General features: G+C 62.9%; 49 protein-coding genes and 1 pseudogene (1 of these 50 running past the window's edge). 27 read left to right on the forward strand and 23 right to left on the reverse strand.

The features are described 5' to 3' along the window. Positions 1-128: 128 nt before the first annotated feature. From P0D80_RS25485 to P0D80_RS25510, 6 genes are all read left to right on the forward strand, one after another. Positions 129-1,862 (forward strand): ClcB-like voltage-gated chloride channel protein, encoded by a 1,734-nt coding sequence (locus tag P0D80_RS25485; RefSeq protein WP_408176194.1) that lies wholly within the window; start codon positions 129-131, stop codon positions 1,860-1,862. Positions 1,863-2,026: 164 nt separating this feature from the next. Then, positions 2,027-3,364, forward strand: coding sequence for a C45 family autoproteolytic acyltransferase/hydrolase (locus P0D80_RS25490; RefSeq protein ID WP_408287373.1), 1,338 nt, complete (start codon positions 2,027-2,029; stop codon positions 3,362-3,364). A gap of 279 nt (positions 3,365-3,643) precedes the next feature. Further along, positions 3,644-3,898 (forward strand): hypothetical protein, encoded by a 255-nt coding sequence (locus P0D80_RS25495; protein WP_132374214.1) that lies wholly within the window; start codon positions 3,644-3,646, stop codon positions 3,896-3,898. Positions 3,899-4,094: 196 nt separating this feature from the next. Further along, on the forward strand, positions 4,095-4,325 hold the full coding sequence (locus P0D80_RS25500) for a DUF2795 domain-containing protein (protein WP_408287377.1): 231 nt from the start codon (positions 4,095-4,097) through the stop codon (positions 4,323-4,325). After that, positions 4,322-5,221, forward strand: a complete 900-nt coding sequence (locus tag P0D80_RS25505) for an AraC family transcriptional regulator (protein WP_207915626.1) — start codon at positions 4,322-4,324, stop codon at positions 5,219-5,221. The genes P0D80_RS25500 and P0D80_RS25505 overlap by 4 nt, the downstream gene beginning before the upstream one ends. 115 nt (positions 5,222-5,336) lie before the next feature. Then, positions 5,337-5,726: a cupin domain-containing protein gene (locus P0D80_RS25510; RefSeq protein ID WP_132374212.1), complete on the forward strand. Its 390-nt coding sequence runs from the start codon at positions 5,337-5,339 to the stop codon at positions 5,724-5,726. A 48-nt stretch (positions 5,727-5,774) separates the two neighbouring features. Here the strand turns inward: P0D80_RS25510 and P0D80_RS25515 are convergent, their stop codons facing one another. After that, positions 5,775-6,224 carry a GNAT family N-acetyltransferase gene (locus P0D80_RS25515; RefSeq protein WP_408287381.1) on the reverse strand — a complete coding sequence of 150 codons (450 nt, stop codon included), beginning with the start codon at positions 6,222-6,224 and terminating at the stop codon, positions 5,775-5,777. A gap of 146 nt (positions 6,225-6,370) precedes the next feature. Further along, complete coding sequence (locus tag P0D80_RS25520; protein WP_408287384.1) at positions 6,371-7,429, reverse strand: LysR family transcriptional regulator; 1,059 nt, start codon at positions 7,427-7,429, stop codon at positions 6,371-6,373. 285 nt (positions 7,430-7,714) lie between these two features. Here P0D80_RS25520 and P0D80_RS25525 point away from each other — a divergent pair, with 285 nt between their 5' ends. Beyond that, positions 7,715-7,927, forward strand: a complete 213-nt coding sequence (locus tag P0D80_RS25525; RefSeq protein ID WP_408287387.1) for a hypothetical protein — start codon at positions 7,715-7,717, stop codon at positions 7,925-7,927. A gap of 18 nt (positions 7,928-7,945) precedes the next feature. Here the strand turns inward: P0D80_RS25525 and P0D80_RS25530 are convergent, their stop codons facing one another. Further along, positions 7,946-8,563, reverse strand: a complete 618-nt coding sequence (locus P0D80_RS25530; protein ID WP_132374208.1) for a TetR/AcrR family transcriptional regulator — start codon at positions 8,561-8,563, stop codon at positions 7,946-7,948. 218 nt (positions 8,564-8,781) lie between these two features. Here P0D80_RS25530 and P0D80_RS25535 point away from each other — a divergent pair, with 218 nt between their 5' ends. Genes P0D80_RS25535 through P0D80_RS25545 form a run of 3 tightly spaced genes read left to right on the forward strand, consistent with a single transcriptional unit; the run spans position 8,782 to position 14,569 of the window. Then, entirely contained in the window at positions 8,782-9,933 is a 1,152-nt protein-coding gene (locus tag P0D80_RS25535; protein WP_408287390.1) for an efflux RND transporter periplasmic adaptor subunit, read from the forward strand. Continuing rightward, positions 9,930-13,067: an efflux RND transporter permease subunit gene (locus tag P0D80_RS25540; protein WP_408287393.1), complete on the forward strand. Its 3,138-nt coding sequence runs from the start codon at positions 9,930-9,932 to the stop codon at positions 13,065-13,067. Before P0D80_RS25535 ends, P0D80_RS25540 begins: the two co-directional genes overlap by 4 nt. A 2-nt stretch (positions 13,068-13,069) precedes the next feature. Next, entirely contained in the window at positions 13,070-14,569 is a 1,500-nt protein-coding gene (locus P0D80_RS25545; protein WP_408287396.1) for an efflux transporter outer membrane subunit, read from the forward strand. 22 nt (positions 14,570-14,591) lie between these two features. On the opposite strand, the gene P0D80_RS25550 is transcribed toward P0D80_RS25545, so the two are convergent. From P0D80_RS25550 to P0D80_RS25560, 3 genes are all read right to left on the reverse strand, one after another. Continuing rightward, a complete protein-coding gene (locus tag P0D80_RS25550) occupies positions 14,592-14,873 on the reverse strand; it encodes a hypothetical protein (protein WP_408287399.1) in 282 nt (93 codons plus the stop codon). Between the two features lie 57 nt (positions 14,874-14,930). Then, positions 14,931-15,809: a lipid A biosynthesis lauroyl acyltransferase gene (locus P0D80_RS25555; protein WP_459252072.1), complete on the reverse strand. Its 879-nt coding sequence runs from the start codon at positions 15,807-15,809 to the stop codon at positions 14,931-14,933. A 403-nt stretch (positions 15,810-16,212) separates the two neighbouring features. Beyond that, positions 16,213-18,714: a penicillin-binding protein 1A gene (locus P0D80_RS25560; RefSeq protein ID WP_408287402.1), complete on the reverse strand. Its 2,502-nt coding sequence runs from the start codon at positions 18,712-18,714 to the stop codon at positions 16,213-16,215. Between the two features lie 491 nt (positions 18,715-19,205). On the opposite strand from P0D80_RS25560, the gene P0D80_RS25565 reads away from it, so the two are divergent. The 3 genes from P0D80_RS25565 to P0D80_RS25575 all read left to right on the forward strand — a co-directional run bounded on the left by P0D80_RS25565 (position 19,206) and on the right by P0D80_RS25575 (position 22,379). Beyond that, positions 19,206-19,841, forward strand: a complete 636-nt coding sequence (locus tag P0D80_RS25565) for a hypothetical protein (RefSeq protein WP_408287405.1) — start codon at positions 19,206-19,208, stop codon at positions 19,839-19,841. Positions 19,842-20,410: 569 nt separating this feature from the next. Beyond that, a complete protein-coding gene (locus tag P0D80_RS25570) occupies positions 20,411-21,091 on the forward strand; it encodes a PspA/IM30 family protein (protein ID WP_132374200.1) in 681 nt (226 codons plus the stop codon). 88 nt (positions 21,092-21,179) lie between these two features. Continuing rightward, on the forward strand, positions 21,180-22,379 hold the full coding sequence (locus P0D80_RS25575; protein WP_132374199.1) for a tetratricopeptide repeat protein: 1,200 nt from the start codon (positions 21,180-21,182) through the stop codon (positions 22,377-22,379). Between the two features lie 102 nt (positions 22,380-22,481). Here P0D80_RS25575 and P0D80_RS25580 read toward each other — a convergent pair whose 3' ends face one another. After that, positions 22,482-23,171 carry a TetR family transcriptional regulator gene (locus P0D80_RS25580; protein WP_408287414.1) on the reverse strand — a complete coding sequence of 230 codons (690 nt, stop codon included), beginning with the start codon at positions 23,169-23,171 and terminating at the stop codon, positions 22,482-22,484. Between the two features lie 145 nt (positions 23,172-23,316). On the opposite strand from P0D80_RS25580, the gene P0D80_RS25585 reads away from it, so the two are divergent. From P0D80_RS25585 to P0D80_RS25595, 3 genes are all read left to right on the forward strand, one after another. After that, positions 23,317-24,807 carry a flavin-containing monooxygenase gene (locus P0D80_RS25585; RefSeq protein WP_408287417.1) on the forward strand — a complete coding sequence of 497 codons (1,491 nt, stop codon included), beginning with the start codon at positions 23,317-23,319 and terminating at the stop codon, positions 24,805-24,807. A 106-nt stretch (positions 24,808-24,913) separates the two neighbouring features. After that, positions 24,914-25,903, forward strand: coding sequence for an alpha/beta fold hydrolase (locus P0D80_RS25590; RefSeq protein WP_408287420.1), 990 nt, complete (start codon positions 24,914-24,916; stop codon positions 25,901-25,903). Positions 25,904-26,422: 519 nt separating this feature from the next. Next, positions 26,423-27,829, forward strand: coding sequence for a methyl-accepting chemotaxis protein (locus P0D80_RS25595; protein WP_408287423.1), 1,407 nt, complete (start codon positions 26,423-26,425; stop codon positions 27,827-27,829). A 159-nt stretch (positions 27,830-27,988) separates the two neighbouring features. Here the strand turns inward: P0D80_RS25595 and P0D80_RS25600 are convergent. The 5 genes and pseudogenes from P0D80_RS25600 to P0D80_RS25620 form a co-directional block, all read right to left on the reverse strand. After that, positions 27,989-28,324 (reverse strand): annotated as a pseudogene (locus P0D80_RS25600) (fimbrial protein); the annotation flags it as partial. A 174-nt stretch (positions 28,325-28,498) separates the two neighbouring features. Beyond that, the gene (locus tag P0D80_RS25605; RefSeq protein WP_132374193.1) at positions 28,499-29,317 is read right to left on the reverse strand and encodes an ABC transporter permease subunit; all 819 of its coding nucleotides are present in this window, start codon (positions 29,315-29,317) and stop codon (positions 28,499-28,501) included. Then, positions 29,317-30,246 (reverse strand): ABC transporter permease subunit, encoded by a 930-nt coding sequence (locus P0D80_RS25610; protein ID WP_408176150.1) that lies wholly within the window; start codon positions 30,244-30,246, stop codon positions 29,317-29,319. Before P0D80_RS25610 ends, P0D80_RS25605 begins: the two co-directional genes overlap by 1 nt. Then, positions 30,243-31,409: an ABC transporter ATP-binding protein gene (locus P0D80_RS25615; RefSeq protein ID WP_165923829.1), complete on the reverse strand. Its 1,167-nt coding sequence runs from the start codon at positions 31,407-31,409 to the stop codon at positions 30,243-30,245. The genes P0D80_RS25610 and P0D80_RS25615 overlap by 4 nt, the downstream gene beginning before the upstream one ends. Before the next feature lie 92 nt (positions 31,410-31,501). Then, entirely contained in the window at positions 31,502-32,602 is a 1,101-nt protein-coding gene (locus P0D80_RS25620) for a polyamine ABC transporter substrate-binding protein (protein ID WP_132374191.1), read from the reverse strand. Between the two features lie 521 nt (positions 32,603-33,123). Here P0D80_RS25620 and P0D80_RS25625 point away from each other — a divergent pair. The 3 genes from P0D80_RS25625 (at position 33,124) to P0D80_RS25635 (ending at position 36,397) form a co-directional block, all read left to right on the forward strand. After that, positions 33,124-34,428: an Nramp family divalent metal transporter gene (locus P0D80_RS25625; protein WP_408287428.1), complete on the forward strand. Its 1,305-nt coding sequence runs from the start codon at positions 33,124-33,126 to the stop codon at positions 34,426-34,428. A gap of 277 nt (positions 34,429-34,705) precedes the next feature. Continuing rightward, positions 34,706-36,034, forward strand: a complete 1,329-nt coding sequence (locus P0D80_RS25630) for a phospholipase A (RefSeq protein WP_408287431.1) — start codon at positions 34,706-34,708, stop codon at positions 36,032-36,034. 159 nt (positions 36,035-36,193) lie between these two features. Next, entirely contained in the window at positions 36,194-36,397 is a 204-nt protein-coding gene (locus P0D80_RS25635; RefSeq protein WP_132374188.1) for a DUF1289 domain-containing protein, read from the forward strand. 149 nt (positions 36,398-36,546) lie between these two features. On the opposite strand, the gene P0D80_RS25640 is transcribed toward P0D80_RS25635, so the two are convergent. The 3 genes from P0D80_RS25640 to P0D80_RS25650 form a co-directional block, all read right to left on the reverse strand. Next, positions 36,547-37,203: an OmpW/AlkL family protein gene (locus tag P0D80_RS25640; protein ID WP_132374187.1), complete on the reverse strand. Its 657-nt coding sequence runs from the start codon at positions 37,201-37,203 to the stop codon at positions 36,547-36,549. 71 nt (positions 37,204-37,274) lie between these two features. Then, positions 37,275-38,465, reverse strand: a complete 1,191-nt coding sequence (locus tag P0D80_RS25645; protein ID WP_408287435.1) for an NAD(P)H-dependent flavin oxidoreductase — start codon at positions 38,463-38,465, stop codon at positions 37,275-37,277. A gap of 129 nt (positions 38,466-38,594) precedes the next feature. Continuing rightward, positions 38,595-40,019, reverse strand: coding sequence for an aldehyde dehydrogenase family protein (locus tag P0D80_RS25650; protein ID WP_408287438.1), 1,425 nt, complete (start codon positions 40,017-40,019; stop codon positions 38,595-38,597). Between the two features lie 302 nt (positions 40,020-40,321). On the opposite strand from P0D80_RS25650, the gene P0D80_RS25655 reads away from it, so the two are divergent. Together P0D80_RS25655 and P0D80_RS25660 are read left to right on the forward strand one after the other, a co-directional pair. Beyond that, positions 40,322-40,813: a hypothetical protein gene (locus P0D80_RS25655; RefSeq protein WP_408287441.1), complete on the forward strand. Its 492-nt coding sequence runs from the start codon at positions 40,322-40,324 to the stop codon at positions 40,811-40,813. Positions 40,814-41,135: 322 nt separating this feature from the next. Beyond that, entirely contained in the window at positions 41,136-42,332 is a 1,197-nt protein-coding gene (locus P0D80_RS25660; protein ID WP_408287444.1) for an acyltransferase family protein, read from the forward strand. An 87-nt stretch (positions 42,333-42,419) separates the two neighbouring features. Here the strand turns inward: P0D80_RS25660 and P0D80_RS25665 are convergent, their stop codons facing one another. Beyond that, positions 42,420-44,012, reverse strand: coding sequence for an ABC-F family ATPase (locus P0D80_RS25665; protein WP_408176141.1), 1,593 nt, complete (start codon positions 44,010-44,012; stop codon positions 42,420-42,422). 83 nt (positions 44,013-44,095) lie between these two features. Further along, on the reverse strand, positions 44,096-45,037 hold the full coding sequence (locus P0D80_RS25670; protein ID WP_408287447.1) for an NAD(P)-dependent oxidoreductase: 942 nt from the start codon (positions 45,035-45,037) through the stop codon (positions 44,096-44,098). A gap of 173 nt (positions 45,038-45,210) precedes the next feature. Between P0D80_RS25670 and P0D80_RS25675 the strand changes: the two genes are divergently transcribed. Then, positions 45,211-45,417: a dodecin gene (locus tag P0D80_RS25675; RefSeq protein ID WP_091793652.1), complete on the forward strand. Its 207-nt coding sequence runs from the start codon at positions 45,211-45,213 to the stop codon at positions 45,415-45,417. Positions 45,418-45,540: 123 nt separating this feature from the next. On the opposite strand, the gene P0D80_RS25680 is transcribed toward P0D80_RS25675, so the two are convergent. From P0D80_RS25680 to P0D80_RS25695, 4 genes are all read right to left on the reverse strand, one after another. Continuing rightward, complete coding sequence (locus tag P0D80_RS25680; RefSeq protein WP_408287450.1) at positions 45,541-46,635, reverse strand: BMP family ABC transporter substrate-binding protein; 1,095 nt, start codon at positions 46,633-46,635, stop codon at positions 45,541-45,543. 53 nt (positions 46,636-46,688) lie between these two features. After that, the gene (locus P0D80_RS25685) at positions 46,689-47,618 is read right to left on the reverse strand and encodes an ABC transporter permease (RefSeq protein ID WP_012433315.1); all 930 of its coding nucleotides are present in this window, start codon (positions 47,616-47,618) and stop codon (positions 46,689-46,691) included. Positions 47,619-47,661: 43 nt separating this feature from the next. After that, positions 47,662-48,768, reverse strand: coding sequence for an ABC transporter permease (locus P0D80_RS25690; protein WP_132374181.1), 1,107 nt, complete (start codon positions 48,766-48,768; stop codon positions 47,662-47,664). 75 nt (positions 48,769-48,843) lie between these two features. Next, entirely contained in the window at positions 48,844-50,445 is a 1,602-nt protein-coding gene (locus tag P0D80_RS25695) for an ABC transporter ATP-binding protein (protein ID WP_408176137.1), read from the reverse strand. 251 nt (positions 50,446-50,696) lie between these two features. On the opposite strand from P0D80_RS25695, the gene P0D80_RS25700 reads away from it, so the two are divergent. Beyond that, positions 50,697-51,629 (forward strand): LysR substrate-binding domain-containing protein, encoded by a 933-nt coding sequence (locus P0D80_RS25700; RefSeq protein ID WP_074764203.1) that lies wholly within the window; start codon positions 50,697-50,699, stop codon positions 51,627-51,629. A gap of 63 nt (positions 51,630-51,692) precedes the next feature. Here P0D80_RS25700 and P0D80_RS25705 read toward each other — a convergent pair whose 3' ends face one another. Beyond that, positions 51,693-53,090 (reverse strand): 8-oxoguanine deaminase, encoded by a 1,398-nt coding sequence (locus P0D80_RS25705; RefSeq protein ID WP_408287453.1) that lies wholly within the window; start codon positions 53,088-53,090, stop codon positions 51,693-51,695. A gap of 537 nt (positions 53,091-53,627) precedes the next feature. Between P0D80_RS25705 and uraH the strand changes: the two genes are divergently transcribed. The 4 genes from uraH (at position 53,628) to P0D80_RS25725 (ending at position 57,402) form a co-directional block, all read left to right on the forward strand. Then, complete coding sequence (gene uraH, locus P0D80_RS25710; protein ID WP_408287456.1) at positions 53,628-53,981, forward strand: hydroxyisourate hydrolase; 354 nt, start codon at positions 53,628-53,630, stop codon at positions 53,979-53,981. A 347-nt stretch (positions 53,982-54,328) separates the two neighbouring features. Continuing rightward, entirely contained in the window at positions 54,329-55,522 is a 1,194-nt protein-coding gene (locus tag P0D80_RS25715) for a urate hydroxylase PuuD (RefSeq protein ID WP_408176135.1), read from the forward strand. Between the two features lie 267 nt (positions 55,523-55,789). Next, positions 55,790-56,056, forward strand: coding sequence for a helix-turn-helix domain-containing protein (locus tag P0D80_RS25720; RefSeq protein WP_011488637.1), 267 nt, complete (start codon positions 55,790-55,792; stop codon positions 56,054-56,056). Beyond that, positions 56,053-57,402, forward strand: coding sequence for a type II toxin-antitoxin system HipA family toxin (locus P0D80_RS25725; protein WP_408287459.1), 1,350 nt, complete (start codon positions 56,053-56,055; stop codon positions 57,400-57,402). The genes P0D80_RS25720 and P0D80_RS25725 overlap by 4 nt, the downstream gene beginning before the upstream one ends. A 128-nt stretch (positions 57,403-57,530) precedes the next feature. On the opposite strand, the gene P0D80_RS25730 is transcribed toward P0D80_RS25725, so the two are convergent. Beyond that, positions 57,531-57,671 carry the final stretch of an ureidoglycolate lyase gene (locus P0D80_RS25730; protein ID WP_408176132.1) on the reverse strand. It continues 372 nt past the right edge of the window, so only the last 141 of its 513 coding nucleotides appear in the window; the start codon falls outside the window, past its right edge — the gene reads right to left on this strand; its stop codon occupies positions 57,531-57,533.

Raw genomic sequence — 57,671 nt, forward strand, 5'->3', positions numbered from 1 at the left:
ACAAGGCGGCGACTTGAGCCACGCCTTCTTCCCTCGCTCACTCACCGTCTCGCCCCCCCCGCCAAAGCGGGCGCGATGCTGTTGCCGTGCGCGCTTATCCACCCGCTTTCACGCCCCGTACCGACGACGTGCTTTCATTCCTGCTGAAGCTGCGCACCCGCGCCCAAGATCTGTTCCGTCTGTCCGAAGCCCACACGATGCTGATCTGGTCGGTCGTGGTCGGCGTCGCGGGCGCCTTCGCGACGATCGCCTTTCGCGAGGGCATTGCGCTCTTGCAATTCGCGGTGGTCGGCAAGTCCGGCAGCTTCGTCGAAATGGCGCGCGGTTTGCCGTGGACCGTGCGGATCTGGCTGCCCGCGGCGGGCGGCCTGATCGCCGGCTTCTTTCTGCTGATCGCGCAGCGTCACGCGGACAAATGCAATCACGTCGACTACATGGAAGCGGTCGCGATTGGCGACGGCGTGGTGCCGGTGAAGCTGAGCTTGTGGCGCAGCGTGTCGTCGCTGTTCACCATCTCGAGCGGCGGGTCGATCGGCCGTGAAGGTCCGATGGTGCAACTGGCGGCGCTCGCCGCGTCGCTGATCGGACGCTGGGTGCATTTCGATCCGTCGCGGCTGCGTTTGCTGGTGGCGTGCGGCGCGGCGGCCGGGATCACTTCCGCGTACAGCGCGCCGATCGCGGGCGCGTTTTTCGTCACCGAGATCGTGCTCGGCTCGATCGCAATGGAAAGCTTCGGGCCCGTGGTGGTCTCGGCGGTGGTCGCCAACATCACGATGCGTGAATTCGCTGGCTACAAACCGCCGTACGAAATGCCGGTGTTTCCGCCGGTGGCCGGCGTCGAAGTGCTGCTGTTCGTCGCGCTCGGCGTGCTGTGCGGCGCGGCGGCTCCGCAGTTTCTGCGGCTGCTCGACGTGTCGAAGAAAAGCTTTCGCAAGCTGCCGGTGCCGCTGCCCGTGAGGCTCGCGCTCGGCGGTCTCGTGGTCGGCATTCTGTCGGTCTGGACACCCGAGGTGTGGGGCAACGGCTACAGCGTCGTCAACTCGGTTCTGCATTCGCCGTGGACGTGGACCGCGCTCGTCCTCGTGCTGGTGTTCAAGCTCGTCGCCACGGCGGCCACGGCGGGCTCCGGCGCGGTCGGCGGGGTGTTCACGCCGACGCTGTTCGTCGGCGCGGTGGTCGGCTCGCTGTTCGGCCAGGGCATGCACGCGCTGTGGCCGCACGGCACGTCGGCGCCGTTCGCCTATGCGATGGTCGGCATGGGCGCGTTTCTGGCAGGCGCCACCCAGGCGCCGCTTATGGCGATCCTGATGATCTTCGAGATGACGCTCAGCTATCAGGTCGTCCTGCCGCTGATGCTCTCCTGCGTGGTCGCCTATTTCGTCTCGCGCGCGATCGGCAAGACCTCCATGTATGAAATCACCTTGCGCCGCAATCACGAGGAACAGGAGCGCTCGCGCCTGCGCGCCACGCAGATGCGCGAGCTGATCCGTCCCGCCGAAACCGTCGTGCCGCCCAACGCGACCGTGCAGGACATGACGCGCGTGTTTCTCGAATATCCGGTGAAATATCTCTACGTGGCCAACGAGTCCGGCGCGTTTCTCGGTGTGGTCGCGCTCAAGGACATCACCTCCGATCTGCTCGACGGCAGCGACACGTCGGCGAAGACCGCGGCGGATTATCTACAGCCGCATTTCGACGTGCTCACGCCGGACATGCCGCTCGGCGTGGCGTTGCAGCACTTCCTCGCGTTTCAGGGCGAACGCCTGCCGGTGATCGAAAGCGCCGCGCATCCGACGCTCGCCGGCGTAGTCTATAAAACCTCGCTGCTCGACGCATATTTCCGCATGAATCCGACGCGTTAGGCGCCACACACAATTCGCCTTCACGCCGCGCCCGCCCCGCCTTTGGGGCGCGTGCAAAGCGCGCCAAATTTTCTACAATGGACAGACCGCTGCGGCGAACGCCGACAGCGCGCGTTACGCCAAAACGGGCGCACCGAGACGCCCGTCCTTCGATCGGAGCGAAGATGAGCGAACCGTCCCCCGATGCCGTGCGCCGTGATCAGGCGGGCTGGATTTTCCTGCACATTGAAGGCGAGCCGTACGATCGCGGCGAGCAACACGGCCAGTTGCTCGCCGGCGAAATCCGCAACGCGATCCACACCGCCCGCTATCTCGCGAAGTGGGACACCGGCGAAGACTTCGAGACCTTCGTCAACGCCGCCGTCTCCCAGTTCGCCAACAAACTCGACACCGAATTCGCCGACGAAATCCAGGGCATCGCCGACGGCGCGCAGCTGCCGTTCGCCGAAGTGCTGGCGTGGAACGGCTACATGGATCTGCTGCAAAGCTGGTGGCCGACCCACGCGTCGCAGAAGCAGCCGAACCTCGGCGTGAAGCCGTGGCGCGGACGGCGCGGGCATCATTGCAGCGCGTTCATCGCCACCGGCCGCGCGACCCGCGACGGCCGCATCGTGATGGCGCATAACTCGTGGGACCGCTACGCCGCCGGCGACGCGTTCAACGTGATCTTCGACGTCGTGCCGGACCAGGGCAATCGCATCCTCATGCAAGGCTTGCCCGGCTGCATTTCCAGCCTTACCGATTTCTGGGTCACCGCCGCCGGGCTGATGGTGACGGAAACCACCATCTCCAACTTCGTCGGCTACAACACGGCCGGCGCGCCCGAGTTCTATCGTTCGCGGCGCGCGTCGCAGTACGCGAACAGCATCGGCGAATGGTGCGAAATGTTCGCCATCGCCAACAACGGCGGCTATGCGAATAGCTGGCTGCTTGGCGACGCCAAGACCGGCGAGATCGCGCGCTATGAACTGGGCCTGCACTTCTCCGGATTCGAGAGCACCAAGGACGGTTTCTACAGCGGCTATAACACCGCGACCGACCTGAAGATCCGCAATCAGGAATGCCTCGGCGAAGGCGAGGACTATACGGACGTGCGCAAGAACGGCGCGCGGCGCCTGCGCTTCATGCAGCTCGAAGAAATGCATCACGGCAAGATCGACGTGGAACTGGCCAAGGAGATGATCGCCGATCATCACGACGTCTACCTCGACCGCAACGACAACCCCTGCTCGCGCACCATCTGCGGGCATCTGGAACTGGACGACGCGCGCTTTGGCGGCACCGATCACGGACCGTTCAATCCGTGGGGCGCCAACGACGGCAAAGTGGTCGACAGCGAAATGGCGCGCGAGATGGCGTTCAGCGCGCGCTGGGGACATCCGTGCGGGCGGCCGTTCGACGCACAGGCGTTCATGAAGCGGCATCCGCAATGGAACTGGCTGAACGGTTATATGCGCGACCGGCCGTCGTGGCCGTGGACGCGCTTCGACATACTGCGTTAGATCGGCGTCCGCCGCACTGCAACATGCCGTAGTACGACCGTTCGCGACGGCGCTGCTGCGTTGTTGCCGGCTTTCTGCCATTATCTGAAATCTACAATACCGTTTTGCCGCAAATGTGCGCGCCCTGCAGATTTTGCGCATCTAAGATGAAAGATGCGAGTTAGCCGCCGACTGCGACACGTCGGCAACACCGCGTGTAGCATGCGCCGTCCTTTCGACGCGGGGACGGCACAGCGCTTGCTCAACTGTCAGCGCCGCATGAGCTTAGGAGGTCGGGCGATGAAAACCTCGACACTGTTGACCATGGTGACGCTGTCAGCCTCGTGTTTTGCCGCGCCGGTTCACACCGCGCCGGACGGCACGAACGCCAATAGTCTTGCCGAACGCGCCAACGCAGCACCCGTCGCCCCTGCGGCGCCGGACGTCGCCGCCACGGACGATAATCGTCCGCAACAATGGCAACATATCGCGCTGCCCAAATCGCGGCATCTCGATCGAAGCTTTACCGGACAGAACGAGCATTTGCAGACCTGACGCCGGCATGTGCAGATGCACGCGCTGGTTGTATGCGTGAGACTTCGTGGTCCTGAAACGGCGACGATGGCGAGCGCGGCTGTGCACTTTCTAAAGCGATAAGTAACGGGTCGCGCAGGCTGTGGCTCCTGATTCAGCGGCAACACTCACGTCCCCAGTACCCATCACGTCCAACCGTATCAACAGGAGCGCTTGCATGACCGCATCGGCTATTCCCGGCGAATCGATTGACCTGCAGATCACCGACCTTCTGAGCGAAGTCCAGTTTCCGACCTACAAGGACGCGCTGGTCGACGCCGCGCGCGAAGCCGGCGCGAGCAACGAAGTGCTGTCGATGCTCGACGGCTTGCCGGAACAGGATTACGCCGACGTGGATTCGGTGACGCGCCTCATCAGCGGCAATTACGGTCCGGGGCTCGGTGCATGAGCGAGGAACCGGCTTCATCGCCGACTGGTTCGCGCCCGCCGTCCCTTCCGCTTTCGCTTTCGTCAGGGCAGAAGCGCGGTTCCGACTGGATTTATCGCTCGCCGCAGACTGCCGGTGTGAGCGGAATCGAACGGATCGAGGCATTCTTTCATCAGGCCGGCTACGCGATGCACCGGCACGATACCTATGCGATCGGCCGCACGCTGGCCGGGGTGCAGAGCTTTCGGTATCGCGGCAGCACCCGCAACAGCTTGCCGGGCGGCACGATGGTGCTGCATCCCGACGAACCGCACGACGGCCAGGCCGGCACCGGCGACGGTTTTCACTACCGCATGATCTATGTCGATCCGGCGCTGTTCCAGCAGGCGCTCGGCGGCAAGCCGCTGCCGTTCCTGGAAGGCGGCCTGTCGAACGATCCGCGCCTGTTCGCCGCCACCGAGAGCCTGTTGCGCGCGATGGACAGCGCCATCGACCCGCTCGAACAGGACAGCGCGCTCTACGATCTGGCCGTCGCACTCGACACCGTCGCGGGCGCGCCGGATACACCGCGTCCGGTGGATTACCGCGCGGCGACCCTGGCGCGCGACTACCTGCTTGCGTCGCTCGATCGCGCCGTCACGCTCGACGAACTCGCCGCCGCCGCGGGCCGCGACCGCTGGAGTCTGTCGCGCGATTTTCGCGCGCTGTTCGGCACCAGTCCGCATCGCTATCTGACCATGCGGCGTCTCGATCTCGTGCGGCAACTGGTGCTCAAGGGTGTGTCGCTCGCCGACGCCTCGGCGGCAAGCGGCTTTGCCGATCAGAGCCACATGACGCGGCACTTCAAGCACGCCTGGGGCGTCGCGCCGGCGCAGTGGCTGAAGATGCTCGGCTCGCCGGCGCCCGGCGCGCGCTGAGCGAAGGCGCGCCGGATCGTACCGCGCCGCACAAGCGCGCACAAACGTTCAAGACCCGGCTCCGGCTTGCGCCGTACGCTCCTGCCTGACACAACTGCTCAGGAGGAGCACTGCGATGTCCGACGCACAGATCACTCAACGGCCGTATCAGGCCATCAACTTCGCCGAAAAACTGCGGCTCTTCAACGACCAGTGGCAAGCACGCGTGGTCGCCGAAATGAACGACTATCAGTTCAAGCTGGTGCGAATCGAAGGGGATTTCATCTGGCACGAGCACGCCGATACCGATGAAACCTTCATCGTGCTCGACGGGCAATTGCGCATCGACCTGCGCGATGGTTTCGTGCTGATTTCGGCGGGAGAAATGTTCGTGGTGCCGAAGGGCACCGAGCACAAACCGTACGCCGAACGCGAGGTGAAGCTGCTACTGATCGAGCCGCGCGGTGTGAAGAATACCGGCGAGGAAGTCAGCGAACGGACGGCGGCGAACGACGTGTGGATTTAGGCAATCAATCTCGCAGTTCGCCGCGGCGTCGGCGGGCACGTGGCTCATCTACGAGATTCGTCCGCGCGGCTCGCGCACGTAATAAATGTCCCACTCGCTTTCGCCGGTTTTGACGAAGCCGTGGCGGCGATAAAAACGATTCGAGTCGCTGTCGCGCAGCGCGCCTACTTTGATCGGCAGCGATTTCGAATCCGCCTGCGCGAACAGTTCGGCTAGTACCGCTTGCCCGATTCCCCTGCCTTGCTGCGTGGGGACGATGTAGAGATGGTCCAGCACGAGGTGATCGGCCAGGGACCTGAACAGCACGAATCCGGCTTGCGCGCCGTCGATCAGAATGAACCGGCAAAACGCCGGATCGAACGATGCAACGAAGCGCTCGCGAGCGCGCACCGGATCGAAGCGGCCGACACGCTCCAGGCTTTCGCGCATCGCCGCGATGCGGATGTGCACGAGCGTGTCGATGTCGGCGAACGTCGTGTCGGCGAAACTCAGGTTCATGCGGTTCGGCTCTCTGGGTAGTCTTATCGTTATCGAACTCGTGCGGCTGCACGAGGCTCGAATCGAAGAAGATAACCCAGTCGCGCACGTCTCGGCCGAAAACCCTAACGCCGCACCTCACTCGCCAACGCCCCTCGCGCGCCAAATCAAAACGGCGACGACGCCGCGATCCGCGAGCGCGCGGACTTGTGCGAAGGACGCGCAGCGTCGGCGGCCAATTCCGGCAGCGACAAGTCGTCCATGTCCGCAACAACCTTTGCCGACTCGGTCACGGAACGCGCCGGCGCCACGGTGCGCGGATCGCGCGCCTGCCGGCCCGGCTGCTGGAAATACTCGACGAGGTGATCGATGAAAGTGCGCACCTTCGCCGGCAAATGCAGGCGGCTCGGATAGGCGATCGTGATTTCGATCTGCGGCAAACGGTAGTCGCGCAGCAGCGGCACGAGTCGCCCGGACGCCAGGTCACGGCCGATCAGATAGCTCGGCAGGATCGCCACGCCCATGCCCAGCAGCGCGAACTGCCTGAGCATCTCGGTATTGTTCGCGACGATCGCATTCGTGGGGCGCACGCGGACTTCGCCGTTCGGTCCGGTGAACACACGCTCCTCGCCGCCCTGTTCGGCCGGCCGGCTCAGGCACGGATGCGAGAGCAGATGCTCGGGCCGGGTCGGCGTGCCGTGCTGCGCCAGGTAGGCAGGCGTCGCGCAAACCGTCAAGTAACCGGTGGTCAACCGCCGTGTGACGATGCTCGCGCTGCGCATGTGCCGCGCCACCAGAATGCCGACGTCGAAGCCTTCTTCCACCAGATCGACATGGCGATCCGCGAGCGTGACATCGGGCACGACATCCGGGTAACGCGCGGCATAAGACTGCACCACGGGCGCGAGGCTGTGCAGCCCGAACACCACCGGCGCGACGATGCGCAAAGTGCCGACCGGCTCGTGATTGCGCGCCACCACCATCTGCTCCACGCCTTCGAGGTCATCGAGAATGTGGCGCACGCGCTCCAGATACGTCGTGCCGGACTCCGTCAGCGACAGGCGGCGCGTGGTGCGATTGAGCAGGCGCGTGCCGAGGCGCGCTTCCAGATCGGCGACATGGCGTGTGACGACCGCGGTGGAAAGGTCCAGCGCGCCGGCCGCGCCAACGAAACTGCCGAGGTCGGCCACTTTGACGAATACGCGCATCGACTGCAATTGGTTCATTGGACGACTCCTGCCTCGGTAAAGCCGGGCCGGCGCACCCCTCGCGCCTGTGTCGACCCGTGCGGCAAGGCGCGCGCGGGTTTGCCCAACGATCCGATTGTATCGACCCGATCATGTCCCAACCCTGACCTGAACATGACAATCCGGACAGGTTTCCGAGGCGTTCCCGTCATCTTCGCGGACTTATGGCGGGCTTTATTGCGAGCATTATTGCGAATTTTGACTAGGTATAAACCCTAGTATTCTGGTAACATAGCGCCCGAAAGTAAATCAATCGCTATCGCTATGACACACCGTTTTCAGCTTTTCGAAAAAATCGCGTTCTCGCTGGTCTGCTGGTCCGCCGCGGCCTGTTCGACCTTCATCGCTTATGAACGCTGCCCGGACATCAAGGTGGTCCTGCACGTGGGCAAAGAAGTGCTGCGCTACAGCGGTCAGTATTCGTACGTGTGCGCGACGCCGGTTGCCGACGCCTGCACCCAGTTGCCGACCAACTGATCGCGCGTTTCAACGCGCTTACGCGTCGCGCCCGAACACCACGCGCGCGAAAAATCCCGCCAGCACCGTTTCAGCCATCTCCGCCGGCACGTTCTGCGGGTCGACCGTGTAGAAAAACTGCACGCCGTCGCACAACCCCATCAAGCCGATCGCCAGCGTCTCCGGCGGCATCAGCATCGGCGTGCCGACTCGCGCCGAAAACTCGCGAATATACGCGCTCATTTGCTCGAGCTTCTCGTGCACGAATGCGTTAAAGCGGATCCGGAAGCGGCCGTCGCGCACCGCGAGCAGCTTCGCCTCCACCCACAGCAGGAAACACTTGTTCTCGCGATGCAGGTTGCTGTAGTAGCGCAGCACGCGCTCCTCCGCTTCCTCACGCGATGCCGCGCTCGCGAAAATGGCCTGCAGCCCCGCCTGCATGATCTCGTGGTCGCGCCGCAGTAGTTCGAGAAACAACTCGCTCTTGCTGCGGAAGTTCGAATAGAACGCGCCACGCGTATAGCCCGCCGCCCCGGCGATGTCCTCGACACTCGCCGCGACAAAGCCTTTCTTCATAAAAATCGCTTGCGCAGCGTCGAGCAGACGCTCGCGCGTCTGGTCCTTGCTCTGCTCGCGTGTCAGTCGTTGCCGTTTCATGGGCGCAAGTCTAGCACTGAAAAGAATTCCAATTCACTCTAACATTCAAATACAGGTGTGTATTAGAATGCACATCGTCATTCTGAATCAGTCGCGTATGCCAATTGCATGAACGGCCAGCGCGTCTTCGCTGGCGGGCCGCTGCGGCTTGCCCTGTTCGTTCGCTGTCTCGAGTTGGGGTAATTGTGAAGCGTCCCGGTCTTCCCGCATCGTTCGCGATGCGTCCGCAGTCCCATCGGTATCGTCATCGCGCGCGCCTGCGCCGCGCCGCATTCGTGCTGGTTCTGGCCGGCGTCGTCACGCTGGCCGCGTGTTCGAAGAAAGAAGCCGCGGCGCCCGAGCCGCGTCCGGTGGTGGCCGTCGCCGTGCATGCGGACGGCAGCGCCACGCAGGCGGCGTCCTTGCCCGGCGAGGTGCAGGCGCGCTATTCGACGCCGCTGTCGTTTCGCGTCGGCGGCAAGATCGTCGAGCGTCGCGTGCGTCTCGGCGATGTCGTGAAGAACGGACAGATCGTCGCCCGGCTCGATCCGGCGGACGCGCAGAAGAATGCCGCGAGCGCGCAGGCGCAGCTCGCCGCCGCGCAACATGCTCTCGTGTATGCGAAGCAGCAACTCGATCGCGATCAGGCACAGGCCAAAGAAAACCTGATCGCGCCCGCGCAACTCGAGCAGACCACCAATGCGTACGCATCCGCCGTCGCGCAGCGCGATCAGGCCGCGCAGCAGGCGGCGTTGTCGAAAGACCAGTTGCAATACACCACGCTCGCCGCCGATCACGCCGGCGTGATTACCGCCGAACAGGCCGACACCGGACAGAACGTCTCCGCGGGCCAGGCCGTCTACAACCTCGCGTGGAGCGGCGACATCGACGTGGTGTGCGACGTGCCGGAAAGCGCGCTCGCCGCGCTCTCGGTCGGGCAAACCGCCAACGTCACGCTCGCTGCGCTGCCGGGACGCAAGTTCAGCGCGCGCGTGCGCGAACTGTCGCCCGCCGCCGACCCGCAAAGCCGCACCTATCGCGCCAAACTCACGCTCGAGAATCCCGGCCCGGACGTGCGCCTCGGCATGACCGCGGATATCGAACTCGCCGCGCAAGCTAATGCCTCGGCTAATCAGCACGGCTCGTTCACCGTGCCCGCCACCGCGCTGTTCCACGACGGCACGCAACCCGCCGTGTGGATCGTGCGCGCCGCGGATAACGCGCTGGAACTGCGCCGCGTGACCGTGACGCGTTACAACGAACGCACCATCGTGATCGGCCAAGGCCTCAAGGACGGCGAACGCGTCGTGCTGCAAGGCGTGCATACGGTGACCGCCGGCGAAAAAGTCCGCGCGATCGCACCGCTGCATCCCGAGGACTTCGCTTCATGAGCACCACGCATGAAGAAGGACGCTTCAACCTGTCCGCATGGGCGCTGCGCCACCAGGCGCTGGTCGTTTTCCTGATCGCGCTCGCGACCGCCTTCGGCATCCTCGCCTATACGCGGCTCGCGCAATCCGAAGACCCGCCCTTCACGTTCCGCGTGATGGTGATCCGCACCTTCTGGCCGGGCGCCACCGCGCGCCAGATGCAGGAACAGGTCACGGACCGCATCGGCCGCAAATTGCAGGAGACGCCCGCCATCGATTTCGTGCGCAGCTACTCGCGCCCCGGCGAATCGCTGATGTTCTTCTCCATGAAGGACTCGGCGGCGGTCAAGGACGTGCCCGAGACCTGGTATCAGGTGCGCAAGAAAGTCGGCGATATTGCGGCGACGCTGCCGCAAGGTATTCAAGGCCCGTTCTTCAACGACGAATTCGGCGACGTCTACACCAACATCTACACGCTCGAAGGCGACGGCTTTTCTCCCGCGCAACTGCACGACTACGCGGACCAGTTGCGCACGGTGCTGCTGCGCGTGCCGGGCGTCGGCAAGGTCGATTATTTCGGCGACCCGGATCAGCACATCTACATCGAGATCGCCAACACGCAACTCACGCGCCTCGGGATCTCGCCGCAGCAGCTCGGCCAGGCCATCAATTCGCAGAACAGCGTGTCGCAGGCCGGCACGCTGACCACCACGGACGACCGCGTGTTCGTGCGCCCCACCGGCCAGTTCAAGGACGTCAACGCGCTCGCCGACACGCTGATCCGCATCAACAACCGCTCGTTCCGTCTCGGCGACATCGCCACGATCAAACGCGGCTACGACGACCCCGTCGCCACGCAAATGCGCGCCGGCGGCAAGGCCGTGCTCGGCATTGGCGTGACGATGCAGCCGGGCGGCGACGTGATCCGCCTCGGCAAGGCGCTCGATCTGCAGATGGTGCAATTGCGCCGTGCGCTGCCCGCCGGCTTGCAACTGGTCGAAGTGTCGAGCATGCCGGACGCGGTCGCGCATTCGGTCGACGACTTTCTCGAAGCCGTCGCCGAAGCGGTCGCGATCGTACTGGTGGTGAGCCTGGTTTCGCTCGGCGTGCGCACCGGCATGGTGGTCGTGATCTCGATCCCGGTGGTGCTCGCCGTCACCGCGCTATGCATGTATCTGTTCGATATCGGCCTGCACAAGGTGTCGCTCGGCACGCTGGTGCTCGCCTTGGGACTGCTCGTCGACGACGCGATCATCGCGGTCGAGATGATGTCGGTGAAGCTGGAGCAAGGCTGGAACCGCACGCGCGCGGCGGCCTATGCGTACACCAGCACCGCGTTTCCGATGCTGACCGGCACGCTCGTCACCGTCTCCGGCTTTCTGCCGATCGCGTTGGCCAAGTCGAGCACCGGCGAATACACGCGCTCGATTTTCGAAGTGTCGGCGATCGCGCTGATCGCCTCGTGGCTCGCCGCGGTGGTGCTGATTCCGCTGCTCGGCTATCACCTGCTGCCCGAGCGCAAACGCGAGGCGCACGAAGCGCATCTGCCCGACGATCACGAGCACGACATTTACGACACGCGTTTTTACCGGCGCCTGCGCGGCTGGGTCGGCTGGTGCATCGAGCGGCGCTTCGTCGTGCTGGCGATCACCGTCGTGCTGTTCGTGCTGGCCATGGCGGGTTTCACGCTGGTGCCGCAGCAGTTCTTCCCGAGTTCGGACCGTCCCGAGTTGCTGGTGGATGTGCGGCTGCCCGAAGGCGCGTCGTTCGAAGCTACCTTGCGTGAGGCCGAGCGGCTCGAAAAAGCACTGGTGGGCCGTCCGGAAATCGATCATACGGTCGACTTCGTGGGCACCGGCGCACCGCGTTTCTATCTGCCGCTCGATCAACAATTGCCGCAGCCGAATTTCGCGCAGTTCGTGATCACGGCGAAGTCGGTGAAGGATCGCGAAAAACTCGCGCAATGGCTCGGACCGGAATTGCGCAACCACTTCCCGGCGATTCGCACGCGTCTGTCGCGCCTCGAGAACGGGCCGCCGGTTGGCTATCCGGTGCAGTTCCGCGTGAGCGGCGACGATATCGCGACCGTGCGGTCGATCGCCGATCGCGTAGCCGCGACCATGCGTGCGGACCGCGGCACCAGCAACGTCCAGTTCGATTGGGACGAACCCGCCGAGCGCTCGGTGCGTTTCGAAGTCGATCAGAAAAAAGCGCGCGAACTCGGCGTGAGCTCCGACGACATTTCGAGCTTCCTTGCGATGACGCTCTCCGGCTACACGGTCACGCAGTACCGCGAACGCGACAAACTGATCAGCGTCGATCTGCGCGCGCCGAAGGCCGAACGCGTCGACCCCGCGCAGTTCGTCACGCTGGCCATGCCCACGCCGAACGGTCCCGTGCCGCTCGGTACGCTCGGCCATTTGCGCAACGACCTCGAATACGGCGTGATCTGGGAACGCGACCGTCAGCCGACCATCACCGTGCAGTCCGACGTCGCGCCCGGCGCGCAAGGCATCGACGTCACGCATGCGGTGGACAAAGCGCTGAGCCAGATTCGCGCTACTCTGCCGGTCGGCTACCGGATCGAAATCGGCGGCTCGGTCGAGGAAAGCGGCAAAGGCCAGACGTCGATCAATGCGCAGATGCCGATCATGATCATCGCCGTGCTCACGCTGTTGATGGTCCAGTTACAAAGCTTCGCGCGCGTGCTGATGGTCGTGCTGACCGCGCCGCTCGGGCTGATCGGCGTGGTGCTCACGCTGCTGCTGTTCGGCCAGCCGTTCGGCTTTGTCGCGATGCTCGGCGTGATCGCGATGTTCGGCATCATCATGCGCAACTCGGTGATTCTGGTCGATCAGATCGAGCAGGACATTGCCGCGGGGCATAAGCGCTTCGATGCGATCGTCGGCGCGACCGTGCGGCGGTTCCGGCCCATCACGCTGACCGCGGCGGCCGCCGTGCTCGCGCTGATTCCGCTGTTGCGCTCGAACTTTTTCGGGCCGATGGCCACCGCGCTGATGGGCGGCATTACGAGCGCCACGATCCTCACACTGTTCTATCTGCCCGCACTGTACGCCGCGTCGTTCCGCGTGCGTGTCGATGAACGCGAGCCGCAGACACCGTCCGCGTCCGGCGCGACGCATACGGGGAATTGAGCATGGCCACCTTCGCACTCTCCCGATACCCGCGCATCGCCGCGCTCACCGGCATGGCATGCGCGCTTGCCGCTTGTTCGTTCGGACCGAGCGGCGAGCCGCCCGCGATGCCGCAACCCGCGCACTATGGCGCTCAGGATCAACCGACGCAAACCGTGCCCGCACAAGGCATCACGCAACAGTTCGTGCTCGGCGCGAAGCCGGTGCCCGAATGGTGGAAGCTGTATCGATCGGACGCGCTGAACGCGCTCGTCGATGAAGGCTTGCGCAATAGTCCGACGCTCGCGGCGACGGACAAGAGCCTCGCCGCCGCGCGTGAGCAGTTGCGCGCGCAGATCGGCAGCTCGATGTTGCCGACCATCGACGCCGGCGGCCAGGTGACGCGCAATCGCGCGCTGGCGATCCCCGAGATCGGGCCGAACACGTTTCTGTACAACGTCTTCGTCGGTCAATTGCAGGCGCACTATACGTTCGACCTGTTCGGCGCGGCGCGGCTGGCCGACGCGGCGCTCGCCGCGCGCGTCAACGTTCAGGCGTATCAATTCGACGCCGCGCGTCGCGCGCTGGCCGCCAATATCGTGACTGCGGCGATCACTAGTGCCGCGCTGCATGCGCAGATCGAGACGACCGAACGGCTCGTGATGATCGCCAACGATCAGGCGCGCGACACGCAGCGGCGCTATGCGCTAGGCGCGGTCTCGCATGCCGATCAGTTGAACGCGCAACAAAGCGCGGCCAGTCTGTCCGCGAGCTTGCCGGGCCTGAAGCAGCAATGGCTGACTACGCGCCACGCGTTGGCGGTGCTGCTCGGCCGGACACCGGACGCGGCGCCGGACGATCTCGAACTCGCGCAACTGCATGTGCCTGAGCAGGTGCCCGTCGTGGTGCCGTCGGAACTGCTGCGCGCGCGTCCCGACATTCAGGCCGCCGATGCCGCCTTGAAAGCCGCGGCTGCCGACGTCGGTGTCGCCACCGCGCAGATGTTCCCGAGCCTGTCGCTGAGTGCGTCGATGGGCCAGGGTGGCTTTAGCTGGCCGGTGGCGCTCTCGGGCGCGGGCGCCATCTGGAGTATCGGTGCGTCGCTGTCGCAGCCGCTGTTTCATGGCGGCGCCCTGTTCGCGCAACGGCGCGCGGCGATCGACACGTATGACGCCACGGTCTCGCAGTACAAGCAGACGGTGCTGACCGCGTTCCAGAACGTCGCCGACACGCTCGCCGCGCTCGAACACGACTCGCAGGCGCTGGACGCCGCGAATATTGCTGCGCGCTCGGCGCAAGGCATCTTCGACGAAACCTCGGGGCGTTATCGGTTGGGTGCGTTGCCGGTCGCGTCGGCGCGTTCGAGCGAGCAGCAGTTGCGCAACGCGCAGCTCGATGAGATCCGCTATACGAGCGCGCGTCTGACGGATACGGCGGCGTTGTTTCAGGCGATGGGGAATCCGCCGGTTGAGTCGGCGACGGCTTCGGCGGTTCCAGCGGCGAAGGCGAGCGTTGCCGAATAGTCAACCTGGATTCCTGCGCAGTTCACTGCGGACTTATCCCCACTTTTTGTTGATGAGCCTGTTGAAAACTATCTGACAAGCTGACTAACACCTTGAACTCACGGGGAATTGTGCTGACGGTACGGAATGAACCAGCGGGCGCTGCAGGGCGGTTTTTCTCGGGATAAAGCCACTGAGATGCTTCAACGTTATTCCCGTACCGGTTAATTCCTCCTGCCTCGCACATATCAGCCCCGCAAGAAGAAGTCGTGGACCGGTCAAGGGTGCGGGCCGTTAAGCTGACGATCGCATGGAAAGCTTTCAAGCCGGCTCCATGGGGGGCGCCGCGCCGGCTTCAACCATGCGCCCGCGCCGCCCCGCATCAATAAACACTCGCCTCACCCGCCGGCCGATTCTTGAACCGCTTGTGCACCCAATAATATTGATCAGGAATCCGTCGCACCTGCGTCTCGAGAAATTCGGTGATGCGCCGCGCGTCGACGGCCACGTCGTCGGACGGGAAATCGCTTAGCGCTTCGAAGATGCTCAGCTTGTACCCGCGATAGTCCGGCAGCACTTCTGTCACGAACGGCACTACCCGCGCATTCGCCGCGCGCGCCATCCGCGAGACGGAGGTCAGCGTGCAGGCCGGCACGCCGAAGAACGGCACGAACACCGAATCCCGCAAGCCGAAATCCATGTCCGCGGCCAGCATCACCGGCTTGCCGTCGCGCAGCACGCGCAACGCTCGCCGCACGCTATCGCTGCGCGGAATCATCTCCGTGCCGAAACGGCCGCGCTGCCGCTTGGCCATCGCGTCGAGCAGGAGATTCGACATCGGCGTATAGAGCGAAGCGACCGGATGCCGCGTCGAGTACATCATGCAGCCCGCCTCGATACCGACGAAATGGAAGCCGACGAAAATTGTCGGCTGACCCGCCATGTCGGACAGATCGATCGCGCTCTCCACTTCGACGAGGCGTGCCAGCGCCTGCGCATTGCCGAACCATTGCGGCCCGCGCTCGACATAACTGCGGATCACGTGACAAAAGTGCGCGCGCGCCAGACGTTCGCGCGCCTCGTCGCTCATGTCCGGGAAACACAGCTTCAGATTGGTATGCACGACACGCCGGCGCGTGCTGGGAATGCGGTACAGCAACGCGCCGATACCGCTGCCGATTCGCGCGACAACGCTATACGGCAGAAAGGCAAATGCGCGCAGCAGACCTGTCATCAGACAGATCAGGATTCGACTTTTCACAAGGCGGGACCCGGTGGATGCTGGATGGCAAACACGTCGGCCGCGGCAACCTCAACATTGCCAGCGGACGAAGTGACGTGCGCGCGCGTCATACCGGGTCTCGCGCGGCGCGGGGGTTCGAGAATGGACGTCTCGCTCGAGGCGAGATGCAGTGGTGCTGGAGACCGAAACCGGTTAGGGATCAGGCGTCCTTCAGGACCCTTGATAAAAGCACCGCCAGTGTGATTAGAACACACCGCGCATGCCGGGCACACAATCTGCTGGGCGGCCGACCCGAGAAGCGGCGCGAAAACCGCACCGGGCGGCGCTTTCCTGCTCTTTCAAAACCTTGCGTGGGCAGGGCCGCAAGACTCACACGGCCCGCAAATCTCCGTTGCTTTCCAAGGGTATCCCCTGGAGAACATCACGGCTTGTTCGATTCGAACAGATCCATGATCTGCTTCTTCTCGTTCGACGAGACACTCGGCGGCGGCACCGCCGGCGGCGTCATGCCCGCCGGGCCCACGCCGCCGACCGCATCGCTCACGCCAGCGGTCGGATTCGCGGAATCCAGACCGATGCTGGCCACGAAACCATTGCCCGGCGTCATGTCGGTATAAAACAGCTCGCCGTCGACCGAGGTCACGCCGTCCGGCTGCGCCGGTTCGCCTTGCGGCACTCCGCGCAACGCGCGCTGCATGTATTCCACCCAGATCGGCAACGCCAGCTGCGCGCCGAATTCGCGGCTGCCGAGGCTCTTCGGCTGGTCATAACCCATCCAGGCCACTGCCACGAGCGACTGCTGATAGCCAGCGAACCAGCCGTCCTTCGCGTCGTTGGTCGTACCCGTCTTGCCCTGCAAGTCCGAACGATGCAGCGCGTTGGTGCCCGCGCCCGTGCCGGCCGTCGCCACCGAATGCAGCAGGCTGTTCATGATGTACGCGTTACGCGGTTCGAGTGTACGCGGCGCATCGCGTCCAGCGGTCAGCGGCTGCGCTTTGGAGAGCGGTTCTCCGCGCGCGTCGGTCACCTCGTTGATCAGATACGGATTGATCCGGAAGCCGCCGTTTGCGAACACCGAATACGCACCCGCCGACTGCAACGGCGTGACGAGGCCCGCACCGAGCGCCATCGGCAGATACGGCGGAGTCTTGTCGGCATCGAAACCGAAACGCTGCGTGACGAAGTCTTGCGCGTACTTGGTGCCGATGAACGACAGAATGCGGATCGACACGAGGTTCTTCGACTTCTGCAACGCGAGACGCAGCGGCATCGGACCGTCCGGCTGGTCGTCGTCCTTCGGCTCCCACGCGTCGCCGCCCGGCGTGCTCGACGGGAAATACAGCGGCGCGTCGTTGATGATCGTGGCCGGTCCGAGACCCTTGTCGAGCGCGGCCGAATAGATGAACGGCTTGAAACTGGAACCCGGCTGACGCCACGCCTGCGTGACGTGGTTGAACTTGTTCTTGTTGAAGTCGAAGCCGCCCACCAGCGCGCGAATCGCGCCGTCCTGCGGCGTGAGCGACACCAGCGCGCCTTCCACCTGCGGCAATTGCGTGATCTGCCAGTTGCCCTTGTCGTCGGCAACCAGACGCACGATCGAGCCTGGCTTGATCTTCGTGGCCGCCGTGGCGCGCGCGCTCAACCCGCCCGCCACGAAGCGCAGACCGTCGCCGCTGATCGTCACCTGCGTGCCGTCCACCAGTTGCGCCCTGACCTGCTTCGGACTCGCGTCCGTCACCACGGCGGCGATGATCTCGCCGTTGTCGGGGTGATCGGTGAGCGCGTCGTCGATGGTCTGATCGCGGTCGTCGCCCGGCGCGGGCAGTTGCACGAAACCTTCCGGCCCGCGATAGCCGTGGCGCCGCTCGTAATCCATCACGCCCTTGCGCACCGCGCGATAGGCGGCGTCCTGATCGGCGGAGTCGATCGTGGTGGTGACGTTCAGGCCGCGCGTATAGGTTTCGTCCTTGTACTGCGCGTACATCATCTGCCGGACCATTTCGGCGATGTACTCGGCATGCACGCTATATTCGTTGCCCGGATTCTTGGTGTGAATCTCTTCCTTCACGGCCTGATCGTACTGATCCTGGCTGATGTATCTCAGCTCGAGCATGCGCCGCAGAATGTACTCCTGACGGATCTTCGCGCGCTTCGGATTGACCACCGGGTTATACGCGGACGGCGCCTTCGGCAAGCCGGCCAGCATCGCCGATTCCGCCAGCGTGATGTCTTTCAGATCCTTGCCGAAATACACGCGCGCGGCCGCCGCGAAACCGTAGGCGCGTTCGCCCAGATAAATCTGGTTCATGTACAGCTCGAGAATCTGATCCTTGGTCAGCGCGCGTTCGATCTTGTACGCGAGCAGCATTTCGTAGATCTTGCGCGTGTAGGTCTTCTCGCTCGAAAGGAAGAAGTTGCGCGCCACCTGCATGGTGATCGTGCTCGCGCCCTGCGACGCGCCGCCGTGCGCGAGGTCGGCAAAACCGGCGCGCAAAATGCCCAGGAAGTCGACGCCGCCGTGCTCGTAGAAGCGATAGTCTTCGATCGCGAGCACCGCTTTTTTCATCTGATCGGGGATGTCCTGGAAGCGCACGAGACTGCGCCGCTCCTCGCCGAATTCGCCGATCAGCACATGGTCGGCGGTATAGACCCGCAGCGGCACCTTCGGACGATAGTCGGTCAGCGCGTCGAGCGACGGCAGTTGCGGCCCCATCACCACCAGCGCATAGCCGACGATCAGCGCGCCCACCACCGCGATGGTCGCAAGCAGGCTCGCGAACCAGATGGCAATGGTCGCGCCGATGGAACGGCGGCCGGCCTCGGCGTCGCGCGAAGCTGCATTGCGTCCTGGAGTGCGTTGGTAGGAATCCCGGTCTTCACCAGACGGAGAATTGGATGAATGCGGTCGTTTGATGATTGGCATGACTGGAATAGTGGGCGCATGACTGAACGCCTTTCTGCACGCGCTCCTGGCGCACACGTGGATCGTGATCGAGCATCGTAGCCTGAGGCGCAAACCACCGCACGGCCCTTTGCCCCCGGCCGGCCGCACGGCGCGCCTGGACCGGGCCCGGCGCAACGTAACAGCGCATTTTAAAAGAAATCACGCGCGGTCCAAGTTAGTTTTTTTGTAAGAATTCCCTTCGCGCGAAAGGAGTCTGTAGTTCCAGGCCGTCTTACGAGCGTTTTCCCGCGTGGCCGGAGTTATACACAGAAAATGTTGAAAGGCCTGTGGACAAGCCGCCCGCAAACGCTACAACTCATTGATGTCACGGGATTTTCATGTCGCGCCCGTTCCGCATCGGGGCAACTCGTCATATGATGGACTCGGCGCGTGCCAACACCCGCTCGCGCCACGGCGTCCGCCAAATGCACGCTTTGAACCGCCCATGCCAACAAGTATGCGAGCCGACTATGAACAAGCCCAGCGAACGCATCGTCGTATTCGTCACAACCGCGCAGAAACGCGCGATCACTTCCACCGCCGAGAATCTGGGGATTAGCGTCAGCGAGCTGATGCGCCGCGCGGTGTTGAGCTTCGGCGCAACCAGCGAGCAGGTGAAAGCGGCGAGCATCGTCGACCGGTTGCGCGCGCCGCGCGCGCCGGACGCGCTCGACGCCGCGCTGCAACGGGTCGCGCGCGGCACGCGGCATGCGCGCGCCGCATTGCCGCCGGCTTTGCAAACGCGCGGTGACAGCGCGACAGGGGCGTCCACGGATAACGCGGCGGGTTCCAATGCGCCGGCGCCGGCTGCGAACGTGTTGCCGGGTGCGCCAGCACGGCAAGCAGAGGCTGAACCCGCGCCGTTGTTGCCGGCAGGTCTGGCCGCCGCCCTCGCCGCTGGCATCGACGAGGAAGCCGCGGCAACCGCCGAAGCCGTCGCGCGCATGGCAGCGGCCGAAGCAGCTTCGGCGGAAGGATCCACGCCCCAGCAAACCGATCCGGAAGCGCAATTGCGCGGCGTGCTCAAACGCCCGCGCCTCGACACCCCACGCGACGACGACGATCCGCTCGGCGATCCCAGTACAAAAGGCGGCCGTTTCGCGTAGTGGGCACGTGCGCCGCATATCGCACGACGTGTGGCGACGCGTTGCATATCGTTACATCGGCGTCATTCAAAATGCGCGAGCTTTCGACATTGCAAGCTTGGCATTCACTGAGCGATTGGCAGCGGCTGTTGCGCATTGAAAATACCGTCGGCATAGGCGTCTTTAGTGTCGTTGAATGCATGGCTGCTGGACGTATTCAGCCCGACTCGCTTGCGGCGACAACGGACGCAAACACGGCGCACACGCACCGCGTCCATTCACGCCAGCGACACTTGCCGCGCGCAAAGTTGGCCAATTTGTCATCGCGCCCTTTAAGTCGGTTTTAAGAGAGCGCGTGGTGTAATATCCGCGAGCGACTGAATGACGCGCCGCGCGATTTAACCTTTGAGCTGTTTGTCACTCGATATTCGAATCGAACAATTTACGTCGCCGCTATTGCAATCGGCGCGCACGCCCCGAACTCCGGTCCGAACGTTGCGCAGCTTCGCGCGCAGCGGCGTAAAGTAGCAGTTGAATGCAGTTAAGCGCGCGGGATTATTCAGCGCCGTTTACATTCTTTGGAGGTTTTCATGTCGCTTTTTGACAGCATTTCGCGCACGCTTAAAGGTCTCCTGAACGACGCAGCCGATTCCGTGCAGGATCCGTCGCGCGACTCGCGCCAGATCGTGCGCGAACTCGACGAGAGCATCGCCAAAGCCGAGAACTCGCTGATCGAGATCCAGGCGCAAGTGGCCACGCAGCAAAGCAAGCGCGATGTTGCCGCGGACAAGGCGAAGAAATACGAAGACGGCGCGAAACGCGCGCTGCAATCCGGCGACGAAGCGCTCGCCCGCGAAGCCCTCGGCGCGCAAGCCACGGCCGAAGCCGAACGCGATGCGCTCGCGAAGGAACTGACAACGCTGGAGCCGTCGGTGGCGCAGCTCAAGAGTCAGATCGAAGACATGCGCACGCGTCGCAACGACCTGAACGCACGCTCGAACATTCTGCAAGCCAAGCAGCAGATCGCGCAGGCGAAAGACGTGGCAGCCACGGCATTGGGCGGCATCGGCGGCAAGAATCTGTCCGAAGATTTCCAGAAGCTCGAAGACAAGGTCGCGTTGTCGAATGCCCGTTCGGACGCACGCCTGAATTCGGCTGACGTGAAGAGCGGCAAGGCGCTCGAGGACAAGCTCGCGGATCTGAACCGCGGTCCGTCCGTCGAAGATCGTCTCGAAGCATTGAAGAAGCAGATCAATACGCCGGCCCAGTAATTGCGTCGGCAGCAGTACATACCGGCGGCCTTCGTGTGAGCCGCCGGAATCGACTGAAGGAGACGGGCGCAATGCGCCCGGTCCGTAAATGAAAAAATTTCTCGCAACCGCGTTTGCCTCACTGCTGTTCGTGTCGGCCGCGGCGTTCGCTGTGCCCACCGTTCAGCAGATCGAATCGGCCATGTCGCAAGGCAACTGGCAACAGGCCGACGCCGGTCTGAGCGAAGTGCTGCAGGCGCATCCGAACAATGCGCGCGCCCACTATCTGTACGCCCAGGTGCTCGATCGCGAAGGCCGTTCCGCCGACGCGCTCGCCCAGGTCCAGCAGGCCAAGACACTCGACCCGCAAATCCGCTTCACGGACCCGACCCGCTTCGCGCAAACCGAAGCGCGTATTCGCAAGGACGCGGAACGCGCAGGCGCCGCGGGTGGCAACACGACCAGCCGCGCGCCCAACCCGTTCGCGCAGCAGCAGACGGCGCCGTCTGTGCAGCAACAGTCGGCGATGGTCCCGCAAGCGCCGCAACGGCATGGTCCGGGCATGGGTATGTGGATCGGCATTCTCGTCCTCGTCGGCGTGATCGCTCTGGTGCTGCGCTGGACCTTGCGCCGCGCCCGCACGCAAGGCGATACGCGCGCCGACGACGAGCGTCGCGTGCAACTCAAGCGCGCCACGGAGATGCTCAATACCGTCCGTTCGCTGAAGCTCGATGTGAAGCTCTCCACCGTGCAAGGTCATGAGGCGCTGGAGAAGGAAGTCGAAGCGACTGAAGACCAGTTGCGCGGCCTCGTCGAAACACTGTCGGGCAGCAAGAATCCGCTGCCGCCGTATCAGCTCGACGAACTCGAGCAACGCCTCGGCAGCATGCGCGCGCGCCTCGAAGGCCGGCCCGATCCGTATGCCGCGCCGGCCGCCAGCTCGCAGCAGCAGTCGCCGTATGCGCAGGAAGCCGAACGTTTCGGCAATCCGCCGCAAGCGCCCTATCCGCAGCAAGGACCGTATCAGCAACAGCCGCCGGTTATCGTGCAGCAAGGCGGCGGTGGTTTCGGCGGCGGCATGGGTGGTCTGCTGACCGGTGTGCTGCTCGGCGAAGCGCTGAACTCCGGGCGTGAGCGCGTGGTGGAGCGCGACGTGGTCGTCGACGACGAAGCGCGCCGCCGTGGCAACGATGGCGGCAATGGCGGCGGCCTCGACTTCGGCCAGGGTTCGAACGACTGGAACGACAACGGCGGCGGTGTCGACCTGGGCAGCAGCGACGACTCCGGCAGTTGGAACGACAACACCTGAGCTTCGCTGCGCGGCTGAAATTGAATCAGCCGGACAAGCATGCGTCACGAAAACAGGCTCCATTACCGAGCCTGTTTCGTTATGGCGATTCGTTTTATGGCTTCACGCCTGTATCGGCGCCAACGCCCTTTCCGGCTCATGCTGCGCCATCAACACCGCCCCCGCGAACAGCCTGACGATGAAGCGCTCCGCATACGCGATCAGCGCATCGCGGCGCGCGTCGTCCGCGTCGATATAGTCAGCCGACAAATGAAAGAGTTGCAGCACGATCTGCGTGCAGACTTCGTCGACGGTTTCACGCGTAAGCGTCGGCATCAACTCCAGTTGCACCACGTCGTCGGCCATTTCCGCTGACACCTCGTGCAGGTTCGCGCGCACCGCCTCGCGCAATGCCCGCGATGTACCATGATATTCGGCCAGCGCGCTCAGAAACGCCTCGCGGTTTTCCAGCGCGAACGCAAAGAACGCGACGCAGGCGCGACGCGGCACGCTATGCGGTTCGTCGTGCGCGGCGAGCCAGCGCTCACGCCGCAGCATCGGCCGCAAACGGCGGCTCACGGATTCGACGGCTTCGCGCGCCAGATCGTCGAGCGTGTCGAAATGACGATAGAACGTATTGGGATTGAGCCCGGCCTCGCGCGCCAGTTCGCGCAAACCCAGGCTCGTGAAACTGCGGCCGCCCGCGGTCAGACGCAACGCGGCTTCGATCAGTTTGCGCTTGCCGGCCGGCAATTCCTGGCCCGCGGCAGCGCCGTGCTCCGCGGCGGCTGCCGCTTCCGGTACGGATGTCATGTGTTTTCAATCGATGCGCGCCTGGCGCGCTTAATAGCAGTACTCTAAACGATCTTGACGTCAGGTGCACAGTTGTCTACCCTGCGCGTTATGCTGCAGTAGACACATGTAGACGCCTGAAACTCGCCCCCTGCCGGAGACCGCCGTGACGCCTGCCTCATCCGCCCCACCTGCCGCGCCACGCATCGCGATTATCGGCAGCGGCTTTGCCGGCATCGGCATGGCGATTCGTCTGCTGCGAATGGGCATCACGTCGTTCACGATTTACGAGGCGGCTGGCGATATCGGCGGCACCTGGCGCGACAACACCTATCCCGGCGCGACCTGCGACGTGCCCTCGCATCTCTATTCGTTTTCGTTCGAGCCGAATCCCGCGTGGTCGCGCGCGTTCGGCGGCCAGGCGGAAATCTTCGCCTATCTGAAGCACTGCGTCCGCAAATATGGCGTGGAGCGTTACGTGCGCTGCAACGCGCGCGTGGCTGCGGCGCGTTTCGACGAAGCGCGCCAGGTTTGGCACGTCGAGATCGACGTGAACGGCGTGCACGAAACCATCGAGGCCGATGTGGTGATCGCCGCAAGCGGTCCGCTGTCCCGTCCGGCGATGCCGCGGATTGCCGGGCTCGAACGCTTCGAAGGCAAGCTGTTTCATTCGGCGCGCTGGGACCATGCGTATGCGCTCGAAGGCAAACGCGTCGCGGTGATCGGCACCGGCGCGAGCGCGGTCCAGTTCGTGCCGCAAATCCAGCCGCGCGTCGCGCAACTCGATCTGTTCCAGCGCACCGCGCCTTGGGTCATGCCCAAGCCCGACAAGCCGATCGACGCGCGTGCCCGCTGGCTGTTCCACCATCTGCCGTTCACGCAGCGCTTCGTGCGCAGCGCGATCTACTGGCAGCTCGAATCGCGCGCCATCGCGTTCGTGGTCAATCCGAAACTGATGAAGGTGCCGATGAAGTTCGGCCTGAGTTATCTCGAACGACGCGTCAAGGACCCTGCCCTGCGCGCCAAGCTCACGCCGAACTATAGGTTCGGCTGCAAGCGCGTGCTGCTCTCGAGCGACTACTATCCCGCGCTTAGCCAGCCGAACGTCGACGTGGTGACGAGCGGCATCCGCGAGATCGTCGCCGACGGCATCGTGACCGAAGACGGCGTGCATCACCCCGCCGACGCGATCATTTGCGGCACGGGCTTTCAGGTCAACGACGTCGGCGCGCCGTTCGACGTGACCGGCGTCGACGGCGCGGATCTCAGCGCCCTGTGGCTGCGCGACGGGCCGGAAGCCTACCTCGGCGTCAGCGTGGCGAACTTCCCGAACTTCTTCATGCTCGTCGGCCCGAATACCGGGCTCGGCCACAACTCGCTGCTCTACATGATCGAGTCGCAGGTGCAGTACATCGCCGATTGCCTGCGCGTACTGCGTCGCCGCAACGCACGCACGATGAATCTGCGGCCCGACGTGCAACGCGAATTCAACGCGCGTTTGCAGAAGGATATGCAGCACTCCGTGTGGGCGAGCGGATGTCGTAGCTGGTATCAGACCCGCAGCGGCAAGGTCACCGCCTTGTGGCCCGGCTTCACCTTCAGCTTTCGCAAACGGACGCGGCGTGTGCGTCCGCACGACTATCGCTTCGCGCCTTGAGGCCATGCGCTGCGGCTGATGGACTGAGAGAGCGAGACGCCGCCAATGCAATCCGATTCGCGGCCAGGCGAACCACAAAATCGAACTGCACGGGAGACAACAAAACATGGCAAGTATCGACTCCGGCACGCCCGCCTCGACATCCCCGCTGCCGCCGCGCTCGCTCACCGCGCGCCTCGGCATCACCAGCGTGCCGCGCGACGAATTGCGCCGGCGCTACACGCAAAGCGGCTCCAGATTCGTGAAGATCATGGGCGCCGACGTGCATTACGTCGACGAAGGCAGCGGCGAACTCATCGTGATGATTCACGGCTTCGCGTCTTCGTTGCACACGTGGAATCGCGTCGCCGATGAACTCAGGCGCGAGTATCGCGTGATCCGCCTCGACCTGCCGCCGTTCGGCGTGACAGGACCGCTGCGCTCCGGCAGCGGTGAAATCGAAACGATGAATCTGCCCACCTATCGGCGTTTCATCGACACGTTCCTGCAGGCACTCGGCATCTCGCGCGCGACCTTCATCGGCAATTCGCTCGGCGGGCTGATTGCATGGGACTATGCGGTGCGTCATCGCGAAGCCGTTGAACGGCTCGTGCTGATCGACTCGGCCGGCTTTCCGATGAAACTGCCGATTTACATCGCCCTGTTCAACAGCGCGCTGGTGCGGGTCAGTTCGCCGTGGTTGCTGCCTGAAGTCATCGTCAAGAGCGCGGTGCGCAACGTCTATGGCGATCCGCGCAAGATCGACGCGGTGACGCTGCGGCGTTACGTCGAGTTCTTCCACGGTGAAGACACGCGCACCGCGATCGGCAAGATGGTGCCCACGCTCGACTTCAAGGACGTCGACACCGACGTGCTGAAGACACTCGATGTGCCGACGCTAGTGCTGTGGGGTGCGAAGGATCGCTGGATTCCGACTGCGCACGCAGCCGAATTTGCAAGGCGCATTCCGGGTGCGAAGTCGGTCATGTATCCGGGGCTCGGCCATATTCCGATGGAAGAAGCGCCCGAGCGCGTGATGGCCGATCTGCGCGCGTTTCTCGGCACGCGCGGCGCGGGTGTTTCAGTTGACGAAGGCACCCGTCGCGCGCCGGCCTGACCTGGCTGCTTTCTTCCTGTTGTTCCAATCATTCGATCGATGCTTCGCGCGTGCACGTCGCGCGCGGATCTCGCACGCCCTTCCCTCGCGCCGCGTCGACGCGCTCAGCCGCCGCCCAGCAAACGCAACAGTCCCCAGAGAAATTTGCAGAGCATGACGATCAGCTGCCACAGGTGATAGAGCTGTTGCCAGCCCGAAACGCGCGCGAAGGAGTCGATCATCGGTTGCCGGTAAGAAACGGAAAGGTCTGCGGGTAAGGCTGTGGATCACAGTTTGACCGCACATCATAACGACTGCGGGATACCCCGTATCAAGTCGCTTGAAAGTCCGCCGTAAACGCATCGAGAAGACGCAGCATCCGTTCAGGGTGGTTGCGCCAACTGAATGCGCCGAGCGCACTATCAGCAAACTGTTGCATGGGACCAGAGTAAGTGCTTTGCATGGGACCGGAGTAACGCGCAAAGCGCGAACTCCGGCCGACAGCTAAAGCGCCAACTCTGGTCGACAATGGAGACCACCATGACGCGTTTCAGCTTTCGCCGGGCGGCCCGTTCGCACACGGTCGTCGGCGATATTGCCGCGCAAGCCGGCAAACTGGGTATCGAGATCTGCGACGTATCGGGACACGTCGAGGAAGTGGCCGCGCGCGTGCAACGTCAGGCGCAAGTATGCCGCGCGCTGCGCGAATCGGCTGCGCAGACGCTCGCCGGCAATCATCGCATTGCCGCTGCCGCGCGGAAAATGAGCCACGTATCCACTGAAGCCGCGACCGGCGTGCAGGAATCGCAGCAGACGCTCGAAGCGTCGCTGGCCGACATCCACGGACTCGTGGAAGGCGTGACGGTCATCGAAAGCCAGATCGGCGCACTGCGCAGCGCGTTGGCGCACGTAAGCCGCGTCTCCGAGGAGATTTCGCTGATCGCGCGTCAGACTCATCTGCTGGCGCTGAATGCCGCGATCGAAGCCGCGCGCGCCGGCGACTCCGGCAAGAGTTTCGCGGTGGTCGCGGCCGAGGTGAAGAACCTCTCCGCGAAAACCGCGCAAGCCACCGGGCAGATCGAGACGACGCTGGCGCAGCTCACGCAACAGACCGAGCAGTTGATCAGCGAAGGTTCCGTGAACACCGCGCGGGCCCACCGGGTGCGCGAAGGCACGCGCAAGATCGGCGACGTCGTGCATGCAACTGGCGATGCGATCGCGCATCTGAACGACGAGGCGGGACAGATCGCCGTGCTGACCGGCGAGATCGAATCGCAGTGCGGCGGACTCGAGGCGCAGGTGCTGGAAATGGCGAGCGGCGTCGAGGATTCGAGCGAAAACTTCGTGCAGGCGAAAGACCGTTTGGGGAATCTGCTCGGTGTGTCCGAAACCCTGATCGAGCTGACCGCCGCGACCGGTGTGGAAACGGCGGATACGCGTTTCATCGAGGCCGTGCAGCAGGCGGCAGCCGCCGTGAGCAAGGCATTCGAAACGGCCGTGGCGCGTGGTGAAGTGTCGCTTGAGGATCTGTTCGATCAGCACTATGTGCCGGTGGCTGGAAGTAACCCCCCGCAGTTTTTGACGCGGTTTACTGCGTTGACCGACCGAGTGTTGCCGGCTATTCAGGAGCCTTTGCTTGATCTCGATCCGCGAGTAGCGTTTTGTGCGGCTGTCGATTTGCGGGGTTATTTGCCGACGCATAATCTGAAGTTCTCTTTGCCGCAGCGTGATGATGATGTGGTCTGGAATACGGCGAATTGCCGGAACCGGCGGATGTTCGATGACCGGACCGGGATTGCTGCGGCTTCACATACCAAGCGGTTTTTGCTGCAGACGTATCGGCGGGATATGGGGGGTGGAGAGTTTGTGTTGATGAAGGATGCGTCGGCGCCTGTTTTTGTTAACGGGCGGCATTGGGGTGGGGTTCGGGTTGGGTATAAGGTTTAAGTTTTTTTGGTTTTGTTCCGGTTTGTTTCTTATTGTGTTGGCCTTCGGACAAAGTTGCACTGTTCGCATTCCGCATCAAACAACGCGATCTGCAACTGACCTCACACGTATCGGAGAGTGACATCGAGCGGAAGGTCTGCTTGATGATGCCTGGTGATCCTACTCGTACGCCATCGTGAAAGTCGCCAGACCTCGCACCGTGCCGGGGGTCAGCGCGTCGTCCGTACGGACGTACTGAACGGTCAGCGGAATCGTCATCGAACTGCCTGACGCAGTGCCGGCAAACCATTGATTCTGATTGCCCGCCGATGCGGAGTCTGGGCCATAGGCGATAGTCGTTGATCCATTCAGCAGCTGCAGGCCGACGCCCGCCGCGGTAGAGTCTGGCGCAAGGCTCAGCGTGGTGAAACGATTTGAGATATTGGACGCATCGGTGAGCGTTACGCTGACGGCGGTGCCTTGGTCGCAATTGTTTAGTGCGATATTGAATGGCGTGGCTGTTTTCTGACCAGATGCTTTGCACGAGGTTGTCGAATCGCGCGCATCGCAGGTTAGAAAAAAGGAGGGTTTCCCCCAACGTTGCCCCCGTGCGGGGCAACGCTAATAGACCGACATGAATTGAAGGAAGGCCAACACCACAAGACCAACCCCAATAACAAGCCAAAAAATTCAAACCGCCATCACCGCCCGCTTCCTCTCCGCCCGCTGCATAAAATAATTAGCGACCACAACCCCAACCGTGACCACCGCAATAAACAAAGTAGCCAAAGCATTCATCTCCGGATTCAACCCCAACCGCACGCGGGAAAAAACCACCAGCGGCAAAGTAGTCGACCCAGGCCCCGACAAAAACGCCGACAACACCAGATCATCAATCGACAGAGTAAACGACAGCAACCACCCGGAAACGAGCGCTTGAGAAATCAACGGCAACGTAATAAAGAAAAACACCCGCAACGGCGTAGCCCCAAGATCCAGCGCCGCCTCTTCAAGCGAAGGATGCAACTCCTTCACCCGCGACTGCACGATGATCGCCACATAAGAAATACACAGCATCACATGCCCGATCCAGATCGTGAAAATGCCACGCCCGGCGGGCCACCCCAACCACTTGGCCATTTCGATGAACAGCAGCAGCAGCGAAATCCCCTGAATCACCTCGGGAATCACCAACGGCGCATTGATCATCCCCGTATACAACGTGAAGCCGCGAAACCGCCCCATCCGCGCGAGCACGAAGCCGGCCCACGTGCCGATGATCACCGACGCAAACGCCGTCAACAACGCCACCCGCAACGACAACCACGCCGCCGCGATCAGCTCGTCATCCTGCAACAACGCCGCATACCAGCGCGTAGAAAACCGCGTCCACACCGTGACCAGTTGCGATTCGTTGAACGAATACACAATCAGACTGACGATCGGTATATAAAGAAACAGAAACCCGATCCCCAGGGCAATCAACTGCAAAATCCGGTTCGGCTTCATCAGCGCCTTTCCTCCATCGCCTTCGCCTGCGCGTACTGGAAAAACGCCATCGGCACCAATAACAACAGCACCATTGCACACGTCACAGCAGACGCCATCGGCCAATCGGCATTGTCGAAGAACTCATTCCACATTACGCGGCCAATCATCAACGTGTTCGCGCCACCGAGCAATTCGGGAATCACGTACTCGCCCACCGCCGGAATGAACACCAGCAGACAACCGGCGATAATGCCGTTCTTCGAGAGCGGCAAGGTGATCTGCCAGAACGCCTTCCACGGTTTCGCGCCAAGATCGTAGGCGGCTTCCAGCAGCGTCATGTCCATCTTCACCAGATGCGCGTACAACGGCATGACGAGGAACGGCAAATACGAATAGACCATACCGATATAGACGGCGGTATTCGTGTGATACAGCTCGATCGGCGTGTGAATCAGCCCGATCGACATCAGGAAGTTATTCAGCAAGCCGTTGTTCTTCAGAATCCCGATCCACGCATACACGCGAATCAGAAACGACGTCCAGAACGGCAGCATCACGGCCATCATCAGCAGATTGCGGCTGGCCGGATTCGATCGCGCGATGTAATACGCCATCGGATAGCCGATCAGCAAACAAAACAGCGTCGAGATCGCGGCGACCACCACGGAATTCACGTAGGTCGCGAAATAGAGGCTGTCGGTCAGCAGAAACGCGTAATGTGACAGGTCGAGCGTGATGTGAATCGCGCCGTCCGCGAATTTGGTCAACTCCGTGTAGGGCGGAATGCCGAGCTGCAAATCGGCAAAGCTGATCTTGACGACCAGCAGGAACGGCACGAGGAAGAACAGCAGCAGCCAGATGAACGGACCGGCCACCACCGCGGTGCGGCCGGTCAGATTGAAACGCCGCACCGGCCACGTGGCGAAAGAATTGAACGAGCGCTTCATGACGTCAGCACCACGCCGGCCGATGCGCTCCAGCGCACGTACACTTCATCGCCCCACGTAGGCGGATCGATCTCGGTCAGCGCGAGGCTCGTGACGTTGGCGATCACGGTTTTGCCGGCGTCGAGTTTCACGTGATAGAGCGAATAGCCACCCATGTACGCGATATTCGTGACAACGCCCTTGCCCCAGTTGTACGCGCCCTCAGGCGGTTTGCGCGTGAGCGCGATACGCTCGGGGCGCACCGAAATCGTCACCGGCATGCCGAGCGGACCGGTGATGCCGTGGCTCACATACAAACGGCACGGCAGGTCGGGCGTTTCGATGAACACATGATCGGGCTCGTCTTCGACGGTATGCCCTTCGAACAGATTCGTCGAGCCGATGAACTCGGCCGAGAAACGGCTATTCGGATACTCGTACACTTCGTGCGGCGTGCCGAGTTGAACGATCTCGCCTTCGCTCATCACGGCAAGGCGGTTCGCCATGGTCATCGCCTCTTCCTGATCGTGCGTCACCATCATGCAGGTCACGCCGACCTTGTCGAGAATGTTGACCAGTTCGATCTGGGTGCGCTGACGAATCTGCTTGTCGAGCGCGGACATCGGCTCGTCGAGCAGCAGCAGCTTGGGCCGCTTGACCAGCGAACGCGCGAGCGCCACGCGCTGCTGCTGGCCGCCCGAGAGCTGATTCGGCTTACGCTTCGCGAAGCGGCCCATCTGCACGAGTTCGAGCACGGTCTGCACGCGATCCTTCAGTTCGGCCTTCGGCACACCTTCCTGCTTCAGACCAAAGGCGACATTTCCCTCCACCGTCATGTGCGGAAACAGCGCGTACGACTGGAACATCATGTTGACCGGCCGGCGGTACGGCGGCAATTGCGCGAGGTCTTCACCGTCGATCAGGATCTTGCCCGAGGTCACGCTTTCGAGTCCGGCCATCATGCGCAACAAAGTGGACTTACCGCAGCCGGAACTGCCGAGCAGCGCGAACAACTCGCCCTTCTTTACCGACAGGTTGACCCCTTTGACCGCCACGGTCTCGCCGAACTTCTTCACGACATCGACGACCTGGACGAAGTTCTCCGTGGCGTCGTCTGTAACGGCGTTCAGGCTCGGGGACGGCGCGACGGCCCCTGCCAGCGCGCCCGACTGGTCACTACTCATCACAATGCTTTACTCCGGCGTTTGACGAACAAAGCCCCCGGTGAACACCGAGGGCTTCATGATGATGCTTACCCGTTCACTCTGGCCGCGGGTCAGCGGCCGGACTTGAATTCAGTCCACAGCCGCGTTTGCAGCCGCTGGATTTCCGGCGGCAACGGCTTCAGCAGGAACAGGGTCTTGATGACGTCAGGCGGCGGATACACGGCCGGATCGTTCGCCACGTCCTTGTCCACGTACTTGCGCGCTTCGAGGTTGGCGCTCGGGTAGTAGACGGCGTTGGTGATCGCGGCGTGAACCTGCGGCGTTTCGATGTAGTTGATCCACTCGAGCGCGGCTTCCTTGTTCTTCGCGTCCTTCGGAATCGCCATCACGTCGAACCACACCGGCGCGCCGCCCTTCGGAATGTAATACTCGACCTTGTAAGACTTCTTCGCTTCGACCGCGCGATGCTTGGCAATCACGACGTCGCCCGACCAGCCGTACGCGAAACACACGTCGCCGCCGACCAGGTCGTTGATATAGCCCGACGAGTTGAACTGCGTGATGTACGGGCGGATCTTCTTCATCATCTCGAGCGCGGCGCGGTAGTCGGCCGGGTTCGTGCTCATCGGATCCTTGCCGATGTAGTGCAGCGCGGCGGCGAACATCTGGTCCGGCGCGTCGAGCACGGAGACGCCGCAAGCCTTCAGCTTCGAAATGTTTTCCGGCTTGAAGAGGACGTCCCAGCTATCGAGCGGCACGTTCTTACCGAGAATCTGCTGCGCCTTGGTGACGTTGTAGCCAAGGCCGGTGGTGCCGTATGCCCAGGGCACCGTGAACTTGTTGCCCGGATCGGCCCCGGCGACGAGCGCCATCAGCGAAGGATCAAGGTACTTCAGATTCGGCAGCTTGGATTTGTCGAGCGGCGCGAAGATACCGGCGGCGATCTGCTTGCCGGCGTAGTTGCTGGTCGGCACGACGATGTCGTAGCCGGAATTGCCGGTGAGGAGCTTGGCTTGCAGCGTGTCGTCGCTGTCGTAGTTGTCGTATTTGACCTGGACGCCGGTCTGCCTGGTGAAGTTCGGGATGGTGTCCTTGGCGATGTAATCGGACCAGTTATACACGTTGAGCTGCGTGTCTTTCGCAGCAGCCGTCAACCACGGCGTCGCGCACAAGACCAGCGCCGCCACCTGCCCCACTACCCGTCTTTTCATTCCGTTCTCCAATCCTGACCGGCCCGTTGCCGACCGTCCCCACCTACGCCGCGGCACTGCGCCCGCGGCTCCCCTGAAAAACCCGAAAAGTACCATCAATTATTGCGCGCTCCAAAAAAATTGCCAGGCTGTCGCGCAAACGGTACAGCGCAAGCCGCACCGCTGGAAAATTGGCCGCAATTTTAGCGGGTTATGCGCGCGTGTCTACCCGAAAAAAACACCCTTAACGGCCGCGCCGTTATCTTGTTGTCAAGTTGACGCCGTGTAGGGCGCGCCTCGCTCGCGCAAACGGTGGTGACCGATGGCCGCATGGCGTGACTTTTATGCCGGACGGCTAAGGTCGAAGCGCACTCAAGCCGCGAAGCGTTCGACAGTGCACAATAGCTCTCGAAGGCTCTCGAAGGCCGAACGACAGCGCGCCGCAAATCGCGTTATCGCTTCCTGGCCTCGACGCGCCGCCCGCCGCACACGCAGCGGGCACGTGGCTTGCAAGAGGATGCAGTCTTGAACCTCAGGCATCGATGAACACGAATCCGTTCGCATTGCGTCCCAACCGCCGCCGGCGTCTGCCGGGCGATGGGCCGGCACGTCCGCCGCACTGGTTCTCGTTCGTCGGCGCGGGCGCGTTGATCGCGGTCGGCTATATCGATCCGGGCAACTGGGCGACCGCGCTCGGCGCCGGCGCCGGCTACGGCTATCGCCTCCTCGGAATGGTGCTGCTGTCGAGCCTGATGGCAATGCTGCTGCAATGGCTGTCGTCGCGCCTGGGCGTCGTGACCGGGCGCGATCTCGCGCAGGTCTGCCGCGAACGCACGGGCCGCCGCGGCACCCTCTTCCTGTGGCTGACCAGCGAGGTTGCGATCATCGCGTGCGATGTCGCCGAGGTGGTCGGCAGCGCCGTCGCATTGCAAATGCTACTTGGCGTGTCGCTCACGGTCGGGGTGCTGATGTCGGCGGTCTGCACCTTCGCGCTGCTCGCGCTCCAGCAGAAAGGCGGCCGCAAACTGGAAGCGGTGATCGCGGCGCTGATCGGCTTCGTCGGCCTGTGCTTCGTGGTCCAGCTTGCACTGGCGCGCCCGGACTGGCACGCGGCGCTCGCCGGCAGCGTGCCGAGCGTCGAGTTGCTGCGCAATGCGGGCATGGTGTGGCTCGCGGCGGGCATCGTCGGCGCGACGGTGATGCCGCACAACCTCTATCTGCACTCGGCGCTCGTCAAGCATCACGCGCCGGACGGCAGCGACGCGCAGATCAAGGTCGCGCTGCACGTCGTCAATCTGGATACCTTTGGCTCGCTTTCGTTTGCTTTCGTGATCAATGCGGCGCTGCTGATCGTGGCCGCCGCCGTGTTCTATGTGAGCAGCCATCGAGACGTGACCGATCTCGCGGATGCCCACCGCCTGATCGCGCCGCTCGTCGGCACGCATTGGGCCGGCATCCTGTTCGCGGCGGCGCTGCTCGCCTGCGGACTGAGCGCGACCGTCACCGGCACGCTGGCCGGCCAGGCGGTCATGGAAGGCTTTCTGCGCATCCGGCTGCCGCGCTGGAAGCGCGCCCTGCTGACCCGCGGGCTGGCGATCGGACCGGCGCTCTTCGCGGTCGCGCTATTCGGCCAGCACGGTTCCAATCAGTTGCTGGTGGCAAGCCAGGTGGTGCTGAGCCTGCAATTGCCGCTCGCGGTCGTGCCGTTGATCCGCTTCACGTCGGACGCGGCGCTAATGCGCGGCTGGCGCGTGCGCGGCGCGCCGCTCGTGCTCGCGTGGCTGTCCGCCGCGTTCATCATCATGCTCAACGGCGCATTGTTGTGGCAACTGACGTTCGGCAGCTGAAAGACCGTTTCTCGACCAGGCTGTCAATGAAGTGACTTTGTAAGTATTCTCTGAGTATCTCGCCATGACCGGCGACGCTGCCCGCTGCTGCGGCGCGCCGGCCGTGCGGCCTGTTTCCATCTCGGCTGCCGGGTTTCTTGCGGCAGCCGTTTTTGTGCCCATTTTTTGCGCCCTTCAGCGCTTCCGCGCGATCGGTCCGGTGTGCCTTGCACGTGTCGTCTTTCGATGGCTGCCGCGTCCGTTTCGCTCGCTGCCCTTGCTCCAGGACGACAGCCCCATGCGCTTTGACGCCTCGATCGACCGCCTTGCCCGCAACGCCTTCCCTCAGTTTCGTCAACTCATGGCGCGCTTCTCCCGCGTCACGCTGCTCGCCACGCTCGTCGTCTGCGCTGTGCTGTCCGGCGAGGCGCGCGCAACGGTCGCGATGCTGCAACCCGCTCGCGTGGCCGCGGCCAACGAGCCGTTGCAGATCACGCTGCTCTACTCCGCCGACGACGCCAAGCCCCTGACCATCACCGTCCCGCCGACCATTCACGTGACGCTGAGCGCCGGCGAAGTGTCACCACAGCCGCTCGATTTGCAGCGCGAAGCGGGCGTGCCGGACACGTTGCATCTGCGCTCGGGACAATTCCGCAAAGTGCGTTTCTCGGCGCCCTGGCCGCAGTCGGCGCGTGGCGAGGTGCGCATCGACCCGGTGGGTTTCGATGCGTCGCCGGCGCTCGTCGCGATCAATCGCGGACCGCAGCAGGACGCGATTGCCGAGGCGGAACGCGCGGAAACCCAGGCGACCACACCCGCTGAAGCCGCGGCGACGGCAGCCGTGGTAGGCGGCCCGACCGGCGACGCGATCTCGCCGCCCGGCGACTCGCTCGCGACCACGGGACGCGGTGTGCTCTCGCACCTCTCCTATTACGATCCGATGTACATCGCCTTCGGTCACAACGGCGACACGAACGCGCGGCTGCAGTTGAGCTTCAAATACCGCATCCTGATACCGGACGATTTGCGCTCCAAGGCCTTCCTCGACAACCTGTACTTCGCGTACACGCAAACTTCGATCTGGGATCTGTCCGCCGATTCGCGCCCGTTCCGCGACACGACCTACTCGCCGCAATTGTTCTACTACGTGCCGGATACCGGCTGGCAGAGCCCGTTCTTCACTCGCATGGGTTTTGCGGCGGGCGTCGCGCACGAATCGAATGGCAAGGCCGGAGCGGACTCGCGCAGCATCAACATGCCATTCATCCGGCCGACCTGGGAATTCGGCGATCTGACGGCCAACCACCTGAGCGTGTCGCCGAAGATCTATTACTACCTCGGCACGAGCAGCAACCCCGATATCGCCGACTATCGCGGCTACGTCGACTTGTTGGTCAAATACGGCAGTCCGGACGGCTGGCAACTGGCGACCACGCTGCGCAAAGGCACCAAGCACTGGTACGGCAGCGTGGATACGCAATTCACCTATCCGCTCGCCAAACTGCTGGGCAGCGCGTGGGGCGGCTATCTCTGGGTGGGCTATTTCAACGGCTACGGCGAGGACCTGCTCGACTACAACAACCGTCAGCACTGGATGGCGCGGATCGGCTACAGCATCGCGCGCTGACACGAGCGGGCGCTACCGTGTGTCGAAGCATGCGGCAAAACGTGCGGCGGATGCTGCCAACCGTGCGCGAACCGCGGCCATGCCGGTCGCGTATGGCGAGGCGCATCGCGCGCATCGGTTAACATAGCGGAACTTCGCTTCTCCGCCCCAAGGTTTCCGATGGCCTCGAATCTCCACGATCTTCCCGACAGCCCGTGCATCGGCGTCTGTTCCACGCTGTTCGACGACGTCTGCAAAGGCTGCGGCCGCACTGCCACCGAAGTGTCCAACTGGGTTTTCCTGAGCGACGAGGAAAAGCGCGCCGTGTGGGTTCGCATCGAGCAGGAAGGCTCGGCGATGCGCTTTGCGAACGACAAGCTGTAGGATTGCATTCCCACCGTCCCTGGTCGCATGGTTGCGCTCGGGTCGCGCTCAAACTTGAAACCTGAAAGAAAACGCCGAGGCGCGAACCGCGCCGCGGCGTTCCTGCATGGCGACTACGGCTGATCAAGCGCGCAAGCAACGTGTGACGATCAGAACCGCATCCCGACACCCAACCCAACCACCACCGGATCGATGCTCAAGCGGCCGAGCGCCTGACCGCCGAGCGAAGCATCCGTGTGCATCCAGATCTTCTTGATATCCGCGTTGACGAACAACGACTTGGTGACTTGCACGTCGACGCCCGCCTGCAACGCCGGCCCCCAACTGTGATTGGTGATCGAGATCGGCTGGCCGCCCGCGTTCAGGCCGTTGTTATAGAACAGCGTGTAGTTGAGACCCGCGCCGACATACGGACGAATCCGCCCCGCGTGGTTGAAGTGATATTGCAGCAGCAGCGTGGGCGGCAACACATTCACGCCGCCAAGACCGCCGAGGCTCGAAGTCACTTGATGCCGCGACGTGCCGAGAATCAGCTCGACGCCGAGGTAGTCACGGATCATGTACGTCAGATCCAGCTCCGGCACGATCGCGTTGTTCACACCCACGTTGAGCGTGGTCAGCGATCCGGTCGTGCTCACGTTCGGCATGATGCTGATCGCGCGCAGACGCACCAGCACGTCGCCGGCGTGAATGCCGCTCATCGTGTCGTCGCCGGCGGCATGCGCTTGCGGCGCGAGCGCGCCCGCGAACAGCAAGCTCGAAGCGATGACGGCTGTTCTGATTCTGTTTCTGGATGAGTACTTCATGTGCTTCCCCGCTTTGTTTGTTTGCGTGCGGGGATTGTCGAAGTTCTCGTCGCGCGGCGGGTTGACGCGTATCAACCCAGCGAGAATGCCCTGCGCCCTGCGACAGCCGGTCGCGTCGCGCCTGTGAGCAGCAGTTCGAGCAGGTCGTGCACGCTGCGAATCGCCGTGCCGAACGGCAACGCTTCACGGCCGCGGAAGAACAGACCATTTGCCACATCGCCGCGCAATGCCGCCGCGAGCCGTGTGTCGATGCAGAAGTGGCCGAACCTCTCGATACCGTCGCGCCAGCCGCACGCGCTGAGGCATTCGAGCGCGGTCGGACAGACGTGTTTGAGCGCGCCGACTTTTTCACGGATCTTCGTTTCGTGGCGCAAATAGCGCATCAGCCATGGCGTTTTCACGGCGCGCGCGGGCAGTCCCGTCACGCTGACGAATTCGACGATGTCCTCCGGCGTGGCTTCGGCCAGCACGCGCTTGAAGTTCGGATGCGCGTCGCCTTCCTCGGTGACGGCGAACGGCGTGCCCAGCTGCACGCCGCTAGCGCCCGCGCTCAGCAACTTACTGACGGCTTCGTGACTATTGATGCCGCCCGCAACGATCAAGGGCACGTCCTGACGGTTCAGGCCGAGCGAGGTGAAGACCGTGTCGAGTTCTTCGAGGATGCGGAAGAAATCGAAGCGTCGATCGTGTTGATCGGCCAGGTTGTTGACGCCGAGATGGCCGCCCGCATGCGCCGGATGCTCGAGCACCACCGCGTCGGGCAAACGGCCTTTTTTCATCCACTTCTTCAGCACCAGCGCAACGCCACGGCTGTCCGACAGAATCGGAATCAGCGCGATGTCATGGCCTTGGGTCATGTCCGGCAGATCGAGCGGCAGGCCCGCGCCCATGACGATCGCGTCGGCGCCGCTCTCGCACGCGACGCGCACGTAGTCGGCTTGCGCGCTGAGCGCTTTCATCACGTTGACGGCGATCATGCCGCGGCCTTCGCTCAGTGCTTTGGCGGCGTGGATTTCGCGGGCCAGCGCGGTGAGATTGGCTTCTTCCAGCGTGGCCCGATCGGGCGACTCGCGGCAACGTTCGATCAGATCGCGATGATGATGCCGCAAGTCGATACTGGCGATGGTGCCCAGCGCGCCTTCACGGGCGACACTGCCGGCCAGGCGGTGCGCCGAGATGCCGACGCCCATGCCGCCTTGCACGATCGGAAGTAGTGAACGGCCGCGAATGACGAGCGGTGGGAAGGAATGAGAAGTGAGCATGACTGGCCCGATGGCGGATTATCGAAACGCTGATAATCGTCGGTCGGGCGCTGTCTGCGTTGCTTCAGGTCAATGAGCCGGCGAATGTCCAGGTCATGTGTGGTCTTCGGTTGACGTCGGTCAACCGAATCACGCCTTGAACTGCATGGACTTGAGTTCGAGATACTCTTCGAGTCCGTAGACCCCGTTTTCGCGGCCGAAACCCGACTGCTTGAAACCGCCGAAAGGCGCGGCCATGTTCCACGTGCCGCCGTTGATATCGACCTGGCCGGTTCGAATCCGCCGAGCGACGCCGGCGGCACGCTCGTCGCTGCCGGCCCATACGGCGCCGCCGAGACCATACGGCGAATCGTTGGCGATCCGAACGGCTTCCTCTTCGTCCTTATAGGTCAGAATCGACAGCACCGGGCCGAAGATTTCTTCTTGCGCGATCGTCGCCTTGGGGTGCACGCGGCCGAACACGGTCGGCTTGACGAAGAAGCCTTTCGATAGTCCATCAGGCAAGCCCGCGCCGCCCGTCACCAGGTCGGCGCCCTCCTCGATCCCCTTCGCGATGTACTGCTGCACGCGCGCCTGTTGCGCCGCCGACGCCAACGGGCCGAGACGTGTCGTTTCATTGCGCGGATCGCCGGCGACATAGGCCTCGGCGGCCTGCTTCGCCAGCGCGCGTGCTTCGTCGTAGCGCGATTCGGGCACCAGCATGCGCGTATGCGCCGAACAGGTTTGCCCGGAGTTCAGGAAGCACGCGCTGACCGTGCCTTTCACCGCCGCGGCAAAATCGGCATCGTCGAGAATCACCGACGCCGACTTGCCGCCGAGTTCGAGCGCCACGCGCTTGACCGTCGCCGAAGCCAGTTCGGACACACGTTTGCCGGCGCGAGTCGAGCCGGTGAACGAGACCATATCGACCGACGGATGGCTCGCCAGCACCTCGCCCACCACCGGTCCATAACCGCTCACGAGATTGAACACGCCGGCCGGCAGCCCGGCTTCGTGGATCGCCTCGGCCAGCACGAACGCATTCAGCGGCGCAATCTCCGACGGCTTGAGCACCACCGTGCAACCTGCGGCGAGCGCCGCCGCTACCTTTAGCGTGACCTGGTTGAGCGGATAGTTCCACGGCGTGATCGCCGCCACCACGCCGACCGGTTCGCGCACCACCAGCGAATTGCCGACGCGTTCCTCATACTGGAATTCGCTCGCGAGCTTCGCGTACGCGCCCCAGTTGTAGACGGGGCCGCCCACCTGAATGGCGCGCGCGAGATTCAGCGGCATGCCGACTTCGCCCGCGATCAAGCTGGCCAGTTCGTCGGTGCGCGCTTTCAGGTTCGCGGCGATCTTGCGCAGATATTCGCCGCGCTCGGCGGCGGGCGTCGCGGCCCAGCCGTCGAACGCCACGCGTGCCGCGGCGATCGCGCTTTCGGCATCGGCCTCGACGCCTTCAGGGATGCGGCCCATGATCTCTTCCGTGCCCGAGTCGATCACGTCGATCGTGCCGGTGCCGCACGGTGCGATCCACTTGCCGTCGATATAGAGTTGCTCGTAGGTCTTCATGATGGTCGGTCCCTGTCTGTGTCTCCGGAATGGTCTTCTATTCTAACCAGCGCTGTGGGGAAGGCCGATGCGCGAGGCGCGTGCCATGAAAAAAGCCCGCTTCGAAGAAGCGGGCTTTGCGGTGCAACGTGATGCGGCGAACAGTGGCTCCTCGGGCCGTGGCAGTCTCAGAAGCCCAGCGTACGTGCAGACGCGGCGACGAATAAACCACGCAATCGGGTAGCCAGCAGCGCTTCGCTCGCTTACTATCCGACTTCATAAGAAAGTGCCGCCCTCCGGCGCGCGCATCGTTGAGACCAACCATGAACCCCACACGACACTCCGAACTTCGGCTGATTGCCGCATTGCTTGCTATCGGCATCACGGCAAGTCCCACGCATGCGGCTGAGTCTTCGGCGGAAGCCACATCTGAGACCGAACTAAACACCACGGCAGCGCCACACTCGGCGGTTAATCTCCCAGGCGGTCTCGGTGACTTCTGCTTCTTCGCACATCTCCCGCCCGCGAGCCAGAAATACAGGATCATCAAAGATCTGAAGATCGGCAAGGGCACCTACGGCAGCGTCGAGGACATCCTGCCCAAGATGGCTGAGTACGCCCAGGTGCGCGGAGCGGACGCGATCGTCGAGTACACCGGATCGCAGCGTTTCGGCTTCTGGCCGTGGCGCATGGTCCGCCCGGTAGTGCGCGGCGTTGCCGTGCAGTGGACGGAGCCTAAGCCACCGGGTTGCAAGTCCATCGGCGGCACGAAGTTGAGCACAATCCTGTCGTCGGGTCAGCCGCCCGCGCAGTAGTGCGGCGGGTAGCGGCCCCGCGATGCGTCAGTCTTGCTGCAGACCCTGATTCAACAGGAAGTCTTCTTGGTTGGCGCCGAAGTCGCTGCGCCATCGGTCATCATTTCGATGGTGCGATCAGCGAGACCGCTCACGAACTCACGGTCGTGCGACATGGCGCCAATGCATCTTCGAAATCAATCACCCAGAATATGCACGGACTCCATCAACGTGCGTGGGACAAAAAAACCGTCGGGAAATCGTTGGTACTGGATGTAGTACTATCCGGCATCGACAAATGCTCGGTTCCCGCTCGGAAAGCCCCGTCCAGGGGAAAACTTTTATGAATATGCTTTCAATATGGCCTACCCTGGTCATTCTCGGTCTCACGATCCTCATTCTGTCGCCGAAGCGTGCTTTTTCGTTTCTCGATACCGCCCCTGTTGCGCATCAACATCGACTGGATTCGATTGACGGATTGCGTGGGATCCTCGCTTCGGCGGTTGTATTTCATCACTTTGTGATGACCGCATACAACATGAAGCAAGGAACATCCGGGTTGCCGCCATCGCCTTTCTATGCGTTCATTGGGCCAGGTGCAGTGTCGATTTTCTTCATGATTACCGGGTATTTGTTTTGGGGACGCCTGCTTGATCGCCAGGGAAACATTAAATGGCTTGAGCTGTATATCAATCGCGCATTCCGGATTTACCCTCTCTACCTGCTGCTGATTGTCGCGTATTTTATATTTGTCATTCGTCATGTGGGCATCGCTACCGCTCAGACGCATGGTGAAACGGTTGCACAACTCTCGCAATGGCTTTTTTTCGGCCTCGTCAATCAACCTATCCCATTCCTCAATCATCCTGAGTATCTGGGGGTAGTCGGACAAACGTGGAGCCTTCATTACGAATGGCTCTTCTATATGTCACTTCCGCTGCTCGCAATTGTCGCCCGCGAAAAGGCTACGGTTGCAATCACCGCTTCAACCTTGATCGTTTTGCTGTTTGGCAGTGGTGTGGTCGACGATCTGAACGTCGTCTTCATCGAGCACTTTGTAATCGGAATGCTCACGGCGAGCCTGCTTCGCTCATACCCCAAACTTAGGGGACATGGTGTTATTCGCTCAGTTTTCGCGATTGTCGCCGTTGCCTCGGCAATCTTCCTTTCCGGTAGCCCTTATTCGAAGCTCGGAACCGTTCTTCTTGGCATATCTTTCTTTCTCGTGGCTTCAGGTGCTTCAGTATTTGGAATATTGACCGCCTCGGGCACGAAGCGGCTTGGCAATGTGAGTTACAGCATTTACCTGTTGCATGGGCTGGTTATCAATATCCTGATGCAATTCCCCCGTTACAACGCGAACCTTGTATTCACCGTTCAAAGATTCTGGCTCGTTACGTTTCTGACCTATGGTTTTATCATCGCTATCTCGATTGCTACCTATTACGTCATAGAGCGAGGCGGCATTCGCCTGGGGCGCCGGGTCATTCAACATCTTCCGACCAGCGCCACAAGATCGAGCAGCGTGCTGGCCGAATAGCATCGGGCCCGATGGGCCGCCAGCGATACAAAAAAGGCGTGCAACCGTTTCGAGTTGCACGCCTCTGATAGTCAGAAAACCGACGATTTACTGCACACCCTGGCTCAGCAAAAAGTCTTCGTAATTGCCACCAAAGTCGTTCAACGTGCCATTGGTCTTCACTTCGATGACGCGATTCGCCAGACCGCTCACGAACTCACGGTCGTGCGACACGAAAATCAGCGTGCCTTCGAACTTGTCGAGCGCGATCTGCAGCGACTCGATCGATTCCATGTCCATGTGGTTGGTCGGCTCGTCCATCAGCAGCACGTTGTGGCGGCCCAGCATCAGCTTGCCCCAGATCATGCGGCCCTTCTCGCCGCCGGAGAGCACCTTGACCGACTTGCGGATGTCGTCGGCATTGAACAGCAGCCGGCCGAGCGTGCCGCGCACCATCTGCTCGTCGTCGCCTTCCTTGCGATAGCCGTCGATCCAGTCCATCAGCGTGACGTCGTCCGGAAACTCTTCGTACGTGTCCTGCGGCATGTAGCCGACGTTCGCGTTCTCGGCCCACTTCACCGTGCCGTGATCGAGCTCCAGCCTGCCCAGCAGCGAACGCAGCAGCGTGGTCTTGCCCGCACCGTTCTCGCCGATGATCGCGATACGCTCGCCCGGCTGCACGCTGATGCTGAAGTCGTTGAAAATGCTGCGCTCATACTTCTTCGAGATCCTGTCGGCCACCACCGCGATGTTGTGCAGCTTCTTCTCGTACTCGAAGCGAATAAACGGGTTCTGCCGCGACGACGGCTTGAATTCCTCGATCTTGATCTTGTCGATCATCTTCAGCCGGCTGGTGGCCTGACGCGCCTTCGACTTGTTCGCCGAGAAGCGGCGCACGAAGTCCTGCAGGTCGGCCACACGTTCCTTCGCCTTCGCGTTGGCGTTCTGCTGACGCTCGCGCGCCTGCGTGCTCGCCAGCATGTAGTCGTCGTAGTTGCCCGGATAGACCTTCAGCGTGCCGAAGTCCATGTCGGCCATGTGCGTGCAGACCTGGTTCAGGAAGTGTCGATCGTGCGAGATGATGATCATCGTCGAGTTGTACTGGTTGAGCACGTCTTCCAGCCAACGGATCGAGTTGATGTCCAGGTTGTTGGTCGGCTCGTCCAGCAGCAGCACGTCCGGCTTCGAGAACAGCGCCTGCGCGAGCAGCACGCGCAGTTTCCAGCCGGGCGCCACGTTGCTCATCGGGCCATTGTGGTCCTCGATCGCAATGCCGATGCCGAGCAGCAGTTCGCCCGCGCGCGCTTCGGCGGTGTAGCCGTCGTACTCGGCGAACTTCGCTTCGAGTTCGGCGGCGTGCATGTAGTCGTCGTCCGTCGCGTCGGGGTTCGCGTAGATCGCGTCGCGCTCGGTCATGGCGGCCCACATTTCCGTGTGGCCCATCATCACGACGTCGAGCACGCGCACGTCTTCGTAAGCGAACTGATCCTGGCGCAGCTTACCGAGGCGCACGTTCGGCTCGAGCATGACGCTGCCCGAACTCGGCTCCAGGTCGCTGCCCAGAATCTTCATGAAGGTGGATTTGCCGCAGCCGTTCGCACCGATCAGGCCATAGCGGTTCCCTTCCCCGAATTTGACCGAGATGTTCTCGAAGAGGGGCTTTGGCCCGAATTGCATGGTGATATTGGCGGTAGACAGCACGGCGCGTCCCTTTGAATGTGATATCGGCGAAAAACCCAATATTTTAGCAGGTTATCGCGAATTCAACCCGCACGCGCGTCGCGCTACCAGGTTTGGGCGCCGCGCGGCGTCTGCAAAACGTCGATGAAGGCCGACAGGTCGGCCTCGCCGAGCCCCATCGCCGCGCCGAGCCGCAGCAATTGCTGGACCGTCGACGACACCGGCATCGGCGTGCCCGTCTCGTACGCGGTGGCCGCCACCGTGTCGATGTCTTTCTGAAAGGTCCGAAACGCGCCGATCGGCGCGAGGCCGCTTTGCGTCATGCGCGGCACGAACGTCTGCAGCAGCACCGAATCGGCCCAGCCGCCGGCGAGACCCTCGGTCAGCCGGGAGGCGTCGAGGCCGCTGCGCTGCGCGAGGCTCACCGCCTCGGCAATCGCCGCCAGCGTCGCGGTGACGATGGCCTGGTTGCACAGCTTGGCGGTCTGGCCCGCGCCGACCTCGCCCATGTGCGTGACACGCGCCGCGTAGGCGCTGAGCAGCGGTCTGACGGCCTCGACGTCCGCGGCGGCGCCGCCCGCCATGACCGCCAGCGTGCCGGCCGTCGCGCCGGCCACGCCGCCGGACACCGGCGCGTCGATCCAGCCGACGCTGCCGACCGCCTCGCGCTCACCCTCGCCTGCGTCCGCGCGAACCGCCGTTAGCGCCGCCGCGCGCTGCGCGAAGGCGCGCGTCGCGGCCGGCGGAATGCTGGAGTGATCGACGATCCAGCGCAACCGGCCCGGTACGGGCGCATCGGCGCTCAGCAGGCCCGCTGCGCCGAACACGGTTTGCTCCACTGCCGCCGCGTCCGCCACGCACAGCAGCACGGCCTCACACCGTGCGGCGAGTTCGCGCGGCGTCTCGGCCACTTGAGCGCCGTCCGCCAGCAGCACTTCCGCCTTGGCCCGCGTGCGATTCCAGACATGCACTGTATGCCCGGCGCGCAGCAGATGCCGGATCATCGGCGCGCCCATCAAACCAGGACCGCAAAAACCAATTTCCACTTTGGAACCTCGTCGCATGTCAGATTGAGTTGCGCGGACATGATAACGGCGGCGTCCCGCCACCGCATACCGGGCACGGCATGTGCGGCATGACTTGCTCACGCGGGGGCCGTTCGCGGCGCTTCCGTTGCCTATACTTTTTGAACACCAACGAAGATCAAAGGAGGAAGTCCATGTCCGAACACGTCTATAAACAGATCGAACTGACCGGCTCGTCGACCAAATCGATCGACGACGCCATCAGCACGGCAATCGCGAAAGCGTCGAAGACGCTGCGCAATCTGCACTGGTTCGAAGTGACGGAAACACGGGGCCAGATCGAAAACGACAAGGTGGCGTACTGGCAGGTGACCATCAAGGTTGGTTTGCGCATCGACTGATGTGCCGGCCGCCTGGCCATCGGCGCGTTAAAAACCCAAGGCAAAAAAAGCTGCGTCCGTACAGGACGCAGCTCCTCAAAGCAGCGGTTGCTGAGACCGCCGCCTGGTCGACCTTTGGCGGCGTTACTTCGGCAGAGTGCCGTCCACGCCTTCCACATACCAGTTCAGGCGTTGCAGTTCCGGATCGGTCAGCGTCTTGCCGGCCGGCACCTTCACCGCGCCGGATTGATCCTTGAGCGGACCCGTGAACACGTCCCACTTGCCGCCCGCCAGTTCGTCGCGCTTGGCCGCGACCTGCTTCTGCGCGTCAGCCGGAATCGCGGACGTGTTCAGATCTTCCAGGTTGACGGCTTTCTGCGGAATGCCCCACCACACCGGATCGTTCTTCCACTTGCCATCCAGCACCTGCTGGATCGCCGCGTTGTAATAGACACCCCAGTGCGCGACCACCGAACCGAGGTGCGCGTCAGGACCGAACTTCTTCATATCCGAATCCCAGCCGAACGCGTGCACGTGCTTGGCCGACGCCGTGGCGAGCGTGGCGCTCGAATCGGTGTTTTGCAGCAGCACGTCGGCGCCCTGGCCGATCAGCGTTTCAGCCGCCTGCTTTTCCTTGCCCGGATCGAACCAGCTATTGATCCAGATGACCTTGGTGTGCACCTTCGGATTCACCGAGCGCGCGCCGAGCGTGTACGCGTTGATGTTGCGGATCACTTCGGGAATCGGCACCGACGCCACGAAGCCGAGCGTGTTGGTCTTCGTCACGTAGCCCGCGGCGACGCCGGCCAGGTACGCGCCCTGGTACATGCGCACGTCATAGGTGCCGAAGTTCGGCGCTTTCTTGTAGCCGGTTGCGTGCAGGAAAACGGTATCCGGGAAATCCTTCGCGACCTTCAGTTCGAAGTCCTGATAGCCGAAGCTCGAACCGATGATGATCTTGTTGCCCTTGTTCGCCAGATCGCGGAACACGCGCTCGGAGTCGGCCGATTCCGGCACGTTTTCGATGCGCGTGATCTTGATCTTGTTGCCGAACTTCGCTTCTGCTTCCTTCGAGCCCTGATCGTGCGCGAAGGTCCAGCCCGCATCGCCCGGATTGCCCAGGTAGACGAACGCGACGCCCGGCGCATCGGCGGCCTGCGCGCTTTGCGCGAGCGGCGCGGCGAGCGCCAGCGAGGCCGCGCCCCAAGCGAAAGCGGTCAGCAGATTTCTTCTCTTCATGTTTTCTCCTGTCGTGTTTATCGAATGATGTGAAAAGCGGAGTCGATGGTCGGTCAGCCCGCCGAGAAAAACGGTTTGCCCAGCGAGGCCGGCGCATTCAGACGGATCGTGTTCGGATTGCGCGAAATCAGCACCAGCACGACGACCGTCGCGACGTACGGCAGCATCGCGAGAAATTGCGTCGGCACCGGCACGCCGATCGCCTGGGCGTAAAACTGCAGGCCCGTCACGGCGCCGAACAGCAGCGCGCCGATCAGCAGGCGCCCCGGGCGCCACGTCGCGAACACGACCAGCGCGAGCGCGATCCAGCCGCGGCCCGAGGTGAGCTGTTCCTGCCACAGGTGCAGATTGACGATCGAGTAGTACCCGCCCGCGAGTCCGGCCATGCCGCCGCCGAACGCCACCGCGCCGTAACGCACACCGATCACCGGAAAGCCGACCGAGTGCGCGACCTGCGGCGATTCGCCGACCGAGCGCAGCACGAGGCCCGCGCGCGTGCGGTACAGGAACCAGCCGATTACCGCGAACATCAGGAACGCGAGGTAATCGAGCGGCGTGAGGCTGAAGAACGCTGGACCGAGCACCGGGATCTTCGAGAGGCCGGGAATCGTCCACGTGTCGATGGTCGCGCGCACCGCAGCCGACGTGTACGGCTTGCCGACGTACGCCGAGAGGCCGATGCCGAAGATCGTCAGCGAGAGACCCGTGGCGACCTGATTGGCGAGCATGGTGAGCGTGAGAAACGCAAACAGCAGCGACATCGCGAGACCGGCGCCGATCGCGGCAAGCACGCCGAGCCACGGGCTGCCGGTGATCGCGGTGACCGCGTAGCCGGTCACAGCGCCCATCAGCATCATGCCTTCGACGCCGAGGTTGAGGACGCCCGATTTTTCGGTGACGAGTTCGCCCGCGCCCGCGAACATCAGCGGAATCGCGGCGGTGACGGCGCTCGACGTGAGCGAGCTGGCTTGTTGAATGTCCATGTGGATCCGGCGATAAATCAGTGAGCGAATGTCGGAGAGCTGGTCAGTGAACCTGGGCGGCCAGCGTTCGGCGGCGCACGCGGTAGTTCACGAACAGGTCGGCACCCAGCAGGCAGAACAGCAACAGCCCCTGGAACACGCCGGAAAGCGCTTGCGGCAGTTGCATCGAGGTTTGCACGGCTTCGCCGCCGAGGTACAGCAACGCCATCAGCAGGCTCGCGAGCACGATGCCGAGCGGATGCAGCCGCCCCACGAACACGACGATGATCGCGGTGAAGCCGTAACCCGGCGACCACGTGGCCTGCAACTGCCCGATCGGACCGGAGATCTCGCCCATGCCGGCGAGGCCGGCGAGGCCGCCGCTGATCAGCAGCGACGTCCAGATGGTCTTCTTGTCGGAGAAGCCGGCGTAGCGCGCGGCGAGTGGCGCGAGACCGCCGACGTTCATGCGGTAGCCCGCGAAGCTCTTGCGCATGAAAACCCACACGAGCGGAATCGCGATCAGCGTGACGAACACCGATGCGTTCAGACGCGTGCCGCGCAGCCATTTCCAGTGCCAGTCGCCGGAGAAGGTCGGATAGAGCGCGTCGCCGCTGAACATCTCCGAAAGCGGGAAGTTCATGCCCTGCGGATCGCGCCACGGGCCGCTCACCAGGTAGATCAGCAGTTGCGTGGCCACATACGTGAGCATCAGGCTGACGAGAATCTCGTTGGTGTTGAAGCGGCTTTTGAGCAGCGCCGGAATCGCCGCCCACGCCATGCCGCCGAGCACGCCGGCAATCATCATGGTCGGCAAAATCCACCAGCCGGTGGCCTGATCGAAATAGATCGCGACGCCGCTCGCGGCGATGCCGCCGAGCAGCATTTGCCCTTCGGCGCCGATGTTCCAGACGTTGGCGCGATAGCCGATGGCGAGACCCAAGCCGATCAGGCACAACGGCGATGCCTTCAGCAGCAGCTCGGACCAGCCGTTCACGCTGGACAGCGGCTCGATGAAAAACGCGTGCATGGCCTGCAGCGGATCGCGGCCGACGAGGCTGAAGATCAGAAAGCCGATCGCGAGCGTGAGCAACGCGGCGATCAGCGGCACGGCGAGCTGCATGGTGCGCGAGGGCGTCGTGCGTGCTTCGAGTCGATACGGAAGAATCATGGGTAGCGTGTGATTGATATGGTTCTCGTACTGATGCCGGGCGACGTCACGCGTATTCGCGCGACAGACGCCCGCTCAGGCATGCGCCGGTTGTTCCGCCGAAGGCGCTGCGCCCTCGCGATCGCCGAACAGGCCCGCCATCCAGCGGCCGATTTCCTCGGCGTTGGTCGCTCCCGTGGCGCGCACCGGCGAGAGTCTGCCGCCTGCGAGCACCGCGATGCGATCGCAGATGTCGAACAACTCTTCTAACTCCTCCGAGATCACCAGAATCGCCACACCGCGCGCCGACAGATCGAGCAACTGCTGGCGAATGAACGCCGCCGCGCCGACGTCGACGCCCCACGTGGGCTGCGCGACCACCAGCACCTTGGGCGCCTGCAGAATCTCGCGGCCCATGATGTATTTCTGCAGATTGCCGCCCGACAGACTTTGCGCGAGCGCTTCCGAGCCGCCGCAGCGCACGTCGAAAGCGTCGATGCAGCGCTTCGCAAACGCGCGCATCGCGCCGGCCTTGATCCAGCCCGAACTCACCATCTGCTGACGATGCGCGGTGAGCAGCGCGTTTTCCGACAGCGTCATGGCCGGCACCGCGCCGCGGCCAAGACGCTCTTCCGGCACGAAGCCGAAGCCGAGCGCACGTCGGCCGCCTGCGCCGAGGCGTCCCGCCGCCTTGCCGCAAATCGTGACCGCGTCGGCGCGTACGCCGCGCTTTTCGCCCGACAGCGCCGACAGCAGTTCCGCCTGTCCATTGCCCGAGACGCCCGCGATGCCGAAGATCTCGCCCGCATGCACGCCGAACGACACGTCACGCAGCGAGGTGCCGAACGGATCGTCGCTTTCCACCGAGAGTTGCTTCACGTCGAGCAGCACCGCGCCCGGGTTGTGTTCGCGCCGCGTGTAATCCGGCAGCGAATGGCCGACCATCAATTGAGCGAGCGACGCGTGGGTTTCGCCCTTCGGCTTCACGTGACCGGTCACGCGGCCGCCGCGCATCACCGTTGCGGTGTCGCACAGTTCCTGGATTTCGTCGAGCTTGTGGCTGATGTAGAGAATGCTGCAGCCTTCGGCGGCGAGCCGCCGCAGCGTCTCGAACAGTTTGCGGACCGCTTGCGGCGTCAGCACCGAAGTCGGCTCGTCCATGATCAGCAGACGCGGGTTCTGCAGCAGACAGCGCACGATCTCGACGCGTTGCCGCTCGCCCACTGTCAGACTATGCACGTGACGCTGCGGGTCGATGTCGAGCCCGTAGTCGGCCGAGACTTCGCGGATGCGCTTGGACAGCGTCTTCAGATCGAACGGTTCGTCGAGTGCGAGCGCGATGTTTTCGCCGACCGTGAGCGTCTCGAACAGCGAAAAATGCTGGAACACCATGCCGATGCCGAGCTTGCGCGCCGCCGCCGGATTGGCGATCTCGACCGTCTGGCCTCCCCAGCGAATCTCGCCGGCGTCGGGCCGCACCGCGCCGTAGATGATTTTCATCAGCGTGCTTTTGCCGGCGCCATTTTCGCCGAGCACGGCATGGATCTCGCCCGGCGCGACGATCAACGTGACGTCGTCGTTGGCTCGCACGGCCGGGTATTGTTTGGTGATGCCTTGAAGCACCAACCGGGGCGCCGCCTGTTCCGGCCTGTCTGCCGGCTGCGCGGCGGCGCCGTCGCTATAAGAAGAGTCGCTCATGTGATTCCGTAGTACGTCAGTGACTGCCGGTTACAGCGCGTCCGTCCACCTTGCCGGCGGCCGATCCGTCACCACAACCGGATGACAATACCTAATTCGACCCAGTCAGTCGAGCCGCCAAAATTCCCCGCAAACCCGCGCCGCAGCGCGCTCTGCGGGTATCCCACTCTTGACGCGGCGTCTCGTTCATATTAAAAGTCATATACCCCCACGCCCGTTCGATCAGCCAGCACATATATTTCGGAGAAGTCATGAGTCAGCAACGCGAGGCGATCGATACGTATCTATTACGCGTCTTGCACACCCTCTTGATGGAACGCAGCGTCACGCGCGCGGCCGTCAAACTGAATCAATCGCAACCCGCCATCAGCGCGGCGCTGCGCCGTTTGCGCGACATCACCGGCGACCCGCTGCTGGTGCGCGGCAAATCCGGCATGGTGCCGACGGAATACGGCCTGCGCCTGCTCGAACCGGTGCAGAACGCGCTGCGCGAGATCGAACGCATCAAGTTTCAGCAGCACAACTTCGATCCGGCCACGTCCATCCGTTGCTACCGGATCGGCTGCCCGGACTACCTGAACGTGCTGTTCGTGCCGACGGTGGTCGAACGCTTTCGCCAGGCCGCGCCGAACGCGACGCTCGAGTTTCACTCGCTGGGACCGGCCTTCGACTACGAACTCGCGCTCGAGGACGGCAAGCTCGACATCGTGGTCGGCAACTGGCCAGAGCCGCCGGAGCAGTTGCACCTGTCGAACCTGTTCGTCGATCAGATCGTCTGCCTGATGAGCAACACGCATCCGTTCGCCAAACGCGGCGGCCTCACGCTCGACCAGTACCTGAATGCGCCGCATCTCGCGCCTACTCCTTATTCGGTGGGCCAGCGCGGCGCGATCGACGTGCACCTCGCGCGCGAGCGCTTAAAGCGTCATGTGGTCGTGACCTTGCCGTACTTCAATCTGGCGCCGTACGTACTGATCAAGTCCGATCTGATCTTCACGACGACGCGTCTCTTTGCCGATTACTACGCCAAGTTCCTGCCGCTCACGGTCGTGCCCGCACCGCTCGATTTTCCGCCGATGCAGTACTACCAGTTGTGGCACGAGCGCGTGCATTACTCCGATGAAGTGCGCTGGTTACGCAGCCTGGTTGCTGAAGCGACCAAGACGTTGATCGACAAGCCTTGAGTCTTTGCGTTTGTGGGTTATCGGCGGTTACGTGTCTCGTCGCCGATAACCTCACCCTCCCCGTTACGCCGCCGCTTCGTAAAGCGTCTTCGCCAACCGGTTGTGCTGCTCGATGACCGGTCCGAGTTCCAGCGTCGTCAACTGCCCTTCCTTCACGACCACCTTGCCGCCGATCACGCTGTAGCTCACTTGTGACGGCGCGCAGAACACGAGCGCCGCGACCGGGTCATGCAACGCGCCCGCGAAGAGCGGCTGACGCAAATCGAACGACACGAAATCCGCCGCCATGCCGGGTGCCAATGCGCCGATGTCGTCGCGATTGAGCACTTTCGCGCCACCGAGCGTCGCGATTTCCAATGCCTCGCGCGCGGTCATCGCATCCGGCCCGAAGCCGACTCGCTGCAACAGCAACGCCTGACGCACTTCGGCGATCATCTGCGCGCCGTCGTTCGACGCCGATCCGTCGACGCCCAAACCCACCGGCACGCCCGCCAGACGCATGCGCTTGACCGGCGCGATGCCCGACGCGAGCCGCATGTTCGAACACGGACAATGCGCAACACCGGTGCCGGTGCGCGCGAACAGCTCGATGCCCGCGTCGTCGAGTTGCACACAGTGCGCATGCCACACGTCATGACCGACCCAGCCGAGGTCTTCCGCATACTCCGCCGGCGTCATGCCGAACTTCTCCCGGCTATACGCGATGTCGTTGACGTTCTCCGCGAGGTGCGTATGCATCGACACGCCATACCGCCGCGCCATGACCGCCGATTCACGCATCAGATCGCGGCTCACCGAGAATGGCGAGCATGGCGCGACCACCACGCGCAGCATCGCGTAACGGCCTTCGTCGTGGTATGTCTCGATCAGGCGCTGCGTGTCCTTCAGAATGTCCGTTTCACGTTCGACCACCGAATCCGGCGGCAGGCCGCCGTCTTTCTGCCCCACGCTCATGCTGCCGCGCGCCGCGTGAAAACGCATGCCGATCCGGCGCGCCGCCGCAATGCTGTCGTCGAGCCGGCTGCCGTTCGGATAGATATACAAGTGATCGCTCGAAGTCGTGCAACCGGACAGCAACAGCTCGGCCATTGCTGTCAGCGTCGAGACTTCGATCATCTCCGGTGTGAGGTTCGCCCACACCTTGTAGAGGTTGGTCAGCCAGCCGAACAATTCGGCGTTCTGCGCGGCGGGAATCGCGCGCGTCAGGCTCTGATACATGTGGTGGTGCGTGTTCACGAGACCCGGAATCACCAGATGTCCACGCATGTCCAGCACTTCGTCGGCGGTTTGCGGCAGTTCCGCCGTCGGTCCGACCGCGACGATGCGGTTGTCCTCGATATACAGGCCGCCGTCGCGCAGTTCGCGCCGGGCGCCGTCCATCGTAACCAGCACGTCCGCGTGCTTCACCAGCATCGTTTTTTTGGGCTTATTCGTTTGACTAGCCGCTTGTTCCATCGTCATTCGTTTCTCCGCTTCATTGCTTCCGTGCAAAGCCGTTCGAACGCGATGTGACGGCACGCCACCGTGCCGCCGCGTCCCGTCGAACGCCGTTGGCCCGGTTACCCAGCGTGTTTCCGCCGTCTTCGGGGTGCGTCGCGGCTGAATCGTCGTCGATTCGCGTTTGCTGCAACGCACAGACGTAACCTTCGACGGCCAAAATAATGCTGACAACTCACGCCAATGCGATACCCAACTTCACGCCGTCGATATAGTGGGCCTTTTTTGGCGCCGGTACGATCCGCCGGTAGGGCAAATGCGCTGTAATAGTTGAAGGAATCGAGTCGTTGCGGCTTTCAGCAGGCTGTCCGTCATGCGCCAGCTATTATCTTTCCTATCTCGCGCGCGCTGGACGGAACAACCTTTTTACAATGGCTGTCACGGCGCTCGCTTCAATTCGCCGACGGGTATGTAGCCACTGACGTGGAGCCTCGATCCGCCGCAAACGTGTCTGGATCGGGCTGCCGCCGAAACCTCGCATTCACATAAGGAAAATTGCGAATGGGAAAGCTCACTACCCATGTGCTCGACACCGCGAACGGCCGTCCCGGCGCGGGCATCAAGGTCGAACTCTTCGCGCTCTCAGGCGATACGCGCCGCGCGCTCAAAACCACTACCACCAATGACGACGGTCGTTGCGACCAGCCGCTGCTCGAAGGCGCGGCGCTAGTTGCGGGCGAATACGAACTCGTGTTCGGCGCCGGCGACTACTTCGCGTCGATCGGCACGAAGGTGCCGGAGCCGCGTTTCGTCGACCGCGTCGTGTTGCGCTTCGGCGTGGCCGATGCCAGCGCGCACTATCACGTGCCGCTGCTCGTGTCACCGTGGTCGTACAGCACGTATCGCGGCAGCTAGGAGACATCTGCCACGAGATGCGGGAAAGGTGTTGGACAAAGCGAGGTCGAGTTCGCGCAGCATACCGGTCGCGCTCGATTGCATTGCGCAGATGCTCATGGAGACACATGCGAGCACCCGCGAAACGCAATCGAACGCATGCGGCTCGACCCGCTTCGCCCCATACGCGACCCAAGCGACGAGCCAATAAAAAAACGGCGCTGTGCGAACTGAGCGCATCGCGTCTTCACCCCGCAGTCTGCGCAGTGACGTGCTGCTCGTGCTGCCCTGCCAGCGACCCGTCAGCCGGGTTTTAGAAGGCACACGACGTCATTGCGTGTACAACGAATCAGAAGTGGAGGAGTTTCATGGAAGGCTTTATCACAGACTGGTTGAATCTGGCGATTCGCTGGTTCCACGTCATCGCCGCGATTGCATGGATCGGCGAATCGTTTTATTTCGTCGCGCTCGACAACAGCCTGAAACCGCCGATCGACCCGAACCAGCGCAAGCGCGGCGTGTTCGGCGAACTGTGGCACGTGCACGGCGGCGGCTTCTACAACATGCAGAAGTACACCGTCGCGCCGCCGGAAATGCCGGACGATCTGCACTGGTCGAAGTGGCCGTCGTACACCACGTGGCTGTCGGGCTTCGGTCTCTTCACCGTGCTGTATCTGTTCTCGCCGAGCACTTACCTGATCGACAAGAACGTGCTGGATATGGGCCCGGTGGTCGCGGTCGCGTCGGCGCTCGGCTTCCTCGCCGCCGGCTGGATCGTGTACGACTCGCTGTGCCGCATTCTCGGCAACAAGGACAAGGTGCTCGGTATCTGCGTCGGCGTGTACGTACTGATCGCGGCGTGGCTCGCGTGCCATATCTTCGCGGGCCGCGCGGCCTACCTGATCATGGGCGCGATGCTGGCGACGATCATGTCGGCCAACGTGTTCTTCGTGATCATTCCGGGCCAGCGCAAGATGGTCGACGCGATGCTCAAGGGTGAAACGCCGAACCCGATCTACGGCAAGCGCGGCAAGCAACGCTCGGTGCACAACACGTATTTCACGCTGCCGGTGGTGTTCGCGATGCTGTCGAACCACTACGCGATGACCTACACGCATCCGTACAACTGGGCCGTGCTGCTGGTCATCATGCTGGCCGGCGCGCTGATCCGTCAGTTCTTCGTGATGCGTCACCGTGGCCAGGTGCTGTGGTATCTGCCGCTGGTTGGCATCGCGCTGATGTTCGTCGCCCTCTTCTGGACCATGCCGAAGCCGATCGTGCCGCAAGCGCAAGCGGCGAATGCGCCGACGGTCAAGGTAGCCGACATCGCACCGGTGCTGCAGCAGCGCTGCGTGGCTTGCCACTCCGCGCATCCGACGATGATGGGCAGCGCCCCGGCCGGCGTGCTGCTGGATACGCCGGATGAAATCTCGCAGAACGCGCAGCGGATCTATCAGCAAGCGGTGACGCTGAAGGCCATGCCGCTCGGCAACGTGACGCACATGACCGACGAGGAGCGGATGAAGATCGCCGCGTGGTTCGAAGGTGGAGCGGTGAAGTAGTGACCGGGCCGGGCGCGTTGCCCGGCGTGGCGATGGATGAAGCTACAAACGGCGGGCTTTTCGCGCGAGCGGGAAGCCCGCTTTTCTTTGGCCGCGTCGGTGTCGGCTCCTCAAAGGCGCGTTTTGGTATTTTGTAGCCTGCGGGCTACAGGATACCAAAAACTGGTCAGAATGTAGCCCTTGAGACACAAATCTTATCGGCTGTTTTGTACCTCATGGGCTACAATAACGAACTAATTAGTCAAAATTGCTGCCGTGGGACTACAAATGACCAATCTCGCCGATGTATCGGACATGCTGAAGGCCGTGCGCCGCGAAAGCAATCTGTCGCAAGAGGAACTGGCGCACCGGGCGGGCGTCGCGCGCACCACCGTCGCGCGTATGGAAACGCTCGCCAAAAACGACATGAGCGTGTCCGTGCTCGTGCGCCTGCTCGAAGCGGCAGGTTACGACCTCAAGTTCGTCGCGCATGGACACGGGCGCACGCTCGAAGACATCCTCGCTGAACAACGCAATCCGGACGCGAACTCATGAGGCTCGACGTTCAGGTACTGGGCAAGAACGTCGCCACGCTATTTCGCGAGCGCGACGACTACGTCCTCAAATACAACCGCGACGCGAGCGCGGCGGACTTCGTCAGTCTGGCCATGCCGGTGCGTGAAGAGGCCTGGCGCTGGCCGCGCGACCTGCATCCGTTTTTCCGGCAAAACCTGCCGGAGGGTTATCTGCTGAATCTGATCCGCGAGCAATTCGGGCCGTTGCTCGACGGCACCGACCTGTCGCTGCTCGCCGTAGTCGGCGCCATGGGGATCGGCCGCGTCACCGTGACACCCGAAGGCGTCGCGCCGGGCACGGAACTGCAAGCGCTCGACGTGCAGGACATTCTGCACGGCGACAACACGGCCGAACATTTCGCGCAACTCGTGCGCGAATATGCGCGCGCGGCCATCTCGGGCGCCGTGCCGAAGTTCATCGCGCCTCAAGACGCGACGTCCAGCACGTCTACGCCGATGCCGCTCGGCAAACCGACCATCCGGACGAGCCGCCACATCGTCAAAGGCTCGGACGACAACACGCCGTTTCTCGGCTTCAACGAGTTCTATTCCATGCGCGTGCTGGAACGGCTCGGCGTCGCGCCGGTGGCGCGCACGCAGATGTCGGATGATGGCCGGGCGCTGATCGTCGAGCGCTTCGACGTCGACGCACAAGGATTGCCGGCCTACGGCATCGAAGACATGTGCGGTCTATTGGGTTTGCCGCCACATGAAAAATACAACTCGACCAGCGAGAAAATGCTCAATGCCGCGCGAGCGTATCTGCTCGATCGCAACACCATGCGACAGCAACTGGAATATCTCGGCTGGCATTTGCTGACGAACTACGTCGTACGCAACGCGGACTGCCATACGAAGAATGTGGCGTTGTTCTATACGTCGGTCGACGATGTCGCGTTCACGCCCGTCTACGACATCGTCACGACGCAGGCGTACCCACGCTACGCGGCTAATCCGCCAGGCTTGCCGATCGACGGTCGCAAAACCTGGGCGGCCGGCAAAACGCTGGAGCGGTTTTTCAACACGCGCATGGGCATCGCGCCACGGCAATACGCGCAGATGGTCGAGGCGCTGTGCGATTCGGCCGTCGCCGTCGGCCATGAGTTGATCGAAGCGGCGCGCAACGAGACGCAATGGCACACCGTCGCGAAGCACATGCTTCACGCGTGGGACGACGGCATGGCGTCCTTGCGTTCGCCGAAGAAGAGCCTGCAATTCAAAGGGCTCAAACCGGCTATCGAAGCCGCGGGTTTTTCCGCGCCTGAACCAGCGGAACGCGCGCGCGAGGTGATCGGGCATTCGCCACTTCTTGCCAAACGCAGCTAAACGCAGCTAAACGCGGAACGACGGCGTCGCGCTAACTTCGCGGTTCGCCGCTAAAACAAAAAACCCACAGCACTGATGCTGTGGGTTCTTTTTAAGTCAACCGGCTCGCTACGTCAAAGCGATAAAACTCAAACAGCCACCGCGCTCAACGCATCTTCCGTGAGCCACAACGACTCCGCGAGATCCTGCTCATTGAGGTTGAGGCCATCTCCGCCACGATCGACGACGATAAAGTCGCTCACGTCGCCCAACGCGATCAGCGGATGGTG

Origin of the sequence: Paraburkholderia sp. RL17-373-BIF-A (assembly GCF_046030175.1) — a bacterium.
Classification (GTDB): Bacteria; Pseudomonadota; Gammaproteobacteria; order Burkholderiales; family Burkholderiaceae; genus Paraburkholderia.

Coding starts and splice junctions, on each gene's coding strand:
- P0D80_RS25560 (WP_408287402.1), bottom strand. CDS start 18,714: ATGCCAATCATCAAACGACCGCATTCATCCAATTCTCCGTCTGGTGAA.
- P0D80_RS25530 (WP_132374208.1), bottom strand. CDS start 8,563: ATGAAACGGCAACGACTGACACGCGAGCAGAGCAAGGACCAGACGCGC.
- P0D80_RS25565 (WP_408287405.1), top strand. CDS start 19,206: ATGAACAAGCCCAGCGAACGCATCGTCGTATTCGTCACAACCGCGCAG.
- P0D80_RS25705 (WP_408287453.1), bottom strand. CDS start 53,090: ATGACGATGGAACAAGCGGCTAGTCAAACGAATAAGCCCAAAAAAACG.
- P0D80_RS25640 (WP_132374187.1), bottom strand. CDS start 37,203: ATGAAGTACTCATCCAGAAACAGAATCAGAACAGCCGTCATCGCTTCG.
- P0D80_RS25490 (WP_408287373.1), top strand. CDS start 2,027: ATGAGCGAACCGTCCCCCGATGCCGTGCGCCGTGATCAGGCGGGCTGG.
- P0D80_RS25660 (WP_408287444.1), top strand. CDS start 41,136: ATGAATATGCTTTCAATATGGCCTACCCTGGTCATTCTCGGTCTCACG.
- P0D80_RS25655 (WP_408287441.1), top strand. CDS start 40,322: ATGAACCCCACACGACACTCCGAACTTCGGCTGATTGCCGCATTGCTT.
- P0D80_RS25700 (WP_074764203.1), top strand. CDS start 50,697: ATGAGTCAGCAACGCGAGGCGATCGATACGTATCTATTACGCGTCTTG.
- P0D80_RS25720 (WP_011488637.1), top strand. CDS start 55,790: ATGACCAATCTCGCCGATGTATCGGACATGCTGAAGGCCGTGCGCCGC.
- P0D80_RS25715 (WP_408176135.1), top strand. CDS start 54,329: ATGGAAGGCTTTATCACAGACTGGTTGAATCTGGCGATTCGCTGGTTC.
- P0D80_RS25595 (WP_408287423.1), top strand. CDS start 26,423: ATGACGCGTTTCAGCTTTCGCCGGGCGGCCCGTTCGCACACGGTCGTC.
- P0D80_RS25495 (WP_132374214.1), top strand. CDS start 3,644: ATGAAAACCTCGACACTGTTGACCATGGTGACGCTGTCAGCCTCGTGT.
- P0D80_RS25695 (WP_408176137.1), bottom strand. CDS start 50,445: ATGAGCGACTCTTCTTATAGCGACGGCGCCGCCGCGCAGCCGGCAGAC.
- P0D80_RS25610 (WP_408176150.1), bottom strand. CDS start 30,246: ATGAAGCGCTCGTTCAATTCTTTCGCCACGTGGCCGGTGCGGCGTTTC.
- P0D80_RS25570 (WP_132374200.1), top strand. CDS start 20,411: ATGTCGCTTTTTGACAGCATTTCGCGCACGCTTAAAGGTCTCCTGAAC.
- P0D80_RS25675 (WP_091793652.1), top strand. CDS start 45,211: ATGTCCGAACACGTCTATAAACAGATCGAACTGACCGGCTCGTCGACC.
- P0D80_RS25535 (WP_408287390.1), top strand. CDS start 8,782: ATGCGTCCGCAGTCCCATCGGTATCGTCATCGCGCGCGCCTGCGCCGC.
- P0D80_RS25650 (WP_408287438.1), bottom strand. CDS start 40,019: ATGAAGACCTACGAGCAACTCTATATCGACGGCAAGTGGATCGCACCG.
- P0D80_RS25505 (WP_207915626.1), top strand. CDS start 4,322: ATGAGCGAGGAACCGGCTTCATCGCCGACTGGTTCGCGCCCGCCGTCC.
- P0D80_RS25625 (WP_408287428.1), top strand. CDS start 33,124: ATGAACACGAATCCGTTCGCATTGCGTCCCAACCGCCGCCGGCGTCTG.
- P0D80_RS25515 (WP_408287381.1), bottom strand. CDS start 6,224: ATGAACCTGAGTTTCGCCGACACGACGTTCGCCGACATCGACACGCTC.
- P0D80_RS25510 (WP_132374212.1), top strand. CDS start 5,337: ATGTCCGACGCACAGATCACTCAACGGCCGTATCAGGCCATCAACTTC.
- P0D80_RS25590 (WP_408287420.1), top strand. CDS start 24,914: ATGGCAAGTATCGACTCCGGCACGCCCGCCTCGACATCCCCGCTGCCG.
- P0D80_RS25645 (WP_408287435.1), bottom strand. CDS start 38,465: ATGCTCACTTCTCATTCCTTCCCACCGCTCGTCATTCGCGGCCGTTCA.
- P0D80_RS25635 (WP_132374188.1), top strand. CDS start 36,194: ATGGCCTCGAATCTCCACGATCTTCCCGACAGCCCGTGCATCGGCGTC.
- P0D80_RS25500 (WP_408287377.1), top strand. CDS start 4,095: ATGACCGCATCGGCTATTCCCGGCGAATCGATTGACCTGCAGATCACC.
- P0D80_RS25615 (WP_165923829.1), bottom strand. CDS start 31,409: ATGAGTAGTGACCAGTCGGGCGCGCTGGCAGGGGCCGTCGCGCCGTCC.
- P0D80_RS25525 (WP_408287387.1), top strand. CDS start 7,715: ATGACACACCGTTTTCAGCTTTTCGAAAAAATCGCGTTCTCGCTGGTC.
- P0D80_RS25630 (WP_408287431.1), top strand. CDS start 34,706: ATGCGCTTTGACGCCTCGATCGACCGCCTTGCCCGCAACGCCTTCCCT.
- P0D80_RS25725 (WP_408287459.1), top strand. CDS start 56,053: ATGAGGCTCGACGTTCAGGTACTGGGCAAGAACGTCGCCACGCTATTT.
- P0D80_RS25520 (WP_408287384.1), bottom strand. CDS start 7,429: ATGAACCAATTGCAGTCGATGCGCGTATTCGTCAAAGTGGCCGACCTC.
- P0D80_RS25685 (WP_012433315.1), bottom strand. CDS start 47,618: ATGGACATTCAACAAGCCAGCTCGCTCACGTCGAGCGCCGTCACCGCC.
- uraH (WP_408287456.1), top strand. CDS start 53,628: ATGGGAAAGCTCACTACCCATGTGCTCGACACCGCGAACGGCCGTCCC.
- P0D80_RS25545 (WP_408287396.1), top strand. CDS start 13,070: ATGGCCACCTTCGCACTCTCCCGATACCCGCGCATCGCCGCGCTCACC.
- P0D80_RS25540 (WP_408287393.1), top strand. CDS start 9,930: ATGAGCACCACGCATGAAGAAGGACGCTTCAACCTGTCCGCATGGGCG.
- P0D80_RS25580 (WP_408287414.1), bottom strand. CDS start 23,171: ATGACATCCGTACCGGAAGCGGCAGCCGCCGCGGAGCACGGCGCTGCC.
- P0D80_RS25680 (WP_408287450.1), bottom strand. CDS start 46,635: ATGAAGAGAAGAAATCTGCTGACCGCTTTCGCTTGGGGCGCGGCCTCG.
- P0D80_RS25605 (WP_132374193.1), bottom strand. CDS start 29,317: ATGAAGCCGAACCGGATTTTGCAGTTGATTGCCCTGGGGATCGGGTTT.
- P0D80_RS25690 (WP_132374181.1), bottom strand. CDS start 48,768: ATGATTCTTCCGTATCGACTCGAAGCACGCACGACGCCCTCGCGCACC.
- P0D80_RS25620 (WP_132374191.1), bottom strand. CDS start 32,602: ATGAAAAGACGGGTAGTGGGGCAGGTGGCGGCGCTGGTCTTGTGCGCG.
- P0D80_RS25575 (WP_132374199.1), top strand. CDS start 21,180: ATGAAAAAATTTCTCGCAACCGCGTTTGCCTCACTGCTGTTCGTGTCG.